Source organism: Nocardioides sp. Soil805 (assembly GCF_001429625.1).
Classification (GTDB): domain Bacteria; phylum Actinomycetota; class Actinomycetes; order Propionibacteriales; family Nocardioidaceae; genus Nocardioides.
The window spans coordinates 111,587-169,257 of record NZ_LMSU01000005.1; the positions used below are offsets into that span (position 1 = coordinate 111,587).

Here is a 57,671-nt window from a genome sequence, read left to right on the forward strand (position 1 = left end):
GACCAGGCGGCCCAGCACGGAGCGGATCGACATGTCGTCGTCGATGGTCCCGATCGGCATCTCGATGGGGGCGTCGACCCGGTCGTCGTCCAGGCGGTCGGCCCGGTCCAGCATCTCGCCGGTGAGCCAGAGGTGGTGCTCGATCATGCGCGTCAACAGGTCCATCGGGGTCACCTTCGAGGTCGTCGGCAGCCGCAGCGTGCCGGGCGGGTGGAAGTGCACCCGGCTCGGCGCGGGCAGCTGCGTGCGCGTCGGGTGCTGACGCCAGCGACTCGGGGCCACGCCGTACTCACGCCTGAACGCGCGGGTGAAGCCCTCGTGGGAGTCGAAGCCCGCCTCGATCGCGATGTCCAGGACCTGCCGGTCGGTCACGACCAGCTGGTAGGCCGCCCGCTCCAGCAGGAGCCGCCGCCGCATCCGGCCGGGGGGCTCGCCCCCGGTCGCGGAGACGATCCGGTCGAGGTGGAACCGCGACAGGTGCATCCGCCGCGCCCGCTCCGCGCTGCCGAGGTCGAGGGTCTCGGCCAGCACGTCGAGGAACTCGGCGAACGTGTCGGTCGCTGTCGTCATGGCCCCACCCTGCCCGGCCCGGCGCCGCTCCGCTTGACCGTATTTGCACAGTCGCGCGGTGCAGCCCGGGCGGGCGGCGTCGTCAGGCGGGAGCGGAGACCAGGCCCAGCTCCGCGACCGAGGCCAGCGACTCGTTGCGCGGCACCACCCGCACCGTGTAGCCGAAGGGACCCGAGCGGTCGAGGCGCACGTCGGCGTCGAAGCGGTGCCGGTTGCCCTCGTAGGACTCGGAGACGTGCATCGGCGTGGTCACCTGGTCGAGGAGGTCGTCGTCGGCGCCGGGGCGACCGTGGACGACCTGGACCTCGACGTCGTCGGCGGACAGGTCGCCGAGCGCGACGTAGGCCCGCACGGCGAGGGTCGCGCCCACCTCCGCGGCGTCGCCGACTCCCTCGGAGTCGACGTGCTCGACGCGGACCGAGCCCCACGCGCCGCGCACGTGCTGCTTCCACTGCGCGAGCTCGCGGGCCCCGGTGTAGTCGGAGTTGAGCGCCCGCGACGTGTGCGCCGCGGGGGCGTACAGCTCACGGACGTAGTCGCGCACCTGGCGGGTGGCCAGCACCTTGGGGCCGAGCGACTTCAGCGTGTGGCGCACCATCTCCAGCCAGCGGGTGGGCACACCCTGCTCGTCGACGTCGTAGAAGCGCGGCGCGACCTCGTTCTCGATGAGGTCGTAGAGCGCGGTGGCCTCGAGGTCGTCGCGGCGGTCCTGGTCCTCGACGCCGTCGGCGGACGGGATCGCCCAGCCGTTGTTGCCGTCGTACCACTCGTCCCACCAGCCGTCGAGGATGGAGAGGTTGAGCCCGCCGTTGAGCGCGGCCTTCATGCCCGAGGTGCCGCACGCCTCGTAGGGGCGCAGCGGGTTGTTGAGCCACACGTCGCAGCCGGGGTAGAGCGGCTGCGCCATCGCGATGTCGTAGTTGGGCAGGAACACGATGCGGTGCCGGACCTCGGGGTCGTCGGCGAAGCGCACCATCTCCTGGATGAGCTTCTTGCCGCCGTCGTCGGCCGGGTGCGACTTGCCGGCGATGACCAGCTGCACCGGGCGCTCGGGGTCGAGGAGCAGCCGCTTGAGGCGCGCAGGGTCGCGCAGCATCAGCGTGAGGCGCTTGTACGACGGCACGCGGCGCGCGAAGCCGATCGTCAGCACGTCGGGGTCGAGCGCCGACTCGATCCAGCGGCGCTCGGCCGGCGCGAAGCCGCGCTTGGCCGACGACTTGTCCAGCCGGACGCGGGCGTCGTCGACGAGGCGGGCGCGCAAGGTGCGCTTGAGGTCCCAGAGCCGCTTGCCGTCGATGCGGTCGACCAGCGGCCACAGGCCGTCGGTGTCGTCACCGTCGACGTCGGCACCCAGTTCGGCGGCGAGGTCGAAGATCTCGCGGGCGATCCAGGTCGGGCCGTGGACGCCGTTGGTGACCGAGCCGATCGGCACCTCGGCCTCGTCGAAGGCCGGCCAGAGGCCGTTGAACATCCCGCGCGACACGTGGCCGTGCAGCTGGGAGACGCCGTTGGCGCGCTGGGCGAGTCGGAAGCCCATGACGGCCATGTTGAAGACCGCGGCGTCGCCGCTCTCGTAGTCCTCCGCGCCGAGCGCGAGCACCCGGTCGGCCGGCACGCCGGGGGTCGGAGACGCCTCGCCGCCGAAGTACTGCTGGACGAGCTCGCGCGGGAAGCGGTCGATGCCGGCGGGCACCGGGGTGTGCGTGGTGAAGACCGTGCCGGCCCGGGAGACCTCGAGCGCGGTGTCGAAGTCGAGGCCGGGGCCGCCCTCGCCCACGGTGAGCTCGCGGATCCGCTCGATGCCGAGGAAGCCGGCGTGGCCCTCGTTGGTGTGGAAGACCTCGGGCGCCGGGGCGCCGGTGATGCGGGAGTAGACACGCAGCGCGCGCACACCGCCCACCCCGAGCAGCAGCTCCTGGCGCAGGCGGTGCTCGGAGTTGCCGCCGTACAGCCGGTCGGTGACGTCGCGGTAGTGCTGCGGGTTCTCCTCGATGTCGGAGTCGAGGAGCAGCAGCGGGACGCGGCCCACGTGCGCGACGAAGATGCGCGCCAGCAGCGGCTGGCCGCCGGGCAGGTCGATCGAGACGATCGCGCGGGAGCCGTCGGCCTCGCGCAGCAGCGTCAGCGGCAGCTCGTCGGGGTCGAGGACCGGGTAGGTCTCCTGCTGCCAGCCCTCGCGGGACAGCGACTGCTTGAAGTAGCCGTGGCGGTAGAACAGGCCGACGCCGGTCACCGGGATGCCCAGGTCGGAGGAGGCCTTGAGGTGGTCGCCGGCCAGGATGCCGAGGCCGCCGGAGTACTGCGGGAGGACGGCGGTGATGCCGTACTCGGGCGAGAAGTACGCGATCGACCGGGGAGCGTCGGGGCCGGCCTTGCGGGCGTACCAGCGCTCGCCGTTGAGGTAGTGCTCGAGCGACTTGGTCGCCACCCGCAGCTGCTCGAGGAACGCGGCGTCGCCGGCCAGCTCGTCGAGCCGGCCGCGGCCCACGGCGCCCAGCAGGCGCACCGGGTCGTGGTTGACCTCGCCCCACAGGCGCTCGTCGATCGCCCGGAAGACGTCTTGCGTCTCGGGGTGCCACGACCAGCGCAGGTTGCCGGCCAGGGTGGCCAGGCCGGCCAGCGGCTCGGGCAGGACAGGACGCACGGTGAATCGTCGAATGGCTCGCACGGACCCGACCGTAGGGCATTTCCTTTGATCGATCCAACAACCGTCGCGGAGCGCTCGTGGGGCGCGCCGGACCAGACCGCGCGTAACCCCGCTCGGCACTGTGCCGTTGTCGCCGCATGACCCGCACCCGCACCCCGCGCCGCACCGGGCTCGTCGCCGGCCTGCTCGCGCTCACCGTGATCGGTGGCCTCGCCCAGCTGCCCGCCTCCGGCTCGACCGCCCCCGCCGCGGCCGTCGACCTCGACGCGCTGACCACCCTCGGCGATCCCGTCGACGCCCTCGGCGACCGGGACCTGCGGGGCACGGCCACCCCGCTGGCCGGCCAGCGCCAGGCGATCGCGGCGCTCGGTGCGTCCACGGTGCGGTGGAACGACCTCGGCACCCCCGCGTCGATCCTGCCCGCCGACGGCTCCCTGGGCGCCGCACCCGGCGACCCCGTCGCCGGCGCCCGGGCCTGGCTGCGCGACCACGCGGCCGCCTTCGGACTGACCGTCGCACAGGTCGACGGGCTGGAGCTGGTCAACGACCAGCGCCTGGCGGGCAGCGACGCGCGCGCCGTCCTCCTCCGCCAGCAGTACGACGGCCTCCCGGCCGCCGCCGGCGGCCTGGTGACCGTGGGGGTCAGCGACGGCCAGGTCCGCTACGTCTCGTCGTCCCTCGCGCGCAGCCGCACCTCGTCGGTCCCCGACGCGGTGCTGACCCCGCTCCAGGGCTGGCTGGCCGCCGCCGCGGACGCCGGGCTCCCGCGGGTCGACGCCGCCGCCGTGGAGGTCGTCGGCTCCGCCACCGGGTGGACCCGCCTGACCGTGCCCGGCCTGGCCCGGGAGCAGCAGGTGCGCCTGCGGGCGCTGCCGATGGCCGACGGCACGGTCCGTCCGGTCCTGGAGGCCAACGTCGTCGACGTCGCCGGCGGTGCCGCGTCGGCGTACACCTCGCTGGTCGACGCCGTCACCGGCGACGTGCTGGTGCGTCGCAACCAGGTCGACAACGCGGCGTACAACAACCTGTTCACCGGGGCGATCACCGCCACCGACTGCGGTCCGCGGCACGCCTTCGAGCTGACCGACGACCTGACCCGCTCGATCAACGCCGTCGGCGTGGCGCTGCCGGCCGACGACGTGACCCTCAAGGTCTTCGGCCCCGGCGACGCGCTGCTCGGCACCTACGACCTCGGGACCAGCCCGGAGGTCGCCACCTACACGGCCGACTCGATCCCGGCCGGCACCTACTCCGTCCAGGTGTGCCCCTTCGACAGCGCCTCGGTCGTCGTCGGGCAGTACTCCCTCGCCGTCTCCACGAGCGACACCGCTCCCCCCACCGGCGGCCAGGTGGGCTTCGAGCCGCGCTGGCGCTACTTCCCCGCCAACCCCACGCTCGACTCCCCCACCGAGACGCCCGCCAACGGCGTCGTGGGCTGCTGGAAGCTGCCCGGAGAGGACTGCGACACCCCGCCCGGCGAGCTCGCCAACGTGGCCGCCTTCGGCCCCTGGGACAGCATCGCCGCGGGACTCTCCAGCTCCACGACGGTCGGCAACAACGCCAACACCCACGAGGCGTGGCTGAGCCCGCTGAGCCCCGGTGGCCTGGCGCAGGCGCCGGTCTCGCCGACCCGCGACTACACGCCGGAGTTCACCGACGCCTGGAACAACTCGCGGTGCAACCCCGCCGAGCTCGTCCCCGGCGGCAACGACATCGAGGCCTCGGTCACCAACCTGTTCGTCGCGCACAACCGCATGCACGACTTCAGCTACTACCTCGGCTTCACCGAGGACAACTACAACCTGCAGACCGACAACGGCGGCCGCGGCGGCGTCGGGGGTGACGCGGAGGTCGGCAACGCCCAGGCCGGCGCGCTCACCGGCTCCAGCTACACGACCGGGCTCGGACGCGACAACGCCAACCAGATCGCCCTGCAGGACGGCATCCCCGGCATCACCAACCAGTACCTCTTCCAGCCGATCGCCGGCGCCTTCTACGCCCCCTGCACCGACGGCGGCCTCGACATGGGCATCGTCGGGCACGAGTACACCCACGCCATCACCAACCGGATGGTCGGCGGTCCCGACGAGGGGCTGACCTCCGAGCAGGGCGGCGCGATGGGCGAGTCGTGGGGCGACCTGGTCGCCGCGGAGTACCACCACGTGCACGGCTACGGCAACGGCGGCAACATCTGGGCGGTCGGCGCCTACGCCACCGGCAACCTCGACACCGCCATCCGCGACTACGCCATCGACCGCAACCCGCTCAACTACTCCGACTACGGCTTCGACATCACCGGGCCGGAGGTGCACGCCGACGGGGAGATCTGGAACGGCACCATGTGGGAGGTCCGCCAGGCCCTCGTGGACGCGTACGACGCCTCGTTCGACTACGAGGACACGGCCCTGCAGCTGCGCTGCGCGCAGGCGACGCGGACCGCGAGCCCGACCGCGGCCGACGCCTGCCCCGGCAACCGCCGCTGGCTCCAGCTGATGTTCGACTCCTTCCTGCTGCAGCAGGGCGCCACCTCGATGCTCGACGCGCGGGACGCGATGCTCGCGGCCGACCGGATGCGCTTCGGCGGCGCCGACCAGGACGTGCTGTGGAGGGCGTTCGCCCGCCGCGGCATGGGCGTCGACGCGTCGGTGGCCTCGGCCGACGACGACCAGCCGGTGCCGGGCTTCGCGGCGCCCACGGGCAACGCGGCCGTCACCTTCACCACCGCCGGAGCCGCACAGGTCTACGTGGGCGACTACGAGGCCCGCGTCACCCCGGTCGCGGACACCGACGCGGGTACGCCGCTGGGTGCGACGGCGTCGTTCACCCCCGGGACCTATCGGATGCTCGCGGTCTCCCCCGACCACGGGTTCACCCGCTTCACGCTGACGGTACCGGCCGGCGGGGGCGCCATCACGGTGCCCGTGCAAGACCGGCCCAACGTCGCGTCCGCCGCCGCGGGCGCCTCGGTCATCGGGGCGACCGAGGGGTCGCTCAACCCCGAGGCCCTCATCGACGGCACCGAGGCCACCAACTGGGGAGGGGTCACCGCCGGCAACGTCGACACGAGGAACCCCTCGGTCGCCGTCGACCTCGCCGGCGACGTGCAGACGGTCCGCCGGGTCGACGTGAGCGCCTACCTGACCCCGGCCCCGGCCGGTGACAGCACGGTGCCCCTCGCCCAGGAGGACCCCGACTCGGGCTCGCGCTTCACCGCGCTGCGCCAGTTCGCCCTGGAAGCCTGCACGACGGGCTGCGGGTCCGCCGACGCCACCTGGACCCGGTTCTACACCTCGCCGGCCGACGCGTTCCCCGGCGTCAAGCCGCGCCCCGTGGCCCCGACCCTCACGATGCGGGAGTTCGACGTGCCCGACACCGAGGCGGCCGCCGTACGGCTGGTGACCCTGCACAACCAGTGCACGGGCGGCCCGGACTTCGCGGGCGAGCAGGACGACGACCCGCTCAACGACACCGACTGCGCCACCGCGTCCGACCGCGGAACCATCGTGCACGCCGCGGAGCTGCAGGTGTTCACCACCGACGCCGGCTCGGACGGGACCGGGACCGGCGGGACCGGGACCGGCACTGGCACCGGGACCGGCACTGGCACTGGCACGGGCGGCACGAGCACCGGCACGACGCCCGGCACCGGCACGGGAGGGACCGCCGGCACACCCGGGCGGGTGGGTACCTCGGTCCGGCTCCGGATCCGTCGCGCGGTGCAGACCGGCGCCACCGCCGCCCCGGTGCTGAAGGCCCGGCTGCGGCTCGACGGCGCCCGCGCCGAGCGCCTCGGCCACTGGGTGGTGAGGATCGACGGACGCCGCTACGCGAAGGTCCGGGTCGACCGGTTGACCCTGAGGCTGCGGGTCTCGCGGCGTCTGGCGCCCGGGAGGCACGGGGTCCGGGTGTTCTTCCGGCCGGCCGACCGCACGGCCTTCGCACCGTCGAGGTCGGCGCGTGCGCGGATCGTCGTACGACGCTGAACGCACCGGCCGGGACCGACGCCGGGACCGGACGCGGGGGTGACGTGTCCGGACCCGGCTTGCGTGAGGACCCCCGGGTTCGCAAGTGTGGGCGCATGGTTGGACGCATACCCGTCATGGACGTCTCCCCCGTCGTCGACCTCGGCCGCCAGGCGGCCAAGGCCACCGTCGGCGAGCCGATGCCCGTCCGCGCGTCCGTGTTCCGGGAGGGACACGACCAGCTGAGCGCCGAGGTGGTCCTGACCGATCCCTCCGGGACGCGCCGCGCGCCCGTGCGGATGGCCAAGCACGGGGAGGTCCCCGACCGGTACGACGCGTGGGTCACGCCCGACGCCGAGGGCTCGTGGACCTTCGAGATCGCCGCGTGGTCCGACCCCCTGGCCACCTGGGAGCACGACGCCGGGCTCAAGATCCCCGCCGGCGTCGACGTCGAGCTGATGTTCACCGAGGGCCGGCTGCTCCTCGAGCGCGTGATCGCCTCGGGCGACCTCGACACCCACCAGAGGTCCGTGGTGGGCGGCGCCGCCCAGGCCGCGGGCGACACCGCACGCCCGGTCGAGGCCCGCCTGGCCGCCATGCAGAGCCCCGAGCTGTGGGGCGTGCTGCGCGACCACCCGCTGCGCGAGCTCGTCTCGACCGAGGGTCCCTACCCGCTGTACGCCGACCGCACCCGCGCCCTGTTCGGCAGCTGGTACGAGTTCTTCCCGCGCTCCGAGGGCGCTACCCGGGACGCCAAGACCGGCGCCGTCACCTCCGGGACCTTCCGCACCGCCGCGAAGCGGCTCGACGCGGTCGCCGACATGGGCTTCGACGTGATCTACCTGCCGCCGATCCACCCGATCGGCGAGGTCAACCGCAAGGGCCCCAACAACACCCTCACCCCCGGGCCGGAGGACACCGGCTCGCCGTGGGCGATCGGCAGCAAGGACGGCGGCCACGACGCCATCCACCCCGCCCTGGGCGACTTCGACGACTTCGACGCCTTCGTGGCCCGCGCCGGTGAGCTCGGGCTCGAGGTCGCGCTCGACCTCGCGCTCCAGGCGGCGCCCGACCACCCGTGGGTCACCAGCCACCCGCAGTTCTTCACCACCCGCGCCGACGGCACCATCGCCTATGCCGAGAACCCGCCGAAGAAGTACCAGGACATCTACCCGGTCAACTTCGACAACGACCCGACCGGCATCTGCCGCGAGGTGCTGCGCATCGTGCGGCTGTGGATGTCGCACGGCGTGCGGATCTTCCGGGTGGACAACCCGCACACCAAGCCGCTGGCCTTCTGGGAGTGGCTGCTCAAGGAGGTGCGACGCACCGACCCGGACGTGCTCTTCCTGTCCGAGGCCTTCACCCGGCCGGCGATGATGCACGGCCTCGGCGCCGTCGGCTACCACCAGAGCTACACCTACTTCACCTGGCGCACGGGCAAGCGCGAGCTCGAGGACTACCTCACCGAGGTCGCCACCGAGTCCGACCACCTGATGCGGCCGAACTTCTTCGTCAACACCCCCGACATCCTGCACGCCTACCTCCAGTACGGCGGCCCGGCGGCGTTCAAGGTCCGCGCGGCCGTCGCGGCGACCGGCTCCCCGAGCTGGGGCGTGTACGCCGGCTACGAGCTCTACGAGCACGTCGCGGTCAAGCCGGGCAGCGAGGAGTACCTCGACTCGGAGAAGTACCAGATCCGCATCCGCGACTGGGAGGGCGCCGCCGCCGAGGGCCGCACCCTCGCGCCGTACCTCACCCGGCTCAACGAGATCCGCCGGGCGCACCCCGCGCTGCAGCTGCTGCGCAACCTCACGGTGCACGCCAGCGACGACGACCAGGTGCTGGTCTACTCCAAGCGGCAGGGCGACGACGTCGTCCTCGTGGTGGTCAACCTCGACCCGCACGGCACGCGGGAGACGATGGTCCACCTCGACATGTCCGCCCTCGGCCTCGACTGGCACGACTCCTTCGTCGCGCACGACGAGATCACCGGCGAGGAGTGGAGCTGGAGCGCCCACAACTACGTCCGCCTCGACCCCGGCCACGAGCCGGCCCACATCATCTCCGTCAGGAGGCCCCGTTGACGACCACCGGTGACCGCAGCCCCGCCACCTCCGCAGCCGACCTCACGACGGCGCACAGCAGCGAGGAGTTCGAGGACACCTCGACCACAGCAGCCACCCCGGACTGGTTCAAGACGGCCGTCTTCTACGAGGTGATGGTCCGCTCGTTCCGCGACTCCAACGGCGACGGCGTGGGCGACTTCAAGGGCCTGATCGAGAAGCTCGACTACCTGCAGTGGCTGGGCGTCGACTGCCTGTGGGTGCCGCCGTTCTTCTCCTCGCCGCTGCGCGACGGGGGCTACGACGTCTCCGACTACACCGACATCCTCCCCGAGTGCGGCACCGTGGAGGACTTCCACGACTTCCTCGACGAGTGCCACAAGCGCGACATCCGGGTGATCGTCGACTTCGTCATGAACCACACGAGCGACGCGCACCCGTGGTTCCAGGCCAGCCGCGAGGACCCCGAGGGTCCCTACGGCGACTTCTACGTCTGGTCCGACACCGACGAGCTCTACGAGGACGCGCGGGTCATCTTCGTCGACACCGAGCCGTCCAACTGGACGTGGGACCCGGTGCGCCAGCAGTACTACTGGCACCGGTTCTTCCACCACCAGCCGGACCTCAACTTCGACAACCCCAAGGTCCACGACGCGATCATGGACGCGATGGCCTTCTGGCTCGACATGGGTCTCGACGGCTTCCGGCTCGACGCCGTGCCCTACCTCTACGAGCGTCCCGGCACCAACGGGGAGAACCTCCAGGAGACCCACGACTTCCTCAAGAAGTGCCGCCGCTTCGTCGACGACAACTACCCCGGCCGCGTCCTGCTCTGCGAGGCCAACCAGTGGCCCGCCGACGTGGTGGAGTACTTCGGCGACCCCAGCGTGGGCGGCGACGAGTGCCACATGGCCTTCCACTTCCCGGTGATGCCGCGCATCTTCATGGCCGTGCGCCGTGAGTCGCGCTTCCCCATCTCGGAGATCCTCGAGCAGACGCCCGAGATCCCCGACAACTGCCAGTGGGGCATCTTCCTGCGCAACCACGACGAGCTCACCCTCGAGATGGTCAGCGACGAGGACCGCGACTACATGTGGGAGGAGTACGCCAAGGACCCGCGGATGAAGGCCAACATCGGCATCCGCCGGCGGCTGGCCCCGCTCCTCGACAACGACATCAACCGGATGGAGCTCTTCACCGCCCTGCTGCTGTCGCTGCCCGGCTCGCCGGTCCTCTACTACGGCGACGAGATCGGCATGGGCGACAACATCTGGCTCGGTGACCGCGACGGCGTCCGCACCCCGATGCAGTGGACCCCCGACCGCAACGCCGGCTTCTCCTCGGCCACCCCGGGGCGGCTGCACCTGCCGGCCATCCAGGACCCGGTCTACGGCTACCAGTCGGTCAACGTCGAGGCCCAGCTGGAGAACTCCTCCTCGCTGCTGCAGTGGACCCGTCGCCTGGTCCACGCGCGCCGGCGCCACCACGCCTTCGGTCTGGGGTCCTTCACCGACCTCGGCGGGTCCAACCCGTGCGTGCTGTCCTACGTGCGCGAGCACGTGGCCGACGACGGCACCCGCGACGTCATCTTGTGCATCAACAACCTGTCCCGCTTCCCGCAGCCGGTCGAGCTCGACCTGCGCCACTGGGAGGGCCTGGTCCCCGTCGAGCTGCTCGGCGGCGTACCGTTCCCCCGCATCGGCGAGCTGCCGTACCTGCTCACCCTGGGCGGCTACGGCTTCTACTGGATGCGCCTCGTCGAGGATGGGAGCCACCCGTGAGTGACACCCTGCGCGACTTCATCGCCAACGCCCGGTGGTTCGGCGGCAAGGGCCGCGACTGGACGCTGACGGGGATCCGCCGCGTCGGCGAGCTGCCCGACCCGCCCCCGGGGCTGCACGTCACCATCGAGCTCGCCGAGCTGACCTACGCCGGCGGCGGGACCGAGCTCTACCAGCTCCCCCTCGCCTACTACAGCGAGCACCAGGAGCGCCTCGAGCACGCCTCGGTGGGCGAGTGGCACGACGACGCCTTCGGGCACGCCTTCGTGTACGACGCCCTCCACGACCGACAGGCGATGGGGCTGTGGCTGCGCGCGTTCGCCGAGGTCACCGACGGCCGCGTCACCCGCGACCGGCTGGCCTTCCACCGCGTCGAGGGCCACGAGCTCGACCTGGACGTGCACTCCACGCTCTTCAGCGGCGAGCAGTCCAACTCCTCGGTCGCCTTCGGCGAGGACTCGCTGATGAAGGTCTTCCGCAAGGTCACCCCCGGGGTCAACCCGGACATCTCGATCCACGAGGTGCTCACCCGGGCCGGCTCCGAGCACGTGGCCGCGCTCTACGGCTGGCTCGACGTCGTCGACGACGAGGCCGACACCACCATCCAGCTGGCCATGCTCCAGCAGTTCCTGCGGACGGCCTCCGACGGCTGGGACCTCGCGCTGTCCAGCGTGCGCAACCTCTTCGCCGAGGCCGACCTGCACGCCGAGGAGGTCGGCGGCGACTTCGCCGGCGAGGCGTCCCGCCTCGGGACCGCGCTGGCCGAGACGCACGCGGCGCTGGCCGCCCACTTCCCCGTCACGACCCGCTCCGCCGCCGAGACGGCCGCCCTGGCCGACGCCATGCGGGGCCGGCTGGACGCGGCACTCGACGTCGTCCCGGGGCTGGGCGAGCACGCGGACGCCCTGCGCGCGACGTACGACGCCCTGGCCGCGCTGGGCGAGCTCGAGGTCCAGCAGGTCCACGGCGACCTGCACCTGGGCCAGACGCTGCGCACCGTGAAGGGCTGGAAGATCGTCGACTTCGAGGGCGAGCCCGCCAAGCCGCTCGCCGAGCGGATGCTGCCCGACTCCCCCTGGCGCGACGTCGCGGGGATGCTCCGCTCCTTCGACTACGCACCGCGCGTGGTCATGATGACCGGTTTCGCGGCCGACCCGGCCGAGGGCACCGAGGAACAGCTGTCCTACCGCGCGACCGAGTGGTCCGCACGCAACTCCAGCGCGTTCCTGGCGGCGTACGCCGCACACGAGCTGACCGCCGAGGAGCAGACCCTGCTCTCGGCCTACGTGGCCGACAAGGCCGTCTACGAGGCGGTCTACGAGGCCCGCAACCGGCCGACGTGGGTGGGCATCCCGCTCGACGCGCTGGCCAGGATGGAGCAGGCATGAGCACTCCCACCACACCCACCACCCCCGCGGCCCCCGTCCCCACGGCCCCCGCGGCCGGCGCCGCCGCCGCCGCGGACCCCAGCGCGCCCGGTGAGCTGGACATCCACCTCATCAACGAGGGACGCCACGAGGAGCTGTGGAAGGTCCTCGGCGCGCACCCCACCGACGACGGCACCGCGTTCCGCGTGTGGGCCCCCAACGCCCTCGAGGTCCAGGTCGCCGGCGAGTGGGCCGGCTGGGACGGCTCGCGGCACCCGATGACCCGGGTGGGCGACTCCGGCGTGTGGCACGTCCTGGTCCCCGAGGCCGGCATCGGCTCGCAGTACAAGTACCGACTGCGCGGTGCCGACGGCGCCTGGACCGACCGCGCCGACCCGATGGCGTTCTACGCCGAGAAGCCGCCGAGCTCGGCCTCCATCGTGTGGGCCTCCGACTACCAGTGGGACGACGCCGAGTGGATCGCGGCGCGGGCCGCCAAGCAGCCCGTCGACGAGCCGATGGCGATCTACGAGATGCACCTCGCGTCGTGGCGGCGCCACTACGGCGGCGACATCTACGCGTGGGACGAGATCGCCGACGCGCTGGTCCCCTACCTCGACGACCTCGGCTTCACCCACGTCGAGCTGATGCCGGTGATGCAGCACCCGTTCGGCGGGTCGTGGGGCTACCACGTCACGTCGTACTTCGCCCCCGACGCCCGCTTCGGCGACCCCGACGGACTCAAGCGGCTCATCGACCGCCTGCACCAGGCCGGCATCGGCGTCATCCTCGACTGGGTGCCCGGCCACTTCGCCACCGACGAGTGGGCGCTGGCCCGCTTCGACGGCACTCCGCTCTACGAGGACCCCAACCCGCAGCGCGGCTGGCACAAGGAGTGGGGCTCCCACATCTTCAACTTCGGTCGGCACGAGGTGCGCAACTTCCTCTACGCCAACGCGCTGTACTGGCTCGAGGAGTTCCACGCCGACGGCCTGCGCGTCGACGGCGTCGCCTCGATGCTCTACCTCGACTACGGCCGCGAGCACGGCGAGTGGAGTCCCAACAAGCACGGTGGCCGCGAGAACCTCGAGGCGGTGCAGTTCCTCCAGGAGATGAACGCGACCGTCTACAAGCGGGTGCCCGGCGTGGTGACCATCGCCGAGGAGTCGACCGCGTGGCCGGGCGTGACCGGGCCGACCTCCGAGGGGGGCCTGGGCTTCGGCTTTAAGTGGAACATGGGCTGGATGCACGACTCCCTGGGCTACGCGTCCAAGGACCCGATCTACCGCAGCCACCACCACGGCCAGATGACCTTCTCGCTGGTCTACGCCTTCACCGAGAACTACGTGCTGCCGATCAGCCACGACGAGGTCGTGCACGGCAAGGGCTCGCTGCTGCGCAAGATGCCGGGCGACCGCTGGCAGCAGCTGGCCAACCTGCGGGCCTACCTGGCCTTCATGTGGGCCCACCCGGGCAAGCAGCTGCTCTTCATGGGCGCCGAGATCGGCCAGGAGTCGGAGTGGGCGGAGTCCCGCGAGCTCGACTGGTGGCTGCTCGAGCACCCCGAGCACTCCGGGGTGCACGCGATGGTGCGCGACATGAACGCGGCGTACGTCGCCTCCGGCGCCCTGTGGGGGCGTGACAACTCCCCCGAGGGCTTCGAGTGGCTCGACGCCAACGACGCCCACCGCAACGTGTTCTCCTTCGTGCGCCGCTCCCCCGGCGAGCCCGACGTGGTGTGCGTGGCCAACTTCGCAGCCGTGCCGCACGAGGGCTACCGGCTGCCGCTCACGGCTGCGGGACGCTGGACCGAGGTGCTCAACACCGACGCCTCGGCGTACACCGGCTCCGGCGTGGGCAACCTCGGTGCCGTGCAGGCGGTCGAGGGCAGCAACGGCGGCAGCCACCACCCGGCGTACGCCGACATCGTGGTGCCGCCGCTGGCCACCGTGTGGTTCCGGCACGACCCCGAGTGACCCGGACCGCGTAGCAGCATGACTGCGTCGCGGACCGGGACGGGGCCCGGACCGCGACGCAGCGGCCGATTCACCCCAGGTGGATCATCTCGATCATGCCCATGAGCGCGTGCGGCATCCCGTGCATCTTCGGGTCGGGCATGAAGCACAGGACGACGTACTGGCCGGCAGGCAGGTCGTAGTCGACCGTCATGGCGCGGTGCGGCGAGAGCACGTCCGTCTCGAGCGACCCCGACAGCACCCAGTCCGGGTCCGGGCCCTGGTCGCTCTGGAGTGCCTCGAGCACCGTCTCGACGGTGGTGCCCTCGGCGACGCGCTGCATCGACACGAAGTGCAGCACCGGCGTAGTCGCCGTGTTCTTGAACATCAGCGTGCCCTTGGCCGGGATGGTGGTGCTACCGCCCCACCCCGGTCCGTCGGTGGCGACGATCCTGCCGTCGACGTCGGGCGTCCTGGTCTGCCGCTTCGAGCCCACCGTGAACGTCGTGGGCTCGGAGATGCGCCCGCCCCCGGGCATGGCGAAGTAGGTGCCCGGGTGCGGGAAGACGATGCTCCCGGTGTCACCCGGGACCACGCCGCCCAGGGCGTCCACCTTGGCGTAGATGCGCTTGATGGCCTTGGCGTTGTTGGTCTCGAAGCCGTGCAGGTCCTTGAGGAAGCGCGACATCGCGTACCCCTTCTTCAGGGACGCGAAGGTGACCGTGTCGTGGCCCTTGCCCTTGACGACGATCTTGGCGCGCCCCGCGTGCAGGCCCTTGACGCCCTTCAACGAGACTCCGTGCTTGGTCACCGTGGCGGTGATCGTGTGGGTGGCCGCCCTGGCGTGCGCGACCGATGGGACACTCGCGGCCGACGTCGACGTCGGCGCCACGAGAGCCGTCATGCACACCCCGGCGATGGCAGTGCGCGCGAGCAGGTTGAACCGCATGTTTCCCCTCCTTGGCGAAGTCGTGCAGGTCGACGTCCGCCGGCCCCCCGAGCCTCTCCACGCTGGCACGGATCATCGGGGCCGGCGCCCTCGTGCAGGGATTACCGCCGTATTGGGGATGCGCTCGGAACCGTGACCACCCACAATGCCGCAGCCCGAGGCACCAGGTCGCGCACCCTCCTCGCGCTCTGCCGGAACGCAGCGCTGCGCCACGGGCCGGACGGTGTGGTCCGGTCCGTGGCGCAGCCACGGTGCAGCGGGGTTAGCTCACTGCAGGTGGATCATCTCGAGCATCCCCATGAGGGCGTGCGGCATCCCGCCCATCTTGGGGTCGGGGAAGAAGCACATGACCACGTACTGCCCCGGGGGAAGGTCGTAGTCGACGGTCATGCTCTTCCCGGAGCTCAGCGACGCCGTCTCCAGGCTGGCAGGCAGGAACCAGTCGGGCGGGGGCCCCTGCTCCTCGCTCTGCAGGGCAGCAAGGACCTGGTCGGTCGTCGTGCCCTCGGCGACCTGCTGCAGGATCACGAAGTGCGGCGTCGTCGAGTCGGCGTTCTTGAACTTGAACGTCCCCGCGGCCGGGAGGGTGCTCGACCCGCCCCAGCGGGGACCGGTCTTGCCGACGATGGTGCCGTCGACCTTGGGCTGCTTGGTCTGCCGCTTCGCCGCGGCGCTGAACTCACCGTGACCACGCGAGCTGAACGAGAAGACGGTGTAGTCCCCGGCCTTCGGCAGGACGACGGTGCCGCTGGAGCCCGGCTGGACCCCCCCGACGAACGTGGTACGGGCGATCGCCCGCTTGAGCGCCTTCATGTCGCCCTTGTCGCTGGCGGCGACGTCCTTGCGGAAGTCGGCGAAGTCATAGCCCTTCGCGAACATCAGGATCTCCGCGACGCCCTTGCCGGAGACCTTGACCTTGATCCGGCCGGCGTGGAGTCCCTTCGCGCCGTGGATGGTGATCGCCTTCTTGGCGACCTTGATCGAGATGGACTGCATCGCCGCCTCGGCACGTGCCGTGGCGGCCGTCGACGTCGTGGGCACCAGGAGTGGTGCCGCCACCAGCGTGGAGACGCACGCCACGGCGATCCCCGCGCGCGCTGACCTGAGCAACCGCATGAGCGCTCCTTGGATGTGGGAGTGGGATCCCACCGTGCTCCAGCTCGTCGTACGCCGTCAGCGTCGGCGCAGGAATCTCCCCAGCGCTGGGGATGACCCACATGGGGGGACGTGCGTTCACTGACCGGATGGGCATGGGTCCTGCGCGCACCGTGCAACGGAGACGGACCGGCCGGCTGGCCGGCTGGCTGGCCGGCGCGGTCGGGCTCGCCCTGGCCGCAGGAGGCGCGCTGGTCGCGGCTCCCCCGTCACCGCCTCCGGCCGCGGCCTCCGTCGGTGGCACGTCCGTCACCATCCTCATCGAGCGCGGCGACGCCACCCAGGGCTTCTCGACGCCGACCGTCACCGTGGCCGGCGACGGCACCCTCAGCGTCACCAACCTCGACACCTACGACCACACCGTCACCTCCGTGGCCCTCGACTCCGCCGGGGTCCCGCTGTTCGACGTCAAGGTCCTGCACGGCACGACGATGGCGATCCCTGCGGTCGACGGCCTCGCCTCCGGCACCTACGAGTTCTACTGCCGCTTCCACCCCAACATGCGGGGGACGCTCGTCGTGGACCGCGCCGGCGGCGGCACGACCGGGGTGGAGCCCGCGTACGACCAGTCGCTCGTCGTCCCGTCCGTGCTGACCGGGTCGCACCTGCGCCTGCGCATGCGCGAGGCGCACGTGCGCGTCCTGCCGACCGGGCCGCGCACCCCGATGTGGACCTACGCCGGCACCTGGCCCGGTCCCACGATCAGGCGACCGGCGGGCCGCGACACCCGCGTCACCTTCATCAACGACCTGCCTCGCGGCGCCGGCGCCATGTCGGTCCACCTCCACGGCGACCACCATGCGGCGAAGGACGACGGCCAGCCGACCCGGTTCCTCATCCAGCGCGGCCGGTCCCGCACCTACCACTACCCCCTGACCTACGGCGGCGAGCCCGAGCCGAGCTCGTTCTTCTGGTACCACGACCACCGGATGGACCACACCGCCCGCAACAACTGGCGCGGCCTCCAGGGGATGTTCGTCGTCAAGGACGCCGACGGCCGGACGCTGCGGCTCCCGACCGGCGCCCGCGACGTCCCGCTGATGGTGGCGGACCGGTCGTTCAACGAGGGCAACCGGCTGGCCAACCCCTTCGCGGCCGGCCCGCAGATGGTGCACCGCCACGGCGAGATGCGCTTCACGGGCGAGCACGCCCCACCCAACGACGCCACGACCGGCACCCACGTGCTCGTCAACGGCCGCTACCTCCCGCACCTCGACGTGAGTGCCACGCGCTACCGCCTGCGCCTGCTCAACGCATCGAGCGCATCGGCGTACACCTTCGCCCTCTCCGACGGCCGCCCGCTCATCCAGATCGGCACCGGCAACGGCCTGCTCCCGCGACCCGTCGCGCGGCCCGAGCTGCTGCTGGGGCCGGCGCAACGGGCCGACGTACTGGTGGACTTCCACGGGGAGGAGGGCACGCGCGTGGCCCTGCGCTCGGTCCCCCGCACCGACAGCACGGCGGGGACCGGGAGCCGCACCGCGCCGCTCATGCAGTTCCGGGTCCAAGGCGCTGCGCGGGACCCCTCCCTGCTACCGACCCGGCTCCCCACCCCCGAGCTGGTCCGGGCTCCGCGACGGGTCACCAAGACCTGGAGGTTCGACCTCACCGGTGACCCGCGCACCGGGAGCGCCTGGACGATCAACGGTCGCGCGTTCGACCCCGACCGCGTCGACCACCGGGCGCGGCTGGGCACCGTGGAGCGCTGGCGGCTGCGCAACACGAGCGACGTGACCCACTACGTGCACATCCACGCCGAGCAGTGGCGCACGCTGTCCCGCGACGGCAGGCGCCCGCCACCGTGGGAGCGGGGGCTGGAGGACACCTGGAAGCTCGACCCCGGCGAGGTGGTCGAGGTCGCCGCCCGGTTCACGGACTACACCGGAGCGTTCATGATCCACTGCCACATGCTCGACCACGAGGACCACGGGATGATGGCCCGCTTCGACGTCGTGCCGTGACGTGCTGCTGACGTCCGGGCGCGAGAGCGTCCCGGCTCAGCCGAGTTCCTGGTGGCGGGTGAGGACGGCCTGCACGTGGGCCGACGCCGCCGCCTGGGCGGCCTCGGCGTCGCCCATGCGGATCGCTGCGAGGATCGCCCGGTGCTCCGCCAGCGCCTTGCGCGGCCAACGGGAGAGGTCCCCGGACAGCATCGCCACCTGCGCCCGGCCGAGCAGGGGACCGAGCGCCCGGGTGAGGTGCTCGTTGCGGGCGGCGTCGAGCACCGCCTGGTGGAAGGCCTGGTCCGCGGCGATGATCGCCTGCTCGTCGCCGGCCTTGATTGCCGCACCGTGCTCGGCGACCGAGGCGCGCAGCACCGTGAGCAGCGCGGCGTCGCGGCGCCCCGCCGCCAACCGGGCCGCGAGCCCCTCCAGCACACCCCGGACGGCGTAGACGTCGGCGAGGTCCGTGGCGTCCACGCCCGCCACCCGGGCCCCACGGTGGAACTCCTCCACCGCCAGGCCCTCGACCACCAACCGCTGCACCGCCTCGCGGACCGGGCTGCGGGAGAGCCCGAGCGTCTCCGCGAGCACGGGCACGCTGAGGTGGTCCCCCGGCACCAGCTCGCGCGCGAGGATCTGGCCCCGCAGCACGGCGTACACCTGGTCGGCGAGGCGCTGGCGCGAGATCACGGGGTGATCGTCCACGGACACCACGACCTGCCTCAACCGCCACGCCGTACGACGACGCCCGACGCCTCCTCGAGCACCCCCAGAACCGCGATGGAGTCGCGGGCGCCCAGGCCGGCCTCGACCCCGTCCGCGTGCAGCGCCAGCGCGGCCGAGGACACCGGGACGGGCACCCCCGACGCCTCGGCCAGCGTCACCGCCAGGGCGTTGTCCTTGCGCATGAGCGCCAACGAGAAGACCGGGTCGTAGTCCCCGTCCACCGCACGGGGCGCGACGTCGCGGAACAGACCGCTCACCGAGGCGGCGCCGCTGTCGATGACCGTGTCGACGAAGACCCCCGGGTCGAGCCCGGCGGCCGCGGCCACCGCCAGCGCCTCAGCGGTGCCCGCGTTGATGATCGCGAGCATCTGGTTGTTGACCACCTTGACGGTCGCCCCGGCACCGACCGCACCAACCGGCACGACGCGCGCAGCGACCGGCGCGAGCAGCGCGTCGAGGCCCTGGGCCGGGGTGGACCCGCCCACCGGGATCGTCCACCGCCCCACCGCGGCAGGCCTCCCGAGCACCGGCGCGTCGACGTAGGCGGTCCCCCGCTCGGCACAGCGGGCGGCGTGGGAGCGGGAGTCGGCGGGGCCGATCGTCGAGGTGTCCACCACCAGCGCCGGCGGCGCCCCCACCCGCAGCAGCACGCCCAGCACGCCGGCGACGACGGTGGCGTCGGGCAGGGAGAGCAGCACCGTGTCGACGGCCTCTGCCAGGTCCGCCAGCGACGGGGCGACCTCGCACCCGGAGGCCGCTCCCCTCGCGGCGGCCTCCGGGGAAGGGTCGTGGACCACGACGCGGCGGTCTGCCGCGAGGGCGGCCGCGATCGGGCCGCCCATCGCGCCGAGGCCGACCACCCCCACGACACCGGACGAGGAGGACGTCACTCGAGGTGCGCCTTCGCCTGCTCGATGAACAGCGACGTGTCGAAGAACTCCGACGGCTCGACGTACTCCGGCACGCCCCCGAGGTCCACGTAGGCCTGCTCGGCGGTGCCCACGACGTCGAGCACGCTGCCGTCCTCGTACGCCGCCAGCCACTCCTCGTTGGCCCGGTCGGTCTGGCTCTCGACCTGGTAGGTCAGGTCCTCGAGCGTGGCCGCACCGTCGTACGCCTCGGCCTGCACCTTCTCCAGCGAGCCCTCCGGGTCCTCGCGGAAGGCGTCGTTGACGTCGAGCCAGGCGTCGATGATGGTGCGGACCGTGTCCTCGTTGTCGGCGTACCAGTCGTTGTTGGCGATCCAGCCGTCCGCGACCGCGGCGTCGGGGTAGCTGCCCGCGTCGTCGATCTCGGTGGCCTCGGGCAGCGCCTCCTTCACCCTCAGGTCGAAGGGCACCCACAGGGCGATCGCGTCGGCCGAGCCGCCCACGAAGGCTTGGACGGCGTCGGGCATCTTGGCGTTGACGACGTCCACGTCGGCGCGGTCGACACCGGCCTTCGTCAGGGCACGGTGCAGGAAGATGTCGGCGGTGGTGCCCTCGGTCGTCACGACCGTCTTGCCCTCGAGGTCGGCCGCGCTCTGGATCTTGCTGCCGGGAGCGGCGAAGAGGCGGGCGGTGGCGTTCTCGATCGAGTTGACCATGAAGATCTGGCCCTCGCCCTGGGCCGGGAAGTTGGACGTGACGCCGCCCATGATGGCGACGTCGAGGCTTCCGCCGGCCAGCGCCTGGCTCAGCTCGATGCCGGTGGCGAACTCGGTCGCCTCCATGTTGAGGCCGTGGTCGGCCCACTGGCCGTCGATCTGGCCGAGCCAGAGCTTGTCGTCGACGGCGATGGTGTGGAGGTAGCCGACCCGGACGGTGGTGCCGTCCTCGGCCCCGGAGGCGGCGTCGCCACCCTCGTCGAGGGCGCCACAGGCCGAGAGCAAGGTCAGGGCGAGGCCGGCGGCCAGCCCGGTGGTCAGGGCGCGCACCGGCCCGCGGAGTGCACGTCGGGGCGATCGTCGAGATGATCTCATGGGTGTGCCTTTCGGAAGGCGCTCCCCGAGAGGGAGCGCATGACGCCCTCGAGGTGCCCACGCAGCTCGAGGAACTCGGGTTGGAGCCGCGACTCGGGCGAGCGCGGCCACGGGACGTCCACGTCGATGACCTCGTGGACCGTCGTCGGCCGGTTGCCGAGGACGACGATCCGGTGGGACAGGTAGATCGCCTCCTCGACGGAGTGGGTGATGAGCATCGCCGCGCGGCGCTCCGCCTGGCTGGCCTCGTGCAGGAGCTCCTGCATGAACTCGCGGGTCTGGGCGTCGAGCGCGGCGAACGGCTCGTCGAGGAGCAGCACGTCCGGGTCGGTGGCGTAGGCCCGGGCGAGGGCGACCCGCTGCCGCATGCCGCCCGAGAGCTGCTTGGGCAGCGACTTCTCGAAGCCATCGAGACCCATCAGCCCGATGTAGCGCCGGACGCTCTCCTCGGTCTCGGCCCGCGAGCGGCGGTTGCGCTTGAGGGTGAGGCCGAAGGCGATGTTCTTCTCCACGCTCAGCCACGGGAAGATCGCGTACTGCTGGAAGACGACTCCCCGGCGGCTGTCCGGGCGGGTGATCCGCTCGCCGTCGAAGCGGGCCTCGCCGGCGTCGGCCGCCAAGAAGCCGGCCGCCATGTTGAGCAGCGTGGACTTGCCGCAGCCCGACGGGCCGAGGACGCTCACGAACTCGCCGGCCCCCACGTCGAAGGAGACGCCGTCGATGACCTCGACGCGCTTGGCGCCGCGTCCGAAGCCCACGTGCACGTCGTCGAAGGAGATCCGCGCGCTCCCGGTGTCGCCGCTCATCGGACCACCCGCTCCTGCCAGCTGACGGCCCTGGCCTGCACCAGGCGGACCGCGATGTCCATGAGCAGCGCGCAGACGCCGATCAGGAGGATCCCGGCGTACACCTCCTCGGTCCGGAAGAAGCTCGCCGAGCGCTGGATCGCCGCGCCGAGACCGCGCTGGGCGGCGATGAGCTCGGCGGCCACCAGCGTCGCCCACGACACACCCAGCGCGACCCGGACGGCGACGAACATCTGCGGCACCGTGGCCGGGACGATCACCCGTCGGAAGAGCTCGAGGTCGGTGGCGCCGAGGGCGCGCCCCGCCCGGACGTAGATGTCCTCGACCGCGGCGATGCCCTCGTAGAGCACGACGACCGAGGCGAAGAAGGCGGCCCACACGAGCACGAAGAGCCGGGCCTCCTCGCCGATGCCGAGGTAGATGATCACCAGCGGCGTCAGGGCGATCGGCGGCAGCGCCCGGCAGAAGTTGATGATCGGGTCGAACATCGCCCGCAGGGTGGGGAACCACGCCAGCGCGAAACCGACCGGCAACGACAGTGCGCAGCCCACGACCACGCCGATCAGCACTCGCACCACGCTGAGGCGGATGTCGACGAGCAGGCCCTCGGGCTCCCGCAGCCCGGACCAGGCCGTGGCGAAGACCTCACCGGGCGTCGGCACGTCCTTGCCGGTGATGAGGGTGGCGGCCAGCCACCACGCCGCGATCACCACCGCGAAGCCTGCGAACGGCAGGACGGTGCGTCGGAGCGCCGTCACATGTCCTCCTGGGTTAAAGTCGAGCGACTTGCTGCACATTAGCACGCAGATTGGATGTAATGTGTAACAGGCAATTCTCCCGACGTGAAGGGCATCGCATGCAGGTCGAGCTGGAGTACGGCGACGGACACGTCACCGTGGAGGTCCCCGACGACGCGGTGGTGGTCTCCTCCGACCGCACCGACCACGAGCCCGAGCCGCTCGCGGACCCCGTCGCCGCCACCCGTGCCGCGCTCGACGCGCCCCTGGGGTGCGGTCCGATCGCCGACCTCGTGGGTCCCGGCCAGCGGGTCACCATCGCCTTCCCGGACCGGGTCAAGGGGGGCCAGCACGAGACCGCCCACCGGCGTGTCGTCCTGCCCCAGCTGCTCGACGACCTGGAGAAGGCCGGCGTCGCGCCGGAGGACATCCGCCTCGTCTGCGCCATCGGGCTGCACCGCAAGAACCGGTGGGAGGAGTTCGAGGCCTACCTCGGGCGCGACACCCTCGCCCGCCTCCCCCGCGCCAACGTCGTCAACCACGACGCCGAGGACCCCGACGGCATGGTCGACCTCGGGCTCTCCGGGCTCGGCGACCCGGTGCAGGTCAACCGGGCGGTCGTCGACAGCGACCTCACGATCCTCATCGGGCACACGGCCGGCAACCCGTACGGCGGCTTCAGCGGCGGCTACAAGATGCCGGCGACCGGGCTGACCAGCTGGCGCTCCATCGCCTCGCACCACGCGCCGCGCAGCCTCTACCGCGAGGACTTCGTGCCGGTCTCCACGCGCAGCCGCTTCCGCGACCAGCTCCGGGCCATCGGGCAGCGGATGGAGGAGGTCATGCCGCAGCCGTTCTTCAGCGTCGACGCCGTCCTCGACTCCCGCTCCCGCCAGCTCGGCGTCTACGCCGGCCGCATCCCCGAGGTCGAGCAGGCGTCCTGGCCGCTGGCCACCGCACGCACCGACCTGCGCATCGAGTCCTCCTGGGACGGGCCGGCCGACGTCCTGGTGGTGGGCATCCCGCGCACCTTCCACTACGGCCCCGGCATGGGGTCCAACCCGATCCTGATGACCCAGGCGGTCGGCTCGAGCCTCATCCGCGCCAAGCGGGCGCTGGTGGACAAGCCGGTGGTCATCGCCGCCGCCGTGTGCGACGGATGGTTCAACAGCACCGAGTTCCCGCCGTACGAGGCGGCCTTCGAGCGCCTGCAGGCGTGCCAGCACCCGGCCGACATGGTGCAGCACCAGGAGGAGCTGGCCACCGACCCCGAGTGGGTCTACCGCTACCGCCACCACTACGGCTACCACCCGTTCCACGCGTTCTCGATGGTCTACGTCGGGGGGATCGCCCGCGAGCACTCCTCGCAGTTCTTCCTCGCCGGCGCGAAGCGTCCCGACCTGGCGCGCGCGATGGGGGCGCGGACGACCGCGACCGTGGAGGAGGCGCTGCGCGAGACGGCGGCCGCCCTGGGCCGACCGCCGCGCGTCATCGTCGTACCCGCCCTCTCCCAGCCCGCCTTCCACCTCACGGCCGGAGGTGCGGGGACGTCGTGAGGACGCGCCCGGTCGCGCCCGTGCACCCGCTGGCTAGGGTGGCCGCGTGAGCCAGCCGATCACCGTGACGACCGTCGCCGAGGGGGTCGCCCGCCTCGTCTGGAGCACCGACACCACGATCGACGAGGTACGCCGCGAGGTCGCCCGCGCGCTCGTCGACCACCCCCGCGTCGAGACCCTCGTCGACCCCGACGACCAGGCGGCCCAGCGCACCGCGACGTGGTCGGGGATGCACCGCGAGGGCGTCATGCGCGGCGTGACCGTCGAGGACGGGCCGGTGGACCGCATCGTCTACGCCCGGCTCGCGACCGACGCGTCGGTCAACGAGCCCGGCGGCTTCCGGGCCCTGCTCAACTCGTTCCTCCCGCGCAAGCGGGCGATCAGCCAGGTGCTGGTGCGCGACCCCGACGACCGGGTGCTGCTCTGCCGGCTGACCTACAAACAGGACTGGGACCTGCCGGGCGGCGTCGTCGAGGTGGGCGAGTCCCCCCGGCTGGCCGCGGCCCGGGAGGTCGAGGAGGAGCTCGGCCTCACCCTGGACCTCGGGCCCCTGCTGCTCACCGACTGGCTCCCGCCGTGGGGCGGCTGGGACGACGCGATCTGCCTCGTCTTCGACGGCGGGGTGCACGACGCCTCGGTCCTCGACCGGGTCGTCAAGCAGGAGCGCGAGATCCGCGACGTACGGTTCTGCACGCCCGACGAGGTGCGCGAGCTGGCCGCCGACTTCACCACCCGTCGCGTCGAGGCGGCCCTGCGGGGCGAGGGCGACTACACCGAGTCGGGACGCTGACGTACCGCACCCCTCCCTGATTTGCGGGACTCGTCCCTGCGCGGCACTGCCCAATCGGGCGCAGGAGGAGCAAGATGCCTGGGATGAACACCTGGGTCTACGACTTCGCCGACGGTGACCGCGACCAGAAGGACCTGCTCGGGGGCAAGGGGGCCAACCTCGCCGAGATGAGCAACCTCGGGCTGCCCGTCCCACCGGGCTTCACCATCACCACGGAGGCCTGCCGGGCCTACCTCGCGCACGGCGCCGAGCCCGACGGGCTCGCCGACCAGGTGAGCACGCACCTCTCGTCACTCGAGTCCGCGATGGGCCGACGCCTCGGCGACCCCGACGACCCGCTGCTGGTGAGCGTGCGGTCGGGGGCGAAGTTCTCGATGCCCGGGATGATGGAGACGGTCCTCAACATCGGGCTCAACGACGCCTCGGTGGCCGGGCTGGCGCGGCAGAGCGAGGACGAGCGGTTCGCGATGGACTCCTACCGCCGGCTGCTGCAGATGTTCGGCGGCACGGTGCTGGGCATCCACGGCGAGCACTTCTCCGACGCCCTCGACGCGGCCAAGGACGCCAAGGGGGTCACCGACGACCTCGACCTCGACGTCGAGGACCTCAGGACCCTCGTCGAGACGTTCAAGGGCATCGTGCGCGAGCACGCCGGCATCGAGTTCCCGCAGGACCCGCGCGAGCAGATGGACCGCGCCGTCCGCGCCGTCTTCGACTCGTGGAACACCGACCGCGCCGTGCTCTACCGGCGCCAGGAGCAGATCCCCGAGGACCTCGGCACGGCCGTCAACATCCAGGCGATGGTCTTCGGCAACCGCGGCATGACCTCGGGCTCGGGCGTCTGCTTCACCCGCGACCCCGCGTCCGGCGACCAGGGCGTGTACGGCGACTACCTGCAGAACGCCCAGGGCGAGGACGTGGTGGCTGGCATCCGCAACACGGTGTCGCTGGCCGACATGGCGAAGGTGGACCAGAAGTCCCACGACGAGCTGCTCGAGATCATGTCCACCCTCGAGCACCACTACCGGGACATGTGCGACATCGAGTTCACCGTCGAGCAGGGCAAGCTCTGGATGCTGCAGACCCGGGTCGGCAAGCGCACTCCCGAGGCGGCGTACCGCATCGCCGTGCACATGGTCGACGAGGGCCTCATCGACATGGACGAGGCGCTGCGTCGGGTCACCGGCGACCAGCTGGCCAACCTGATGTTCCCGCGCTTCGACGCCGGCGCCGACAAGACGCTGCTGGCCGTCGGCATGAACGCCTCCCCCGGCGCCGCCGTGGGCAGGGCCGTCTTCGACTGGGCGACCGCGGTGGAGTGGGCCGAGCAGGGCGAGGACGTCATCCTGGTCCGCAAGGAGACGACGCCGGAGGACCTGCACGGGATGATGGTGGCCCGCGGCGTGCTCACCAGCCGAGGCGGCAAGACGTCGCACGCGGCGGTGGTCGCACGCGGCATGGGGCGCACCTGCGTCTGCGGGGCGGAGGCGCTCGACGTAGACACCCGCGAGGGCGAGTTCACCGTCCGTGGCGGCCCCACCATCCGGGAGGGCGACGTCATCTCGATCGACGGCTCGACGGGCGAGGTCTTCGACGGGGCGGTGCCGGTGGTCGACTCGAGCGTGGTGCGCCACTTCGAGGGCGACGAGACCGACCAGCCGGTCGTCGAGGCGGTGGCCCGGCTCATGGAGCACGCGGACTCGCTGCGTCGCCTGCGCGTGCGCACCAACGCCGACACCGCCGGCGACGCCGCCCGCGCGCGTCGCTTCGGCGCCCAGGGCATCGGCCTGTGCCGCACCGAGCACATGTTCCTCGGTGAGCGGCGCCAGCTGGTGGAGAACCTCATCGTCGCCGAGGACGAGGCCGGCCAGGAGGCGGCGCTCGGCGAGCTGCTGCCGCTGCAGCGGGAGGACTTCCTCGCGATCTTCGAGGCGATGGGCGGGCTGCCGGTCACCATCCGGCTCATCGACCCACCGCTGCACGAGTTCCTGCCCGACCTCACCGAGCTCTCGGTCGCGATGGCGGTCGCCGACATCCGCGGCCACCGCAAGAAGCGACAGCGCAAGCTGCTCGCCGCCGTGCAGCGGCTGCACGAGTCCAACCCGATGCTCGGCATGCGCGGCGTCCGCCTGGGCATCGTCATCCCCGGCCTGTTCACCATGCAGGCCCGCGCGATCCTCGAGGCGGCCGCGCGGTGCATCCGCGAGGGCGGGCAGGCCGAGCCGGAGATCATGATCCCGCTGGTCGCGAGCGTGCGCGAGCTCGACCTGGTCAAGAAGCGCATCGTCCAGATCGCCCACGACGTCGAGGCCGAGCTGGGGGTCGAGATCCCGCACAAGATCGGCACCATGATCGAGCTCCCCCGCGCGGCGATGACGGCGGGAGCGATCGCGGGGTCCGCGGACTTCTTCTCCTTCGGGACCAACGACCTGACCCAGATGACCTGGGGCTTCTCCCGCGACGACGTCGAGGCGTCGTTCTTCAGCAACTACCTGGAGCAGGGCGTGTTCCCGGTGTCCCCGTTCGAGTCGCTCGACGTGGAGGGCGTCGGAGCGCTCGTACGCCGCGCCGTCACCGACGGGCGGGCGGCCAACCCCGACCTGCACCTCGGCGTCTGCGGGGAGCACGGCGGCGACCCGGCCTCGATCCACTTCTTCGACGAGGTGGGCCTGGACTACGTCTCGTGCTCGCCGTTCCGCATCCCGGTGGCACGCCTCGAGGCCGGCCGGGCGGCGCTGGCGGCGAGGGGGACGTAGCCGAGCGTCACGGCGCCGCGGTGAGGACGGGCTCCTCGTCGCGGCGCGTGACGGCGGCGCGGGGTCGCAGCGCCACCAGGGCGCCGACGAGCAGCAGCACCCCGCCGCCCGTCTCGGCCGCGTTGGGCACCTCGTCGAGCAGCAGCCACGCCGACACCATCGCCACGACCGGGGCCAGCAGCACCCACGGCACCACGGCGCCGGACGGCCAGCGGGCCAGCAGCCCGGTGAAGATGCCGTAGCCCACCAGCGACGCCAGCCCGGCCGTGTAGAGCGTCGACACCGCGGCCTGCCACGTGAAGCCGGTGAGGGCTGCGCCCGCCGCGGCGGGCCCGTCCACCAGCAGGGAGAGCCCCAGCAGCGGCACCGGAACCACCAGGGCCGACCACACCGTGAGCGACAGGCCGCCCGCGACCCCCGCGGCCCGGGCGACCACGTTGCCGACACCCCACGACAGCGCGGCCGCGAGGCAGAGCAGGAGCGCCGCGACCGGTACGTCGCCACCCCGTCCGGCGCCGACCACGACGAGGCCGAGCGTGCCGAGCGCGACGCCCACGACCTGCGCCGTCGTGGGCAGCTCACGGAGCACACCCGCCGCGATGGCGATCGTGAAGACCACCTGGGCCTGCAGCACGAGGGCGGCGAGACCCGGAGGCATGCCGGCGGCCATCGACACGTACAGGAACCCGAACTGCCCCAGGGACATGAAGGCACCCACGCCGAGGATCGCGCGCCACGACGCGGCCGGTCGGCGGACGAGGAAGACCGCCGGCAGCAGCACGGCGGTGAACCGGACGGCCGCGAAGAGCAGCGGCGGGACGCCGTCCATCCCCCAGTCGATGACCACGAAGTTGAAGCCCCAGATGGTGGCGACGAGAGCGGCGAGGAGGGAGTCACGCAGGGTCACGCGCCCCAGTCTGGCCGCACCCGACGATGAAGCACCAGCAAATCGTCGGACCCCTGTCGATGTAGCATCGCTGCATGATCGATCTGGCCGCCCTGGCCTCGCTCCGTGCGGTGGACACCCACGGCTCCGTGGTCGCCGCGGCCGACGCGCTGGGCTACACGCCGAGCGCCGTGTCGCAGCAGGTCAAGCGGCTCGAGCGCCAGGCCGGGGTGAGCCTGCTCGAGCGGGTGGGTCGCGGGGTGATGCTCACCGGCGCCGGCCGGCACCTGGTCGACGCGGGCGACCGGCTGCTGACCGACCTCGAGGGGCTCGAGTCGTCGCTGCTCCGCGACACGGGACGGGTGGCCGGCCACCTGCGCGTCGCGGCGTTCTCCACCGCGATGCGTGGCCGCGTGGCGCCGTCTGTGCGGGCCCTCCTCGACACCCACCCGGACCTCACGCTGACCCTCGCCGAGCACGAGCCGTGGGACACCGTCGACCTGGTCGCGACCGGTCAGGTCGACCTCGGCGTCGTGCACCGCTGGGGCGACGTGCCGCTGGACGTCCCCGCGCACGTCGTGGCCACGTCCGTGGGCAGCGACGTCGCGGACGTGGTCGTGCCCCGCGGCCACCGGCTCGCCGGCCGGACGCGCGTCTCGCCGCACGACCTGATCGACGAGGCCTGGATCGCCACCCCGGAGGGGACGATCTGTCGCCAGTGGCTCCGACGCATGTACGACGGCACCGGCCGCCTGCCGCGCATCGCCCACGTGGCGCGGGAGTTCGACAGCCACCTGGCCCTCGTCGGCGCGGGGCTGGGGATCGCACTCGTCCCCCGGCTCGGCCGATCTCCCCTCGGCGACGACGTCGTCGCGGTCGCCGCACACCGGCCGACCCCGACCCGCGAGCTGATGGTCCTGCACCGCGCGTCGATGGGTGAGTCCCCCGCCGTCCGCGCCGTGGTCGCCGCGCTGTCCTGACCCGCCGCCCGTGCCGGAGCGCCCGACGCCGAGGTTGGGTGTGGCTTCGGTGTCACCAAGTGGCACCGATGCCACACACAACTACGGACGAGACGCGGTGTCGTCGGGTGTCACGCGTCGTCGAACGTGATACGCAGCTCCGAGCGAAAGGCCGTCGAGTCCCACTCGGAAGGCTCGGTGCGGACCGGCGCCGCCCCGGTCGGCCAGACCTCGACCGACCGGTGGGAGAACCCGTCCTGGTCGACCACCTCGAACGTGAACGTCACCGGCTGCCCCACCCTCAGGGTCAGTTGCCCCGCCACGAGCACGGACGAGAAGTGCGCCCAGCAGCCGCCGGGGGTGGCCTCGGAGTCGATCACTCCCCAGCCCTCGTCGTCGTGCCACTCGCGCACCACTCCCTGCACCGTCACCCGGACAGTGTGGCCCCGCGGCGTGTCGCACGTGCCGAAGTCGTCAGGAGGCGGGAAGTCCCGCTCGGCCCGCCTCGGCGCCGGGACTTCTGCACGTCCGACACGCCGGGGTGGACTCAGAAGAGCGCCGAGGCCAGGTTCCGGCGCCCGGCGAGGACCCGCTCGTCGTCGTTTCCGACCGCGGCGAAGAGGCCGAGAAGGTGGTCGCGGGCCTTGGTGCGCTCCGCGTCCGAGGTCCGGGCGACGAGCGCGACGAGCCGGTTGAAGGCGTCCTCGACATGGCCGCCGAGGAGGTCGAGGTCGGCGACCAGCGTCTGCGCGTCGACGTCGTCGGGGGCGTCGGCCGCCGCTGCTCGCGCGGCGTGCAGGTCGGCGCCCTGGGTGCGCTGGAGCACCTTGGCCATGGCCAGCCCGGCCGCGGCCTCGGTGTCGGCCGGGTTGGCGTCGACCAGCTTCTGGTACTCCGCGACCGCCCGCTCGATGTCGCCCTCGCCGAGCGCGTCCTGCGCGGCGGCGTACCGCGGGTCGCCCTGCGGCTCCTCGTCCTCGCCGGCGGGAGCGGCGCTGGAGCGGGGCTGGTGGCGACCGGAGATGCCCTGGGCGGTGAGCTGCTGGCCGAGCTGGCCGAACAGGGTCTCCAGCTCCTCGCGCGAGAGCGCGCCGGGGATCGGCTGCGTGACCGGGCGGCCGTCGAGGATGACGAGCATCAGCGGCACCTGCGGGATCTGCATCGCCTGGGCGATCTCCGGTGCCGCATCGATGTCCACGAGACCCGCCAGCAGGCGCCCCTCCTGGCCCTCGACGACGGCGGCGACGTCGGCGGCGTACGCCTCGCTGCCCGGCGCCTGCGCCGCGGAGTGGAAGACCAGCACGACCGGGGCGGTCATCGACTCCTGCAGCATCTGCTGGAAGTTGTCCTGGGTGACGTCCACCGAGTACGACGACGCACCGGCGCGAGGCGCGCCGGGAGCCGCACCGCCGGTGGGAGCCGAGGCGGGGGCGGACGCCGGCCGCTTCAGGCCGGACAGGTCGATGGCACCGGGACGGGAGAACGGCTGCTGGGTCATGGCCCCATTCTCTCCACAGACCCGTGAGGCGGTCGAACGGGCTCCCGCTTCCCCCGCTAGCCTCCTCGCGTGAGCGTCGTCGCCAGGATCCTCGGACGCCACGCCCACAACCTGGTGCTGCTCACCCGCTTCGGCCTCGTCGGGGCCAGCGGGGTGGTCGTCAACCTGCTCGTGCTGGTGGCGCTGCGCCGCCTCGGACCGCACTTCGAGGACGTCGTCGTCGGCCTCCCGGCCTCCGAGTTCAACGTCCGCTGGTACCACCTGTACTCGACGATCGCCTTCCTCGTCGCCAACCTGTGGAACTTCCAGCTCAACCGCAGCTGGACCTTCCGCAGCGTCGACCACTCGCGCTGGTGGCGCGAGTACTGGCCCTTCCTCACGGTCGGCCTCGCCGGACAGGCACTCGGCCTGGTGCTGCTCACCGTGCTGCTCCACCCCGGCTCGCCGCTGGCACTCCCGCGGTCGGTGCTCGACGACACCAGCGGCCTGCGCAGCCGCCTCTACTGGGGGCAGCTGACCGTGATCGCCGTCGTGACGCCGCTCGGCTTCGTGCTCAACAAGCTCTGGACCTTCGGCGCCGTCCGCGCCCACCACCGCGAGCTCGGCGACCCCGTGCGCACCCACGACCTCACGGGCGACCCCGACGAGCGCGCCCGCTAGAAGCGTGCGGGCTCGCGGCGCTGGACTGCTCGCCCGCTAGAAGCGTGCGGGCTCGCGGTAGACCCCCCACTCCGCGCGCAACGCGTCGCAGATCTCCCCGAGCGTCGCCTCGGCACGCACGGCGTCGAGCATCGCCGGGATCATGTTGTCGTCGGTGCGACCGACCTCGACCATCCGCTGCACGGCGGCGGACGCCGCGGCATCGTCACGCCGGCCACGCCGCTCGGCGAGCAGGCGCACCTGCTCCACCTCGACCTCGTGGCTGACGCGCAGGATCTCCAGGTCGTGGGTGACCGACTCCTCGTGGCAGTTGACGCCGACGATCCGCTTGTCCTTCTTCTCCAGCGCGACCTGGTACTGGAAGGCCGCCTCGGCGATCTCGGACATGAACCAGCCGCTCTCGATGCCCTGGAGCAGGCCCTTGGTCATCGGGTCGTCGCCCGTGCGCGCCGCGGCCGCGAGGCCCTCGACGTCGTCGTGGGTCAGCGTCGAGCCGCCCATGGCCAGGATCTTGTCGAAGATCGCGTTGGCCTCGGCCTCGATCTTGTCGGTGAGCGCCTCGACGTACCAGCTGCCGCCCAGCGGGTCGGCGACGTTGACGACGCCGGTCTCCTCCATGATCACCTGCTGGGTGCGCAGCGCGATCTCGGCGGCCTGCTCGCTCGGCAGCGCCAGCGTCTCGTCGAGGGCGTTGGTGTGCAGCGAGTTGGTGCCGCCCAGGACCGCCGACAGCGCCTCGATGCCGGTGCGGACCACGTTGTTGTAGGGCTGCTGGGCGGTCAGCGAGACCCCGGCCGTCTGGGTGTGGAAGCGCAGCCACTGCGCCTTCTCGGTCTTCGCGCCGTAGACGTCACGCAGCCAGCGCGCCCAGATGCGACGGGCGGCGCGGAACTTGGCGATCTCCTCGAAGAAGTCCACGTGGGCGTCGAAGAAGAACGAGAGGCCGGGCGCGAAGACGTCGACGTCCATGCCGCGCGACAGCCCCAGCTCGACGTACCCGAAGCCGTCGGCGAGCGTGAACGCCAGCTCCTGCGCGGCCGTCGAGCCGGCCTCGCGGATGTGGTACCCGGAGACCGAGAGCGGCTTGTACGCCGGGATCTCGGCCGCGCAGTACTCCATCAGGTCGCCGATGAGCCGCAGGTGCGGCTCGGGACCGAAGAGCCACTCCTTCTGCGCGATGTACTCCTTGAAGATGTCGGTCTGCAGGGTGCCGTTGAGCGCGCCGGTGTCGACGCCCGCCCGCTCCGCGGCCACGAGCATCATGCAGAACACCGGGACCGCCGGGCCGCTGACGGTCATCGACGTGGTGACCTGGCCGAGGTCGATGCCGTCGAAGAGCACCTCCATGTCGGCGGCGCTGTCGATGGCCACCCCGCAGTGGCCGACCTCGCCGAGCGACTTCGGGTCGTCGGAGTCGAGTCCCATCAGCGTCGGCATGTCGAAGGCGACGCTGAGACCGCCGCCCCCACGACCCAGGATCATCTTGTAGCGCTCGTTGGTCTGCTGGGCGTTGCCGAAGCCGGCGAACTGCCGGATCGTCCAGGTGCGACCGCGGTAGCCGGTCGGGTACAGGCCGCGCGTGTATGGGAACTGGCCGGGCCACTCCCCCTCGTCGGTGCCGTACGCCGGGTCGACCTCGACGCCGCTGAGCGTGGTGAAGTCGACGTCGCGGGTCCGCGACCCGTCGTAGCTCGCCTGCCAGCGCTCGCGTGCCGAACCGGTGTCGTGGCTGCCTGTGTCCTGGGTCATACGGGCAATAGTAGGACGTCCTACTATCCCTCGCGAAACCTCGCTCCCGCCCCCTCGGCCGGCTCCAGCAGGTAGCGGCACCACAGGTCCGCGAGGTGCTCGGCGTACGCCGTCGCCGTCCAGCCGCGGGAGCCCAGCAGCACGAAGTACTGCGGCGAGTTCGTGGCCCAGACGACGTCCGCCACGGCGTCGTCGTCCAGGTCGGGTCGCAGCTCCCCGGTGCCGCGGAGGTCGGCGGCGAAGAGGCGCATGTTGGCGGCCCGGCGCTGGGCGATCGCGTCGCGCACCCGTGCACACCCCGGGTCGGTGACCGCGGCCTGGGCCAGCGCCTCGAGGAGCGGCACGACGGTGGGCATCAGCCGCCCGAGCGCGGCGGCGTACACCTCGATCTTGTCGCGGGCGGTCTCGGCCGCGCGGATCGCGACGACGTAGTCGCGCTGCTCTGCCCGCACCGGTTCGTCGCTCGAGCCCAGGGCCATGTCGACGACCGCGAGGAGCAGCTCGGGCTTGCGCCCCACCGCCGTGTAGACGGTGTCGACGCTGACCCCGGCACGGGCCGCGACGTCGGCGACCGACGTGCGCTCGTAGCCGCCGTCCGCGAACAGGTCCCGGGCGGCGGCCAGCACTGCCCGCCGGGTCGCGGCGGCCCGCTCGGCACGCACGTCCGAGCGGTAACGCCTCTTGACCGGGTCCACCACGCGGCCTACCGTACCAATATTGGTCCGAACCCGATTCCGACCAATATGTGCGGCCCGAGGAGCAGCCATGAGCGAGTCCGTCACCGCGACCGGAGTGGTCGTCCGCGAGCCGGGCGAGGGCCCGGCCACCTGGGCCGTGGGGTCGCTGTTCGAGCACCTCGTCGGCCCCGAGCACACCGAGGGCCTGCTGGGCGTCTCGCTCGTCACCCAGCCGCCGGGGATCGCCACGCCCCTGCACCAGCACACCCACGAGGCCGAGGCGTTCTTCGTGCTCTCCGGCCGGGTGAGCTACCGCGGCGGCGACCAGACCTGGGAGCTGTACGACGGGTGCTTCGTGTGGCTGCCCCGCGGCGTCCCGCACGCCTTCCGCATCCGTGGTGACCGGCCGGCCCGCCTGCTCGCCCTCACCGCACCCGGCGGCCTGATGGGGCTCTACGACGAGGTCGGCATCCCGGCCACCGCGCACCGGCTCCCCGGCGACGACGGACAGCCGCCCGAGGTCGAGATCCCGCGCTGGGCCGCGGTCGGCCCGCGCTACGGCCTCGAGGTGCTCGGCCCGCCGATCCCCGAGTGAGGGCCTAGAAGTCCCCCGCCTCGCGGCGCACCGGGCGCAGCAGCTCGGACAGCTGCGAGAGCGCGTCGTCGTCGAGCGCCCCGAGCCCGAAGTCCGCCGACGTCAGGTCGGCGGTGGCCCGCTCCACGACGGCGCGACCCTCGTCGGTGATCTCCGCCAGCACGGCGCGCCCGTCGGACGGCGAGGCACGGCGTACGACGAACCCGGACGCCTCCAGGCGTCGCACGATCGAGGTCACCGAGGTCGGGTGCACCTGGAGCCGCTCCCCGATCTTGCCCAGCGGCAGCGAGCCGCGGGACGAGAAGGTCAGCAGCACCAGCGCCTCGTAGCGGGCGAAGGTGAGCCCGTGCGGCTTGAGCAGGGCGTCCAGCCGGCCGATCACCAGCTGCTGCACCCGCATCAGCGAGGTGACGGCGTGCATCGCCGGCACGCCGTCCCATCGCTTGCCCCACTGGCGCGCCGCCTCGTCGATGAAGTCGAGGGGCCGGCCGGACATGGTGAGCAGGCTAGACGAGGGCGTCCTGCTCGACGTCATGGCGCTCGTCGTCCTGGACACGGCGCGGCGCCCGCTGCTTGTCGACCAGCGCCGACCCCTCCACGTCGAGGTGCGGGAGGATCCGGTCCAGCCAGACCGGCATCCACCAGACCTTGTCCCCCAGCATCGACATCACGGCCGGGGTGAGCGTCATCCGGATGAGGAAGGCGTCGAGCAGGACGCCGACCGCGAGGCCGAGGCCGATCGGGCGGGCCATCGTCATGTGCGACCACACGAAGCCGGCGAAGACCGACACCATGATCAGGGCCGCGGCCGCGACCACCCGGGCACCGGAGGCGAAGCCGGTGTGGACCGCGCGGCGGGCGTCCTGCCCGTGCACGTAGGACTCGCGCATCCCCGACACCAGGAACATCTGGTAGTCCATGGCCAGGCCGAACAGGATGCCGATGAGCAGCGTCGGCATGAAGCTCAGCACCGCGCCCGGGTTGTGCACGTCGAAGACGCCGCCGAGCCAGCCCCACTGGTAGACCGCCACGATCACGCCGAAGCTCGCCACCACCGAGAGCAGGAAGCCCGCGGTCGCGATGATCGGCACGAGCACCGAGCGGAACACGATGGTGAGCAGCAGCAGGGACAGGCCGATCACCAGCACGAGGTAGAGCGGCAGCGCGTCGGCGAGCTTCTGGGAGACCTCGATGTTGGCGACCGTGGCCCCGGTGACCCCGACGTCGACGCCGTCGGCGGCCAGCTCGTCGGTCACCGGTCCGCGCAGCTCGTCGACGAGAGCGACGGTGCTGGCGGCGGACGGCCCCTCGGTGGGGACGACCTGGAACGCGAGGGTACGACGGTCCTCGCTGACCCCGATCGGGAGCACGTCGCTGACGCCCTCCACGTCGGCGAGCGCGGAGCCGATCCGCGCCTGGGTGGCCACGACGTCGCCGTCTGCGACCGGCTGCTCGACGTCGGCGGACACGATCACGGGCCCGTTCGCCCCGGGGCCGAAGGCATCGGCGACCCGGTCGTAGGCCTGGTAGGCCGTGGAGTCCACCGGCTCCGAGCCGCCGTCGGGCAGGCCGAGCCGCAGCGAGAGCGCCGGGATCGCCAGGACGCCCATCAGCAGGACCACCGCGACCACGGCTGCGGGGGCGCGTCGCGTCACGACGCCGACCCACGTCTCGGGCCAGCCGTCCTTGCGTGGCTTGTCCTGCGTCGTACGACGCGGGATCGCGCGCCGGCCGGCGAGCGAGAGCAGCGCCGGGGTCAGGGTCATCGCGACGAGCACGGTGACCAGCACGGTGGCCGCGGCGAGCACGCCCATCTGCACCAGCACCGGGATGCCCGAGACGAGCAGGGCCGCGAGCGCGATGACCACTGTGGCGCCGGCGACCACGACCGCGGTGCCGGCGGTGCCGGTCGCCAGGCCGATGCTGTGGCGGACGTCCTCGCGGTCGACCTCGTGACCCGCGTGGGCGAGGTCGGCGAGCTGGCGGCGGTGTCGGTTGACGATGAACAGCGCGTAGTCGATGCCGACCGCGAGCCCGAGCATCGCCCCGAGCACGGGCGCCATCTGCTGGAGGTCCAGCCAGTGGGTGAGCGCGAGGGCACCGAGGAGGCTGACGCCGACGCCGGTGAACGCAACGGCGAGCGGCATCCCGGCCATCACCAGCGAGCCGAGCATCACCAGCAGGACGACGGTGGCGACGCCGATGCCGATGGCCTCGCCGATGCCCCCGACCTCGGTGGAGAACACCAGCTCCTGGCCGTAGTCGACCTCGACGCCCGCGTCCGCCAGCTGCTCGCCGGCCTCCGGCACGAGGGCGAGGTCGTCGGGCGAGATCTCCTGCATGCTGGCGTCGAAGCGGATCTGGACCAGCGCGGTGGTGCCGTCCTCGCTCACGAGGCGTACGCCGTCGCCGAGACCGCGCAGGGTGGCCCCGTGGGTGTACTGCTGCTCGCCGTCCTCGAGCCGCTCGCGGGCGTCGGCCAGGCGCTCCTCGCCGTCGGCCAGCGTGGACTCCAGCTCGGCCTGGCCGTCGATGCGTGCGGGCAGGGTCGGGTCGTCGGGGTCGGTGCGCTGGAGGCGGGCGATGTCGCGCTCCCCCTCGCCGATGAGCCAGCGCAGCTGCTGGAGCTGGCGCGCGCCCTTGTCGTACTCACGGCGTCCGTCGAGGAGCTGCTGGCGGCCCTCGCGCAGGTCGGCACCGCTCTTGTCGAGCTCGGCCTGGGTGGCGAAGGGGTCCACCGTCCCGGTGACGTGCGGGAGCTTCTCCCAGTCGGCCATCGTCGCGTCGATCGCGTCGCGCTGGGCGGCGGTGAAGCCGTCCTCCGAGTGCAGGACGACGGTGCCTGAGCCCCCGGCGACCTCGGGGATCTGCTCGCCCAGGTCGTCGAGCACCTGCGCGAACTCGCTGTCGGGGAGCTCGAACTCGTTGGTGAGGGGCCGCTGCAGCGACAGCATCGCGCCCACCCCGGCGCCGAGCACGAGGACCCAGGCGAGGACGAAGGCGAGGGGCTTGCGGGCCGCGGCGCTGCCGAGGCGGTAGAGGAGGGAGGCCATGTCAGTTCTCCAGCGGGGAGGTCGAGGTCGAGGCACCGGACTCGTCGAAGCCCGTGAAGAGCAGGTCGAACGCCTGCCTGAGGGCGTCGTGGTAGCGACGCGTGACGGCGGGGTCGTCGGTCGGGGCGTCGGGCGACTCGGCGACCACCAGCCGGGTCAGCCGGTCGAGGATCGCACCGGTCGCGGCGGCCAGCGCGGCGACGTACACCGGATCGGCGTCGGGCCCGATCCGGTCGCGCAGGCCCGTCTCGAGCGCGTCGGTCTGGGAGTCGCTGAACTCGCGCAGGAAGCGCCGCGTGGCCGGCGAGGCCTCGGCCGCCCGCTCGAGCGCGAAGGCCTGGGCGAAGACGGGGTCGTCGAGCAGGCCGTCGAGCACGACGGTGATCGACTGCCGGAGCGGCTCGTCGGCGGGGCGGGCCACGAAGGCCGCCACGGTGTCGCGCGTGACCTCCTCGATGGAGGCGGTCAGCACATCCTCCACGCGGGGGAAGTAGTTGAACAGCGTCCGGCGCGACACCCCGGCCTCCGCGGCGATCCGGTCCGCGGTGAGGGCGTCGATGCCCTCCGCGGTCACGATCGCGATGGCGGCAGCACTGAGCGCGTCGCGGGTGCGCTGCTTCTTCGCCGCGCGCAGCCCGCAGGTGGTCAGGTCGAGGCTCATACCTGCACTGTAGGGCAAACTTGCACTACGGTGCACATTCAGTCCGGGTGAGGCTGCTCACCCCGGGCCGTCGTCCTCCTCCGCGTCCCCCAGCAGGTCGGCCGCGGCCTCCCGCCAGCGCAGCTCGAGCTCCGCGAGGTCGGCCCGGTGCACGTCGATCCGGCAGCCTCGGCCCGAGTGCTTGAGGGCGATGCCCTCCTCGTGCCAGTGCGGCACGGCCTCGTGGAGCAGGTCGGACGGGAACTCCCCCGCCGCGTTGGTGACCCGCCACCACGTCACACCGCCGCCGTGGCGGCTCAGCACCGAGCCGACCCGGCGGGGCCCGATACCGACCACCCGGCCGAGGTCGCCGTAGGAGACCACCCTGCCCCGCGGGACCAGCTCCACGGCCCGCAGCACCAGCTCGTCGAGGCGCTCGTCCATCGGTCGGGTCGCGTCAGTTGGCCACGCGCGGACCGCGCAGGCCGGAGCGCTGGACCACCCGCTGGATGGACAGGTCGCGGTCGTCGGGTCGTCCGACGTACCGGATGTCGCGCAGGCCCTGCTCCTGGGCGGCGGACTCGAAGACGAAGTGGCCGAAGCCCAGGAGGCGGCCGTGCAGCGGCTTCTTGACCGTGATGTCGAGGATCCGGGACAGCGGCATGGTGGCCAGCTGCTGCGAGAGCACGCCGTGCACGCGGAAGACGCGCATGTTGGTGATCACGAACCGGTCCATGTGCTCGCCCAGCGCCTTCCAGGCGGCGTGGCCCCAGAGCCCGAAGGCCAGCGCGAAGGGGAACCACGCGAGGTCCATGTCGATGAAGGGCACCGCGACGAGCAGGCCCAGGCCGAGGAGCGCCTCCAGGGCGGGGAGGACGAAGACGACCCAGTGGTGGCGCACCTCGTCGACGATGACCTCCCCCTCCTCGCGCAGCAGGTGCCGGCGGATGCGGGGGTCGAAGAGCCCGCGCACCGCCGTCAGCCCCGTGCCGGGTGGGGCGTCACGTCAGGGCGCCCACGAAGTCGATGACGGCCGTGAAGAGCTGCTGGGCCAGCTCCGCCGTCTTGCCCACGCCGGCGGTCGCGGCGTCGGCGAGGCCGTTGGGGTCGGTGAACATCCAGAAGCCGAGAAACACGACCACCAGGGCGAGGATCGCCTTCTTGGCGCTCATCGGGGAACTCCTCGTGCGGACGGGCAGGGGACCGGACTTTCCTACCAGTCCCCGCGGCCGTCGCGACGGAGGCGCGCAGGCGTCAGGACTCGCAGGTCGTCAGCGTGCCCGCCTGCAGTGCCGGCCCCGACCTCACCTGGCGACCACGGCCGAGGGCGAAGCCGCGCTGCCAGTCCGACACGACGCCGGTCTGGTTGTGCTCGCTCGTCTGGTCGCCGACCATGCTGAAGCGCAGGGTCATCGGTACGCCGGACACGGCCGCCCGGTCCTTGACGGTGCCGATCGGCTTGCCGTCCCAGAACCAGGTGATGTGGTCCGGGGCCACCTCGACGGCCACGGCCGGCGACGTGTGGACCAGGCTCGGGACCGTGCGCGTCCTCGTCCACTGGCGGGTGTCGGCCTTCACCCCGAAGCTCATCGCCGAGCTGTGGGCGGCGACCTGCGCCAGCGTGATGTTGCGCCGCCCGCAGGCGTAGTCCTCGGCCCGCTCGGGCACCAGCTCGACCAGCACCGCGAAGTCCCGGGCCGTCGCCTCCGCGGTCTTCAGCCGCAGCCGCGCCTCCCACCGCCCGTAGGCCTGGGCTGCGCCCACCAGCGTCGCACGGGTCGTGCCGAAGTCACCGGGGCCGCCCGCGTTGCTGCGCTGGCTGTCGAGGTAGAGGCCGCCGTTCTGGCGGCTGACCCGGCCGGCGCCGTCGGCGTAGTCCTGCCACCACCCGGTGCGCACCGAGCCCACGTCGGGCGGGCTCGTCAACGACTGGCCGGCCTCCCAGGTGTAGTCCCACAACGTCGGGTACCACCCGTAGCGGCTGCTCGCGGTGGCGCTGGCCGCACCGGCGCCGCGGCGCTGCGTGCCCGTGGGGGCCACGGTCCGGGCGACGGGCGGGACGACGGGACGCCCGGCCGTGGCCGCGGGCAGCACCTCACCGGCGTCGAGCACGGTGACGTACGCCGGGAAGGTCTGCATCCAGCCGATCCGGTGGCCGTCGGAGACGACGTCCTCCTGGCGCACCCGGTAGACCACGGTGCCGGCCGCGGACGTCACGCCCGGGAAGTAGCCCATCCCGTCCGCCAGCACCAGCGAGGTGCCCAGCGTCTCCCAGGTGTCGCCGTCCACGCGCCGCTGGAGGGTGAGGGTGCGCCCGGCGAAGACCGGCAGCCCGATGGTCTCCGGGCGGCGTACGAGGCTGGGCGTGGTGTCCACCGACAGCGTGAACGGCACGCCGGCGACCGGCTGCCCAGGGACGCGCGCGTTGGTGGGGTCCGGCCCGGCGACCCACATGGTGAGGTCCTGGCCCTTGGCCCGGAAGCTCACCGGCGGGGTCGCGGCGCCGCCCTTGGCGACCACGCGGTAGCGGATGCCGAGCATGGCCGGGGCCGGGAAGGAGAAGCTGAAGCTGCCGTCGGCAGCGGTGGAGCCGGAGAAGCCGCGGACCGCGAACCACTGGTCGCCCGGGCGGTTCATGTGCTGCTGGAGCGTGATCCTCCGCGCGCCGCGCACGCCGAGGCTGCCGCTGAAGGTCAGTGCCTGACCGCCGACGTAGGCCGCCGGGGAGAAGGAGAGCGAACCGCCGCGCGCGCCGAGCCGGCTGTCGGCGTGACCGGCGACCGAGGGTGCCTCGTCCGGGGTCGCCAGGGCGGGTGCCGACGCCAGGGCCGACGTCAGGGCCAGGGTCAGGCCCAGGCCGACGAGGGCCGGGGCGAGCGCGGTGCGGAAGTGCCTCATGTCCGCGAAGATAGGAGCGGACGGGTCCTCGCGTGACCGGAACGGCCAAACCCGTCAGGAGGTCTGGATGCTCGCGAGCAGCACGTCGGCTGCCGCGTAGGGGTCCGACTCCCCCGCCACGACCGCGGCGGCGAGCTCGTCGAGTTCCGAGCGGCCGTGCACGTCGCCCCACCGCTCACGCAGCGCGGTGACCGCGATCGCCTCGATCTCGTCACGGGCGCGGCGGGTACGACGCCGCTCCAGCTCGCCGCTGGACGCGAGCCAGGCGTGGTGTCGCTCGATCTCCGCGACCACGCCGTCGAGGCCCTCGCCCTTGGCGGCCACGGTGCTGACGATCGGCGGCTTCCACGCCCCCTCGGCCCGGGTCGCGAGGGCCAGCATCGAGCGGAGGTCGCGCTTGACCTGGTCGGCGCCGTCGCGGTCGGCCTTGTTGACGACGTAGAGGTCGCCGATCTCCAGGATCCCGGCCTTGGCGGCCTGGATGCCGTCGCCCATGCCGGGCGCGAGGAGCACCAGGGTGGTGTCCGCCAGCCCGGCGATCTCCACCTCGCTCTGCCCCACGCCGACGGTCTCCACGAGGATCACGTCGCAGCCGGCGGCGTCGAGCACGCGCAGCGCCTGGGGGGTCGTCCAAGCGAGGCCCCCGAGGTGTCCGCGGGAGGCCATCGACCTGATGTAGACGTCGCGGTCGGTGGCGTGGTCCTGCATCCGGACGCGGTCGCCGAGCAGGGCGCCCCCGGAGAACGGTGAGGACGGGTCCACGGCGAGCACGCCGACCCGCTTGCCGGCACGGCGCAGCTCGCCGACCAGCGCGTTGGTCGAGGTCGACTTGCCGACCCCCGGCGACCCGGTGATGCCCACGACCTGGGCGTGCCCGGCGTGGGGCGCCAGTCCGGCCATCACCTCGCGGAGCAGGGGCGACTCGTCCTCGACGAGCGAGATCAGGCGGGCCACCGCGCGGGCGTCGCCCTCCCGGGCCCGCGCGACGAGGTCGGGGACCGACGCCGTCGTACGACGCCGTCCCCGGCCGGGGCCCGCGGGCGCGAGGGATCCCGGCCCGGCTGAGCCCGAGGTCACGCCTGCGGGACCCGGATGATCAGCGCGTCACCCTGACCGCCGCCACCGCACAGGGCCGCGGCACCCGTGCCGCCGCCGCGGCGCTGGAGCTCGAGGGCGAGGTGCAGCACGATGCGCGCACCGGACATGCCGACCGGGTGGCCCAGCGCGATGGCGCCGCCGTTGACGTTGACCTTGTCCTCGCTGATGCCGAGCTGGCGCGCGGACTCGATGCCGACCGCGGCGAAGGCCTCGTTGAGCTCGAAGAGGTCGATGTCGGCCACCGAGATGCCCTCCTTGGCCGCCGCCTTCTCGACCGCGCGGGCCGGCTGCAGCTGCAGGGTCGAGTCCGGGCCGGCGACCTGGCCGGAGGCACCGATCTCGGCGAGCCAGGTGAGACCGAGCTCCTCCGCCTTCGCCTTGCTCATGACCACCACGGCGCACGCACCGTCGGAGATCTGGGAGGCGGACCCGGCGGTGATGGTGCCGTCCTTGGAGACCGGACGCAGGCCGGACAGCGACTCGACGGTGGTGTCGCCGCGGATGCCCTCGTCCTGGCCGACCGTGATGTCGCCCTTGCGGGACGCGATGGTCACCGGGACGACCTCGTCGTCGAAGACGCCGTTCTTCCAGGCCTCCGCGGCACGCTGGTGCGACCGCGCCGAGAAGGCGTCCTGCTCCTCGCGGCTGAGGTTGGTGCCGGCCGAGTTGCAGCTCTCGGTCAGGTTGATCATGGCCTGGTCGGTGAACTGGTCGTGGAGGGCGTCGTAGGCCATCGAGTCCACGAGGGCCGTGTCGCCGTACTTGAAGCCGGAGCGCGAGCCGGGCAGCAGGTGCGGGGCGCGGGTCATCGACTCCATGCCGCCGGCCACGACGATCTCGTGCTCGCCGGCGCGGATCAGCTGGTCGGCCAGCGCGATGGCGTTGATGCCCGAGAGGCAGACCTTGTTGATCGTGATCGCCGGGACGTCCATCGGGATGCCACCCTTCACCGCGGCCTGACGGGCGGTGATCTGCCCGGTGCCGGCCTGGATGACCTGGCCCATGATCACGTACTCGACCTGGTCGCCGGACACGCCGGCCCGGTCCAGGGCGCCCTTGATGGCGACCCCGCCGAGGTCGGCGGCGGACTGGTCCTTGAGGCCCCCGAGGAGGCGGCCGATGGGGGTACGGGCTCCGGCAACGATGACGGACGTGGACATGCGGGCGGCCTCCGGGCGACGTGGGCGGTATCGGTTGACGTGGTCTGTTCGTGACGATACCGCCGCCGTCCGCGGGCGGGGTCGGGGGTGGCGGGGATCACAACCCACCGCCCGCGACACCTGCCACCATGGCGGCCATGACCGCACCTCTCGACCTGCCCGAGCACCTGTTCACCGCGATCGACCACGTGGGCATCGCCGTCCCGGACCTGGACGTGGCGATCGCCTACTACCGCGACACGTTCGGCATGCACGTGGCCCACGAGGAGACCAACGAGGAGCAGGGGGTGCGCGAGGCGATGGTCGCCGTCGGCGACTCCGGCTCGCACATCCAGCTCCTCGCCCCGCTCTCGCAGGAGTCCACGATCGCGAAGTTCCTCGACCGCTCCGGCCCGGGGATGCAGCAGCTGGCCTACCGCGTCACCGACGTCGAGGCGGTCTCGGCCGTGCTGCGCGAGCGCGGCGTGCGCCTGCTGTACGACGCCCCACGGCGCGGCACGTCCGACAGCCGGATCAACTTCATCCACCCCAAGGACGCGGGCGGCGTCCTCGTCGAGCTCGTCGAGCCGGCCGCCTCCGGGGACCACTGATCCCGTGGGCGCCCTCGTCACCGGCGCCGGCCGTGGCCTCGGGGCCCGGATCGCCGCCCTGCTGGCCGAGCGGGGCCACGTCGTGCACGTCACCGACGTGGACCCGGAGGCGGCCGCCGCGGTCGCGGAGCGGATCGGCGGCGGCGCGTTCGCGTCGGCGCTCGACGTCCGCGACGCCGAGGCGTGCGACGCCGCCGCCGCGGAGACCGTGGAGCGCACCGGGTCGCTGGACGTCTGGGTCAACAACGCCGGGGTGCTCATCACCGGACCGGCGTGGGAGCAGACCCCCGAGCAGCGCCGCCTCATGGTCGAGGTCAACACCCTCGGGGTCGTCAACGGCACCGTGAGCGCCATCGGCGCGATGCGCGCGCAGGGCCGGGGCCACGTCGTCAACGTGGCCTCGCTGGCCGGCCTGGTGGCCGTCCCGGGCGAGGGGGTCTACGCGGGCTCCAAGCACGCCGTGCTCGGCTTCAGCCTCAGCACGGCCGCCGACCTGCGCCTGGCGGGTCTGGGCGGCCGTGGCGGCATCGAGATCAGCTGCGTGTGCCCCGACGGCATCTGGACGCCGATGCTGCACGACAAGCTCGACGACCCGGGGGCCGCCCTGTCGTTCTCCGGCACCCTGCTGAGCCCCGACCGGGTGGCCGAGGCCGTCGCCGACGTCCTGGACCGGCCGCGCCCGGTCACGGCCGTTCCGCGGTGGCGGGGCGTCGAGGCACGCGTCGTGGACGCCTTCCCGCGACTGGGGCAGCACGGCCTCGCCCTCGGCGTACGCCTCGGTCGTCGCACCCAGCGCCGGCTGCGACGGCGCGGCGGGCCCACCTCGTCGTGCTAACTACGTCACACCGCTGACCACTGCAGGTTACCGACCGGTATCTTGCAGCCACATTTTCGTGCCACCGATGCCTCACCAGGAGACACCCGTGCAGAACATCCTCGAAGCCATCCAGTCCGGCAACGCGACCGCGGAGGACTTCGCGAGCCTCAAGCTCCCCGAGTCCTACCGCGCGGCCTTCGTCAAGAAGGACGAGGTCGACATGTTCGAGGGCCTGTCGGCTCGCGACAAGGACCCCCGCAAGTCACTGCACGTCGACGAGGTCGCGCTGCCCGAGCTCGGCCCCGGCGAGGCCCTGGTCGCCGTGATGGCCTCCGCGATCAACTACAACACCGTGTGGACCTCGATCTTCGAGCCCGTCTCCACCTTCGGCTTCCTCGAGCGCTACGGCCGCCTCTCCCCCCTCACCAAGCGCCACGACCTGCCCTACCACGTGGTCGGCTCCGACCTGGCGGGCGTCGTGCTCAAGACCGGCGTCGGCGTCAACGCCTGGAAGCCCGGCGACGAGGTCGTCGCGCACTGCCTCTCCGTCGAGCTCGAGGGCCCCGACGGCCACAACGACACGATGCTCGACCCCGAGCAGCGCATCTGGGGCTTCGAGACCAACTTCGGCGGCCTCGCCGACATCGCGCTGGTCAAGTCCAACCAGCTCATGCCCAAGCCGGCCCACCTCACCTGGGAGGAGGCCGCCTCCCCCGGCCTGGTCAACTCCACCGCCTACCGCCAGCTCGTGTCCAAGAACGGCGGCGACATGAAGCAGGGCGACAACGTCCTGATCTGGGGCGCCTCGGGCGGCCTCGGCGGCTTCGCCACCCAGTACGCCCTCAACGGCGGTGCGGTGCCGGTCTGCGTGGTCTCCAACGAGGAGAAGGCCGCCATCGCCCGCTCCATGGGCGCCGAGCTCATCATCAACCGCTCCGAGGAGGGCTACCGGTTCTGGAACGACGAGGGCACCCAGCAGGACCCGAAGGAGTGGAAGCGGTTCGGCGCGAAGATCCGCGAGCTCACGGGCGGTGAGGACATCGACATCGTCTTCGAGCACCCCGGCCGCGAGACCTTCGGTGCCTCGGTCTACGTCACCCGCAAGGGCGGCACCATCACCACCTGCGCCTCCACCAGCGGCTACATGCACGAGTACGACAACCGCTACCTGTGGATGAACCTCAAGCGCATCATCTCCTCCCACTTCGCCAACTACCGCGAGTCCTGGGAGGCCAACCGCCTCATCGCCAAGGGGATGATCCACCCCACCCTGTCGAAGACCTACAGCCTCGAGGACGTCGGCCAGGCGGCCCTCGACGTCCACAAGAACGCCCACCAGGGCAAGGTCGGCGTCCTGTGCCTGGCCCCCGAGGAGGGACAGGGCGTCCGCGACCCCGAGATGCGCGCCCAGCACGAGGACGCCATCAACCGGTTCCGCGGCGTCTGAGCGCCTTTTCTCGTCACACCCCGGTTCGCGGATCGTTTCCGCGAGCCGGGGTGTGTTTGTCCCCGGGCATCGGACAGACTGGGCCGACCGCAGACTTCACCGCCAGATCGACGTAGAGAGTGGGTGCTCCACCATGAGCCGCGACCAGGGACTGTCCATCTTCGACGAGGAGCCGGAGAACGACGCCGACCTCACCGGGGAGACGACCGGCGAGGCCGTGAGCGACCCCACCGGCAGCTCGGCCAAGGGTGCCGCCGACGCGTCAGCGGGAGAGTCGACGCAGGTCATGCCCGCCGTGCCCCCGGCCGACGAGACCCCGACCACCCGCACCGGGGCCGCTGCCCCGGCTCCTGCCGCGCCCGCCTCCCCGCGACCGACCCCGGCGACCCCGGCGTCCCCGGCCGCGCCGCAGGCCACCCCCGCGGCGGCCGCCTCGTCGCCCGCGCGTCCGAGCACCCCGGCCACCCCGGGCACCCCCGCCGGCGCAACCGCCCCCGCCCTCCCGCTGGTCCGCCGCGGCGGCTACGACAAGGCCGCGGTCGACCAGCGGATCAACCAGCTCACCACCGAGAAGTCCGGCCTCAGCGCCAGCCTCACCTCCTCCGAGCAGCGGGTCATCGAGCTCGAGGCCGAGGCGCAGCGGATGCGCGCGGAGCTCGAGGAGAACAAGAACCCCACGTACGCCGGCCTCGGCGGACGCGCCACCTCGATGCTCAAGCTGGCCGAGGAGGAGGCGGCGGACGTGCGGCAGGCCGCCACCCGCGACGCCGCCGAGATCCGCGAGCAGGCCAACCGCGACGCCAAGGCGATCCGCGCCGACGCGTCCCGCGAGGCCGACGACATGCGCATGGTGCAGCTCAAGGAGCTCGACGAGATGCGCAGCCGGCTCACCACCGACGCCGAGCAGGAGCGCACCCTGGCGCGCGCCGAGGCGGAGGACATCCTCGCCGCGGCCCGCCGCGAGGCCGACCAGGTCCGTCTCGCCGCCCAGCAGGAGACCAACGAGCTGCGCACCACCGCCCGCCGGGAGGCCGAGCAGGCCCGCGCCGCCGCGGACCGCGAGGTCCAGGAGGCCCGGCGCACGCTCGCCGTGGAGAAGGAGCGGCTGGCCCGCGAGGCCTCCGAGCACCACTCCAGCGCCACCGCCGAGACGCAGCGCCTCGTCCAGGAGGCCGAGGACCGGGCCGCCGCGGCCGAGCAGCGCGCTCGCGAGGCGACCGCCCAGGCCAACGCCCACCGCCAGCAGGCACAGAGCGAGGCCGAGGGCCTGCTCAGCCGGGCCCGTCGTGAGGCCGAGCAGATCGTCGCCTCGGCCACCACCCAGGCCGACTCGGTCGCCGCCAGCGGTGCCGCGGACGCCGAGCGCGAGCTCGCCGCCGTGCAGGCCGAGGTCGACCGGATGACCAAGCGCCGCGACGCGGTCGCCGCCCAGCTCGGCGCCCTGCGCGACGTCGTCGCCGGCTTCTCCGAGGACGAGTCCTGAGCTGGATCGACCGCCTGCGCGGTCGACTCCAGCAGTCCAGCGCCGCCGAGTCCCCGCCCTCCGGGGCCCGGGTGCTCGTCGGTGCGCCCGACGCGACCCACGCGGACGCCGGGGAGCACCTCGAGAAGGTCGTCGACCGGGCCGTCGACCAGGCCGGGCAGCAGGCCCAGCGCGCCGAGGAAGCCGCCGAGCGTGCGGACGAGGCGGCCGACGACGCCCAGCAGGCGGCGGCCTCGTCGGTCGCCGTGGCCGAGCAGATCAACGACGCCACCGACCTGGTCATCGACACGACGCCGTACGTCGCGCCGCCGTCGCGCCGCGACACCGTCCAGCACTCGGTGCTGCGGCACTCCCCCTTCAACATCGGCTTCTTCGGCGCGCTCGGCGCGCTGGTCGCGGTGTTCCTCAGCCAGCAGCTGCTCAGCATCTCCTCGGTCCTGACCCTGCTCGTGCTGGCCATGTTCCTGGCCATCGGCCTCAACCCCACCGTCGAGTGGTTCATGAGGCGCGGCATGCGCCGTGGACTGTCGGTCCTGCTCGTGCTGTTCGTCGTGATCACGGTCCTCGTGCTCTTCGTCGTGGCCGTGGCGCCGGTGACCAGCGACCAGATCGCGTTGATCACCGAGAAGGCGCCCGGCTGGCTGGACGACCTCCAGCGCAACCGTCAGGTCCAGGAGCTCGACGACCGCTTCGACGTGATCCACAAGGTGCAGGACTACGTCACGCAGGGCGACTTCGGTCAGCGGGTCTTCGGCGGGGCGCTCGGCGTCGGCCTCGCCGTGCTGTCCGCCCTCGCCAACGCCCTGATCGTCATCGTGCTGATGGTCTACTTCCTCGCCTCCCTGCCGAGCATCAAGCTGGCGGCGTACAGCGTCGCCCCCGCCTCCAAGCGGGCCAGGGTCAGCGAGCTCGGCGACCGGATCATCCGCTCCACGGGTGCCTACGTCGCGGGCGCGATCCTGGTGTCCGTGTGCGCGGGCATCAGCACCCTGATCTTCACGGCCATCGTGGGACTGGGCGACTACTCGTTCGCGCTCGCGTTCATCGTGGGACTGCTGTCGCTGGTGCCGGTGATCGGCGCCATCGTGTCCGGGGTCATCATCACGGCCCTGGCCCTGACGGTCTCCCCGACCACGGCACTCGTGACGGCGATCTACTACGTCGCCTACCAGCAGTTCGAGTCCTACGTGATCTACCCCAGGATCATGAAGCGCTCGGTGGACATCCCCGGGTCGGTCACGGTCATCGCGGCCCTGCTGGGCGGCAGCCTGATGGGGATCATCGGCGCGCTGCTGGCGGTGCCCGTCGCGGCGGCGCTGCTCCTGCTGCACCGCGAGGTGTTCCTCAAGCGGCAGGACGCGCGCTGACCTCCTCCGGTAGCGGCTCGACGACGGGCGAGGGTGCCCCCTCCCCCAGCTTGACGACGACGACCCCGGCCAGGACCAGCAGGCCGCCGGCCAGCTGGACCGGTCGGGGCAGCTCGCCGAGGAGCAGCCAGGCGAACACCAGCGCCATCAGCACCTCGGTGAGGGCCACGAACGACGCCAGCCGGGACCCGAGGCGGCGTCCGGCCGCGATCCCGGTGACGTAGGCGACGGCGGCGGCGACCAGGCCGAGGGCCAGGACCGGGACCCACCAGGCCACCTCGACGCCCTGGTAGGACACGCGCGCGGCGCTCACCCGCATCGGCAGCACCCCCAGCAGTCCGGCCACGCCGAGCACCGTGCCGCCCACGACGAGGCCGCCGGCGGCCAGGCTGATGCCGGGCAGCCCGTTGTCCTCGTCGGCCGAGATGACGAAGTACGTCGCCGCGCCCAGCATCGCCCCGAGTCCCCACGCGACGCCGACCGCGTCCAGGTCGGCACCCGAGAGCACGTCGAGCACGAGCACCAGCCCGGCGGCCGCGATGGCGGCGCCGAGGACGGTGAGCCGGTGCGGGCGGTGGCCGTGGCGCAGCCACAGCCACACCACCACCGCGACCGGCGCGGTGTACTCGATGAGCAGCGCCACCCCCACCTGGAGGTACGAGACGGCGTAGAAGTAGCACAGCTGCGCGCCGGCGACCGCGGCCACGCCGTACGCCGCGACGAGCCCGGCGTTGGTGCGCAGCAGGTGCCAGCGCCCGCGCAGGGCCAGCACTCCCGGGACGACGAGCACCACGGCGGCGATGACGATGCGGGCGGTGACCGCGGCCGGAGCGCTCCAGCCGCTGTCGAGCAGCCCGCGCGCGAGTGCCCCCGACAGGCCGAACGTCGTGGCGGAGACGAGCGCGAACCCGAGCCCCGCTCCCGTCCGTGACCGGGCCACGACCGCCGTGTCATGAGTCAAACTCGTCATGGCACATGACGCTAGTCCCGGTCTGTGTAAGGTGTCAACATGGTTTTCGCCCCTGACACGGCGCAGTCGCTCGAGGCCGCTGTGGTGCTCGCCAACAGCGCCCTGGACCCGGACACCCTCACCACGGTCGATGCCCTCACCGCCTTCTACGAGGGGCAGGGCTACTCCGGCGGGCACCGCCGCGACGGTGCCGAGCTCGACGCCGTCCGCGCCATCCGCCCGCGGCTGCGGACGCTGCTCCTCGCCGAGCGGGACGCCGCGGTCGGACAGGTCAACGAGATCCTCGCCGACGCCCGTGCGGTCCCCCGCCTCGTGCGCCACGACGCGCTCGACTGGCACATCCACGCCGTCGACGACGCGGCGCCGTTGGCCGACCGCATCCTCGTGGAGACCGCGATGGCCATGGTCGACGTGGTCCGAGCCGACGAGATGGGGCGGTTGGGGGTGTGCGCGGCCGACGACTGCGAGGGACTGGTGCTCGACCTGTCCCGCAACCGCTCCCGCCGCTACTGCTCCACCACGTGCGGCAACCGCGAGGCCGTGGCGGCGTACCGGGCCCGCCAGAAGGCCTGAGCCTCCCCCCTGCGGCGCTCAGCCCAGGAAGCGGCGCAGCACCTCGATGAGCACGGCCGGCTGCTGGGAGTGCACCCAGTGCCCGGCGTCCTTGACCATCACCCGCCGGTTGCGTGGGAAGCGGCGGTCCATCTCCGGGGCGTGCTCGTCGCTGACGTAGTCGGACAGCGCCCCGCCCACCCACAGCACCGGACCGTCGTACGACGCGTCCCCGAGCGCCTCGTCCGGCCACCCGACCAGCGCGTCCATCTCCTCGCCCAGCAGGTCGAGGTTGACCTGCCAGAGCCAGCCGTCGCCCTCGCGCCGGAGGTTCTGCAGCAGGAAGCTGCGGACGGTCGGGTTGGGCACCGCCTCCCGCAGCGCCTCGTCCGCCTGGTCGCGGCGCTCCACGGCCGACAGGTCCAGGGCCCGCATCGTCTCGATGTAGCCGACGAACTCACGCCCCGAGGAGTACGCCGTCGGCGACACGTCGACGACCACCAGGCGGTCGACGAGCTCGGGGAGCCGCAGCGCGAGCACCATAGCGACCTTGCCGCCCATCGAGTGCCCGACCAGTGCGAGCGGGCCCTCGTCACGGATCGCCTCGGCGACCAGGTCGGCCAGCTCGAGGTAGTCGAACGTCTCGGTCCACGGCGAGCGCCCGTGGTTGGGCATGTCCACCAGGAGCACGCGGTGGTCCCGGCTGAGGTCCTTGGCGACCTGCGTCCAGTTCTTGCCCTGGCCGAAGAGGCCGTGGCAGAAGGCGACGACCGGACCCGTGTCGCCGAGCCGGGTCACGTGCAGGTGCGAGTCGCTCACCGGCCCAGTCTGCCAGCACGCTCTGGCAGCATCGGCGCATGACCTCGTCGGGAGCGCAGTCCGCGCGTGAGTGGTACGACGACACCCGGGCCCGCATCGCGGCCACCGGCTACCGATCGCCACCGTGGCACGACTGGCCGACGTGGCCCTTCGACGGCGAGCTCGTCCAGCGCGAGCTGGAGCCGCCCACCGAGGAGCGAGCGCGCGGTGGCACCGGCGGCGACTGCTTCATCTGCGCGGCGGCCGCCGGCGACGGCGGGGACTACGTGGTCTGGCGCGACGAGCTCGCGATGCTTGGCCAGCCGCGCGACGACGTCGCGCTCCCGTTCGTGGCCTTCCTGATGCCCCGGCGCCACGCGGACCTGTCCGACCTGGAGCCGCGCGAGGCCGCGCGGATGGGCGAGCTGCTGGTGCTGCTCGAGCGCGCCGTCACCGACGTCCTCGACGTGCCGCGGATGCAGGCCCTGCGCTGGGGCGACGGGCAGGAGCACCTGCACTGGTGGACGCTGGCCCGACCGACCGGGGTCGAGCAGCTGCGAGGAGCGTTCACGCCGCTGTGGGACGACCTGCTGCCGAGCAGGCCGCGCGCGCAGTCGAGGGCCGACCTCGAGGCGGTCGCCCGGCGCCTGGTCGAGCTCGCCGGCGGCGAGCTCCCGTGGGTCGGGGCGACCTAGAAGTCGAAGCCGTCGAACCCGTCGAACAGGTTGCCGATGCCGTCGCCGAGGCCGCCGAACATGTCGCCGAGGCCCTCGCCGATCGCCCCGATGCCCTCGCCGAGGCCGTCGAAGCCCCCGCTGAAGAGCATGCCCATGAACATCCACTCCATCGGCCCGAAGTTGCCGAAGTAGCCCTGGGCGTAGGGCTGGTAGGCCCGGCCTCCCTGCCAGTAGGGCACCCGCCGGGAGCCGACCATCACCTTGCGGATGTCGGGCTCGGCGCCGACCGTGACCCGCTCGAGGTCGAGCTGGCACGCGGGCACGTCGCGGCGCGCGCCGCCCGGCGGCGTCCAGGGCACGTCGGCCACCGACATCCCGTGCCGTGGGTCGAAGAAGCACGGCGGGCGTCGCGTCGGCAGCGGCCGACCGTCCACCCGTGCGCGGACGCACGCCATGGCGTAGCGCCCGTCCTCGAGGATCTCGGTGACGTGGCGGACGTCGTCGGGTCGCGACATGGCGGCGGCCGCCACCTTGGCCGACTCGTAGGCGTCGAGGGCCCGCTGGTAGTCGGCGTTCTCGCCCGCCCCGAGCGGGGTGCCGGCGAGCTCCAGGTCGAGGTCCTGCAGCTCCACGCCGAGGGCCGTGACGTCCTCCTCGGCGAGGCGCTTGACCGGCTCGAGCTCGGCCTGGCGCTGGGAGACCTCGCGGCGCTTGCTGGTCCGACCGGCCGACACGGCGAGAGCCACCAGGCCACCGAGGACCACCAGCAGTAGGACCATGCCCATCATGGCGCCCAGCGTACGTCCCGGATCCACGCCCGCCCCGGGCGCTCGCGGCTGACAGACTCCACCCATGACAGCCGCCGAGCGCATCGAGGTCACCCGCGCGGTGAGCACCCCGCCGTCCGAGGTCTTCGCCCTGCTCTGCGACCCCCAGGGCCACGTCGCCATCGACGCGTCCGGGATGCTCCAGGACGCCGAGGGCGACCGCGTCACCGCGGTCGGGCAGAGTTTCGTCGTGCACATGGACCGCGAGTCCCTCGGCGACCTCGACCTGGGCCGGTACGACGTCACGGTCACCATCACGACGCTCGAGCGCGACCGGGAGATCGCGTGGACGGTGCTCGGGCGGGTCCGCCCGCAGATCGGGCACGTGTACGGCTACCGCCTGGCTCCCTCGGACGACGGCGGCAGCCTCGTCACGTCGTACTACGACTGGTCCGACATCGCCCCCGAGTGGCGCGACTCCGGGATCTTCCCGGTCATCTCCGAGGCCAGCCTCAAGGCGACGCTCGGCATCCTGGACCGGACCGTGCGCCGCGGCTACCCGCTGGCCGCCGAGCGCTGAAGCCGGTCGGCCAGGCCGGTCGCGGCCGCCCGCAGCTCGGGCGGGTCCAGGATCTCGCACTCGAAGCCCAGCCACGCGATGTGGAAGGCCAGCCACTCGAGCGCGTCCGCACTCGACTCGAGCAGCGTCGTCTCCTCGTCGATCACGGTGAGGGTCGCCCACCGCGCGTCCGTCCGCTCGGCCACCTCGGCCAGGGACGCGTGCACACGCACCCGCGCGTGGTGGCTGAAGGGCGAGTGGCTCACCGAGCGTCGGACGTACTCCGCCGGGTCGGGGTGCTCGCGGGCGGTGAAGCGCCACGTGGAGGGCACGACCTCGCGCATCCGGTCCAGCCGGAAGGTGCGCCAGTCCTCGCGGTCGACGTCCCACGCCATGAGGTACCACCGGCGGCCCGTCGCCACCAGCCGCACCGGCTCGACCCGACGCTCGGTCGCGGCGCCGTCGCGGGCGTCGTACCCGAAGCGGACCCGCACCAGGTCGCGGCAGGCCCGCGCCAGCGTCAGGAGCACGTCGCCGTCGACGACGTCCTTCGCCGAGGTGAGGGTGACCGTCGCCTCGTGGATGGCCTTGACCTCCGAGCGCAGCCGCGGCGGCATCACCTGGTCGAGCTTGGCCAGCGTGCTCAGCGCCGCCTCGCTGGCCCCGCTCACGGTGCCCCCGGCCGCAAGCCGGAGCGAGACGGCGATGGCCACCGCCTCGGCGTCGTCGAGGAGCAGCGGCGGCAGCTCGCGTCCGCGGCCCAGCTGGTAGCCGCCCCCGACCCCCTGCGCGGCGTGCACCGGGTAGCCCAGCGCGCGGAGCCGCTCGACGTCGCGGCGGATGCTGCGGGTGGTCACCCCGAGGCGCGCGGCCAGCTCGGGCCCGGACCACACGGGTCGTTGCTGCAGCAGGCCGAGGAGTCGCAACGTGCGCTCGGTGGTGTCGCCCATGCCTGCATGGTGGCAGAGGAAGCGGACAGTCCCTGTCCGCGACTCCGGGCAGACTGACCCCATGAGCCGAACGATCCAGGTGACGTACGACGCCCACGACCCGCGCTCCCTCGGCCTCTTCTGGTGCGCCGCCCTCGACTACGCGGTCGATCCCCCGCCCGGCGGCGAGATCGGCGGCCCCGAGGAGACGGTGGCGGCCTGGATGGACTTCCTGCGCTCGGCCGGGGTCCCCGAGGAGCTGCACAACTCCGCCTTCGCCCTCGTCGACCCGACCGGCGCAGGCCCGCGGCTCTTCCTCCAGCAGGTGCCCGAGCCCAAGACGGCCAAGAACCGGGTGCACCTCGACGTCCGCGCCGCTCCCGGCCTGACCGGCGACGAGCGGATGGCGGCCCTCGAGGCGGAGTGCGAGCGCCTGGTCGGGCTGGGAGCCACCCGGCAGCGACGCGTCGAGCCGGACGGCGGCATGAACGCCGGGCACATCGTGATGACCGACCCGGAGGGCAACGAGTTCTGCCTCGACTGAGGGCAGCGGCCGCCGGGGAGAGTCGCAGCGGGCCGCCGACCTCCCCCGAGGTCCGCGACCCGCTGCCGCGACGTGCGGGTGGGCTCTCCCCTGTGGAGTCCACACGCCGTCTGTCGTGACGAGCCTCTCGTGGTCAAGGGCGTCTTGGCATCCGTAGTCCTACGTAATGCGGGCGCCGGACCGCTAGATTCTCAAGGGTGCTCACCCCCTGCCTCGGTCGCGAACAGACGCAGCAGCACCTCGCGTCCGCACTGGCGACGTCGCGCTGGGTGACCCTCGTCGGTCCGCCCGGCAGCGGCAAGACCCTGCTGGCCCGCCACGCGGCCGCGCGGTCGGCCAGCACGTGGGTCAACGCCCGGGGCATCCGGCGTCCCGAGGAGGTCCTCACCGCGTGCCTCGACGCCCTCGACGCCCAGCCCACGCCCGGGGACTCGGCACAGGGTGCCCTGTGCCGGGCCGTGGACGGCCTCGACCAGCTGCTCGTCGTCGACGGCCTGGACCTCGACCCCACGCTGCTGGGTCCGACCTTCCAGCACGTCGTGTCCTCCACCACCGACGCCCGCCTCGCGCTCACGTCGGTGACCATGGCCGGTCAGCCGGCCGAACGGGTCGTGCGGGTGGGCCCCCTCGCCGTCCCTCGCCCGCACGAGCCGCTGTCCGGCCCCGCCGTCGAGCTGTTCCTGCGCCGGGTGGAGGCGGCCGGCGGGCACCCCGTCGACCTGGCGGCGCACGGGGACGACGTACGCCGCCTCCTGCACGCCACGGGCGGCCTCCCGCTCCTCATCGAGCAGATCGCCGCGCAGATCGCGCTCGTCGGCGTCACCAACGTGGTGCCGACCGCCTCGCTGTCGGAGGCCGTCCACGCCTCCTACGAGCTGCTCGACGAGCACCAGCAGCGGTGCTTCCGGCGCCTGGCCCACCTCGGCTCCCCCGTCTCCCTCGAGGTGCTGGCCGAGGTGACCGGGGCCGAGCGCGACGAGGCGGCCACGATCGTGTCCGCCCTGGTGCGACGCAGCCTGGTCGAGGTCCTGCCCGACGGCCGCTTCGACATGCTGGCCCCGATCCGGCGTCACGGCGCCCTCCTCACCGCCTCGACCGACGACCGCGAGCAGACGCACCTCGCCCTGCTGCGCTGGGCGGACCGGGTGGCTCCGGAGGACCTCAACGCCGGGGCCGCCGACGCCTCGTGGCTGGCGGACCTGCCGGTGATGCGCAGCACCGTCGCCGCCGCGTGCGCCGACGTGGGCACGCGGCCGTTGGGCTACGCGATCGCCAACCGCATCTTCTCCTCGCTCTACACCTCGATGAAGGCCCGCGAGGCGGTGGAGATCCTGGAGGCCGCCCTGGTGAGCGGGGACGGACCGGCCGAGATCGGCGCCCAGGTCGCCCGTCGGGCCGGCATCGCCGCTTCCGAGGTCCGCGGCACCTACGAGGGGATGTGGCTGCTCGAGCGCGCCGACGCGCACGCGCACAGCGCGCCGGACCCCGCGGGCGAGCTGGCCAAGAACGCCTCCATCCGGGCCGAGATGCACCTCGACTCCGGGGCGCTCGTGCAGGCGCAGGCCGAGGCGCAGCGGGCCCTCGACCTCGGCGCGGCCGGCGGCGAGATCCGCCGCCAGGTGCTGCGGACCCTGGCCGACGTGCACGTGTCGCGTGGCGACTGCCGGGCGGCGATGACGACCACCCGCGCGATCCTGGAGGGCCCGGCGACCGCCGCGGAGCGCTGGACCGTCCTGTCGGCCCGCACCCTGATGGCCCGGGTCGCCCTGGAGCAGGGCCGCACCATCGAGGCGGCCTCGGGCGCGCGTGCCGTCGTCAACGACGCCCGCGCCGTGGCGGAGGACCGGGTGGCCCTGCTGGCCGAGGTCCTGCTGCGTCACCTCGACCAGTCGTACGAGCCGATCGCGGTCGACCGCGACGACCTGCCCTGGGCGGTGCGCATCCCCGTGCTGGCGCAGGACGCCCGCGACCTGCTGCGTGCCGGCGACGTCCCCCGCGCGGCGGGGCTGGCCGCCGACGTCGTCGTGCTCGCGGACAGCACGGGACTCGGCCGCGACGGCGTGGAGGCGCGCCTCCTGCTGGGCCGCGCCCTGCTCGCCGCGGGCGACGAGGGGCAGGCGGCCAGCACGTTCCTGGCCGCGCTCGACCGGGCCTCCGTCATGCCGATGGCTCTGCGTGCGGCGGACGCCCTCGATGCCCTCGCCCACCTCGGGCAGCGGCGTGGGCTCCGCGATGCCCGCACGCTCGCCGCCACCGCCTCGGCGCTGCGCACCGCCCGCGGGGTCGTGGCCTGGGGGTACGCCGCCGACACCCCCGCCGCCGCCGGCCGCGGCGTCCCCGACGGCTGGGTCGTCGACGACGAGATCACGCCGGTCGCCGTCGAGGCCGCGGTCGCGCTCTTCACCGGCGCCACCTCCCCCGGCTCGGGGGGCGTCCTCGACCAGCTCACCACCGCCGAGCGGCACGTCGCCGCGCGGGTGGCCACCGGCCTCACCAGCCGTCAGATCGCCGAGGAGCTGTTCATCTCACCGCGCACCGTCGACGCGCACCTGACGCACATCTACCGCAAGCT

General features: G+C 72.7%; 49 protein-coding genes (2 of these 49 running past the window's edge). 22 read left to right on the forward strand and 27 right to left on the reverse strand.

Features of this window, described 5'->3' with window-relative positions:
- Both ASG94_RS19245 and glgP read right to left on the reverse strand, forming a co-directional pair.
- A protein-coding gene (locus tag ASG94_RS19245) for a helix-turn-helix transcriptional regulator (RefSeq protein WP_056928102.1) crosses the window boundary here: on the reverse strand, positions 1-570 show its 5' portion. It extends 336 nt beyond the left edge of the window; the window shows 570 of its 906 coding nt (coding positions 1-570); it begins with the start codon at positions 568-570; its stop codon lies off the left edge, out of view.
- 82 nt (positions 571-652) lie between these two features.
- Positions 653-3,238, reverse strand: coding sequence for an alpha-glucan family phosphorylase (gene glgP / locus ASG94_RS19250; RefSeq protein ID WP_056928103.1), 2,586 nt, complete (start codon positions 3,236-3,238; stop codon positions 653-655).
- A gap of 116 nt (positions 3,239-3,354) precedes the next feature.
- On the opposite strand from glgP, the gene ASG94_RS19255 reads away from it, so the two are divergent.
- The 5 genes from ASG94_RS19255 to glgB all read left to right on the forward strand — a co-directional run bounded on the left by ASG94_RS19255 (position 3,355) and on the right by glgB (position 14,369).
- Positions 3,355-7,200: a M36 family metallopeptidase gene (locus tag ASG94_RS19255; protein WP_156411716.1), complete on the forward strand. Its 3,846-nt coding sequence runs from the start codon at positions 3,355-3,357 to the stop codon at positions 7,198-7,200.
- 116 nt (positions 7,201-7,316) lie between these two features.
- Entirely contained in the window at positions 7,317-9,266 is a 1,950-nt protein-coding gene (locus ASG94_RS19260; protein WP_235537334.1) for an alpha-1,4-glucan--maltose-1-phosphate maltosyltransferase, read from the forward strand.
- Entirely contained in the window at positions 9,263-11,026 is a 1,764-nt protein-coding gene (treS, locus tag ASG94_RS19265) for a maltose alpha-D-glucosyltransferase (protein ID WP_056928105.1), read from the forward strand. Before ASG94_RS19260 ends, treS begins: the two co-directional genes overlap by 4 nt.
- The gene (locus tag ASG94_RS19270) at positions 11,023-12,414 is read left to right on the forward strand and encodes a maltokinase N-terminal cap-like domain-containing protein (RefSeq protein ID WP_056928106.1); all 1,392 of its coding nucleotides are present in this window, start codon (positions 11,023-11,025) and stop codon (positions 12,412-12,414) included. Before treS ends, ASG94_RS19270 begins: the two co-directional genes overlap by 4 nt.
- Positions 12,411-14,369, forward strand: a complete 1,959-nt coding sequence (gene glgB, locus ASG94_RS19275) for a 1,4-alpha-glucan branching protein GlgB (RefSeq protein ID WP_082624368.1) — start codon at positions 12,411-12,413, stop codon at positions 14,367-14,369. Before ASG94_RS19270 ends, glgB begins: the two co-directional genes overlap by 4 nt.
- 70 nt (positions 14,370-14,439) lie before the next feature.
- Here glgB and ASG94_RS19280 read toward each other — a convergent pair whose 3' ends face one another.
- On the reverse strand, positions 14,440-15,297 hold the full coding sequence (locus tag ASG94_RS19280) for a hypothetical protein (RefSeq protein ID WP_056928107.1): 858 nt from the start codon (positions 15,295-15,297) through the stop codon (positions 14,440-14,442).
- A gap of 267 nt (positions 15,298-15,564) precedes the next feature.
- On the reverse strand, positions 15,565-16,413 hold the full coding sequence (locus tag ASG94_RS19285) for a hypothetical protein (RefSeq protein WP_156411717.1): 849 nt from the start codon (positions 16,411-16,413) through the stop codon (positions 15,565-15,567).
- Between the two features lie 128 nt (positions 16,414-16,541).
- Between ASG94_RS19285 and ASG94_RS19290 the strand changes: the two genes are divergently transcribed.
- Entirely contained in the window at positions 16,542-18,413 is a 1,872-nt protein-coding gene (locus tag ASG94_RS19290) for a multicopper oxidase domain-containing protein (RefSeq protein ID WP_056928109.1), read from the forward strand.
- A 36-nt stretch (positions 18,414-18,449) separates the two neighbouring features.
- On the opposite strand, the gene ASG94_RS19295 is transcribed toward ASG94_RS19290, so the two are convergent.
- From ASG94_RS19295 to ASG94_RS19315, 5 genes are read right to left on the reverse strand one after another with little or no spacing between them, the layout of a single operon-like run.
- A complete protein-coding gene (locus tag ASG94_RS19295) occupies positions 18,450-19,085 on the reverse strand; it encodes a GntR family transcriptional regulator (RefSeq protein ID WP_162260844.1) in 636 nt (211 codons plus the stop codon).
- 32 nt (positions 19,086-19,117) lie between these two features.
- The gene (locus ASG94_RS19300) at positions 19,118-20,011 is read right to left on the reverse strand and encodes an NAD(P)-dependent oxidoreductase (protein WP_056928111.1); all 894 of its coding nucleotides are present in this window, start codon (positions 20,009-20,011) and stop codon (positions 19,118-19,120) included.
- Positions 20,008-21,036 carry an ABC transporter substrate-binding protein gene (locus ASG94_RS19305; RefSeq protein ID WP_056928112.1) on the reverse strand — a complete coding sequence of 343 codons (1,029 nt, stop codon included), beginning with the start codon at positions 21,034-21,036 and terminating at the stop codon, positions 20,008-20,010. The genes ASG94_RS19300 and ASG94_RS19305 overlap by 4 nt, the downstream gene beginning before the upstream one ends.
- Positions 21,037-21,077: 41 nt before the next feature.
- Positions 21,078-21,887 (reverse strand): ABC transporter ATP-binding protein, encoded by an 810-nt coding sequence (locus tag ASG94_RS19310; RefSeq protein ID WP_056928113.1) that lies wholly within the window; start codon positions 21,885-21,887, stop codon positions 21,078-21,080.
- Complete coding sequence (locus ASG94_RS19315) at positions 21,884-22,645, reverse strand: ABC transporter permease (protein WP_200958204.1); 762 nt, start codon at positions 22,643-22,645, stop codon at positions 21,884-21,886. The genes ASG94_RS19310 and ASG94_RS19315 overlap by 4 nt, the downstream gene beginning before the upstream one ends.
- Positions 22,646-22,743: 98 nt before the next feature.
- Here ASG94_RS19315 and ASG94_RS19320 point away from each other — a divergent pair, with 98 nt between their 5' ends.
- From ASG94_RS19320 to ppdK, 3 genes are all read left to right on the forward strand, one after another.
- Positions 22,744-24,180 carry a lactate racemase domain-containing protein gene (locus ASG94_RS19320; protein ID WP_056928115.1) on the forward strand — a complete coding sequence of 479 codons (1,437 nt, stop codon included), beginning with the start codon at positions 22,744-22,746 and terminating at the stop codon, positions 24,178-24,180.
- 46 nt (positions 24,181-24,226) lie between these two features.
- Positions 24,227-24,970, forward strand: a complete 744-nt coding sequence (locus ASG94_RS19325; RefSeq protein WP_056928116.1) for an NUDIX hydrolase — start codon at positions 24,227-24,229, stop codon at positions 24,968-24,970.
- 83 nt (positions 24,971-25,053) lie between these two features.
- A complete protein-coding gene (gene ppdK / locus ASG94_RS19330) occupies positions 25,054-27,726 on the forward strand; it encodes a pyruvate, phosphate dikinase (RefSeq protein WP_056928117.1) in 2,673 nt (890 codons plus the stop codon).
- Positions 27,727-27,733: 7 nt separating this feature from the next.
- Here ppdK and ASG94_RS19335 read toward each other — a convergent pair whose 3' ends face one another.
- Positions 27,734-28,633 (reverse strand): EamA family transporter, encoded by a 900-nt coding sequence (locus tag ASG94_RS19335; RefSeq protein WP_056928118.1) that lies wholly within the window; start codon positions 28,631-28,633, stop codon positions 27,734-27,736.
- A 74-nt stretch (positions 28,634-28,707) separates the two neighbouring features.
- On the opposite strand from ASG94_RS19335, the gene ASG94_RS19340 reads away from it, so the two are divergent.
- On the forward strand, positions 28,708-29,592 hold the full coding sequence (locus tag ASG94_RS19340) for a LysR family transcriptional regulator (RefSeq protein ID WP_056928119.1): 885 nt from the start codon (positions 28,708-28,710) through the stop codon (positions 29,590-29,592).
- 110 nt (positions 29,593-29,702) lie between these two features.
- Here the strand turns inward: ASG94_RS19340 and ASG94_RS19345 are convergent, their stop codons facing one another.
- Positions 29,703-30,002, reverse strand: coding sequence for a cold-shock protein (locus ASG94_RS19345; RefSeq protein WP_200958205.1), 300 nt, complete (start codon positions 30,000-30,002; stop codon positions 29,703-29,705).
- Between the two features lie 116 nt (positions 30,003-30,118).
- The gene (locus ASG94_RS19350) at positions 30,119-31,069 is read right to left on the reverse strand and encodes a co-chaperone YbbN (RefSeq protein WP_056928120.1); all 951 of its coding nucleotides are present in this window, start codon (positions 31,067-31,069) and stop codon (positions 30,119-30,121) included.
- Between the two features lie 69 nt (positions 31,070-31,138).
- Here ASG94_RS19350 and ASG94_RS19355 point away from each other — a divergent pair, with 69 nt between their 5' ends.
- A complete protein-coding gene (locus tag ASG94_RS19355; RefSeq protein ID WP_056928121.1) occupies positions 31,139-31,729 on the forward strand; it encodes a GtrA family protein in 591 nt (196 codons plus the stop codon).
- A 36-nt stretch (positions 31,730-31,765) separates the two neighbouring features.
- On the opposite strand, the gene ASG94_RS19360 is transcribed toward ASG94_RS19355, so the two are convergent.
- Both ASG94_RS19360 and ASG94_RS19365 read right to left on the reverse strand, forming a co-directional pair.
- Positions 31,766-33,478 (reverse strand): acyl-CoA mutase large subunit family protein, encoded by a 1,713-nt coding sequence (locus ASG94_RS19360; protein WP_056928122.1) that lies wholly within the window; start codon positions 33,476-33,478, stop codon positions 31,766-31,768.
- A gap of 23 nt (positions 33,479-33,501) precedes the next feature.
- Positions 33,502-34,176 carry a TetR/AcrR family transcriptional regulator gene (locus ASG94_RS19365; RefSeq protein WP_056928123.1) on the reverse strand — a complete coding sequence of 225 codons (675 nt, stop codon included), beginning with the start codon at positions 34,174-34,176 and terminating at the stop codon, positions 33,502-33,504.
- A 67-nt stretch (positions 34,177-34,243) separates the two neighbouring features.
- Between ASG94_RS19365 and ASG94_RS19370 the strand changes: the two genes are divergently transcribed.
- Entirely contained in the window at positions 34,244-34,750 is a 507-nt protein-coding gene (locus tag ASG94_RS19370; RefSeq protein WP_056928124.1) for a cupin domain-containing protein, read from the forward strand.
- Between the two features lie 4 nt (positions 34,751-34,754).
- Here the strand turns inward: ASG94_RS19370 and ASG94_RS19375 are convergent, their stop codons facing one another.
- The 9 genes from ASG94_RS19375 to ASG94_RS19410 all read right to left on the reverse strand — a co-directional run bounded on the left by ASG94_RS19375 (position 34,755) and on the right by ASG94_RS19410 (position 43,599).
- Positions 34,755-35,246 (reverse strand): MarR family winged helix-turn-helix transcriptional regulator, encoded by a 492-nt coding sequence (locus ASG94_RS19375; RefSeq protein ID WP_056928125.1) that lies wholly within the window; start codon positions 35,244-35,246, stop codon positions 34,755-34,757.
- A gap of 10 nt (positions 35,247-35,256) precedes the next feature.
- Positions 35,257-37,803 carry an MMPL family transporter gene (locus ASG94_RS19380; protein WP_082624374.1) on the reverse strand — a complete coding sequence of 849 codons (2,547 nt, stop codon included), beginning with the start codon at positions 37,801-37,803 and terminating at the stop codon, positions 35,257-35,259.
- 1 nt (position 37,804) lies between these two features.
- Positions 37,805-38,464: a TetR/AcrR family transcriptional regulator gene (locus ASG94_RS19385; protein ID WP_056928126.1), complete on the reverse strand. Its 660-nt coding sequence runs from the start codon at positions 38,462-38,464 to the stop codon at positions 37,805-37,807.
- 57 nt (positions 38,465-38,521) lie between these two features.
- Positions 38,522-38,887: an MGMT family protein gene (locus ASG94_RS19390; protein WP_056928127.1), complete on the reverse strand. Its 366-nt coding sequence runs from the start codon at positions 38,885-38,887 to the stop codon at positions 38,522-38,524.
- Positions 38,888-38,900: 13 nt separating this feature from the next.
- Entirely contained in the window at positions 38,901-39,416 is a 516-nt protein-coding gene (locus ASG94_RS19395) for a PH domain-containing protein (RefSeq protein WP_235537335.1), read from the reverse strand.
- 28 nt (positions 39,417-39,444) lie between these two features.
- Positions 39,445-39,615 (reverse strand): hypothetical protein, encoded by a 171-nt coding sequence (locus tag ASG94_RS21895; RefSeq protein ID WP_156411718.1) that lies wholly within the window; start codon positions 39,613-39,615, stop codon positions 39,445-39,447.
- Between the two features lie 82 nt (positions 39,616-39,697).
- Positions 39,698-41,341 (reverse strand): hypothetical protein, encoded by a 1,644-nt coding sequence (locus tag ASG94_RS19400; protein WP_056928129.1) that lies wholly within the window; start codon positions 41,339-41,341, stop codon positions 39,698-39,700.
- Positions 41,342-41,395: 54 nt separating this feature from the next.
- Positions 41,396-42,418 (reverse strand): methylmalonyl Co-A mutase-associated GTPase MeaB, encoded by a 1,023-nt coding sequence (gene meaB, locus ASG94_RS19405; protein ID WP_082624375.1) that lies wholly within the window; start codon positions 42,416-42,418, stop codon positions 41,396-41,398.
- The gene (locus tag ASG94_RS19410) at positions 42,415-43,599 is read right to left on the reverse strand and encodes an acetyl-CoA C-acetyltransferase (RefSeq protein WP_056928130.1); all 1,185 of its coding nucleotides are present in this window, start codon (positions 43,597-43,599) and stop codon (positions 42,415-42,417) included. The genes meaB and ASG94_RS19410 overlap by 4 nt, the downstream gene beginning before the upstream one ends.
- Before the next feature lie 137 nt (positions 43,600-43,736).
- On the opposite strand from ASG94_RS19410, the gene mce reads away from it, so the two are divergent.
- The 5 genes from mce (at position 43,737) to ASG94_RS19435 (ending at position 49,303) form a co-directional block, all read left to right on the forward strand.
- Complete coding sequence (gene mce, locus ASG94_RS19415) at positions 43,737-44,189, forward strand: methylmalonyl-CoA epimerase (RefSeq protein ID WP_056928179.1); 453 nt, start codon at positions 43,737-43,739, stop codon at positions 44,187-44,189.
- Positions 44,190-44,193: 4 nt separating this feature from the next.
- Positions 44,194-45,024 (forward strand): SDR family oxidoreductase, encoded by an 831-nt coding sequence (locus ASG94_RS19420; RefSeq protein ID WP_056928131.1) that lies wholly within the window; start codon positions 44,194-44,196, stop codon positions 45,022-45,024.
- Positions 45,025-45,112: 88 nt separating this feature from the next.
- On the forward strand, positions 45,113-46,453 hold the full coding sequence (gene ccrA / locus ASG94_RS19425; RefSeq protein ID WP_056928132.1) for a crotonyl-CoA carboxylase/reductase: 1,341 nt from the start codon (positions 45,113-45,115) through the stop codon (positions 46,451-46,453).
- Positions 46,454-46,586: 133 nt separating this feature from the next.
- On the forward strand, positions 46,587-47,936 hold the full coding sequence (locus tag ASG94_RS21900) for a hypothetical protein (protein WP_056928133.1): 1,350 nt from the start codon (positions 46,587-46,589) through the stop codon (positions 47,934-47,936).
- Between the two features lie 71 nt (positions 47,937-48,007).
- Positions 48,008-49,303 (forward strand): AI-2E family transporter, encoded by a 1,296-nt coding sequence (locus ASG94_RS19435; RefSeq protein ID WP_056928134.1) that lies wholly within the window; start codon positions 48,008-48,010, stop codon positions 49,301-49,303.
- On the opposite strand, the gene ASG94_RS19440 is transcribed toward ASG94_RS19435, so the two are convergent.
- Entirely contained in the window at positions 49,281-50,273 is a 993-nt protein-coding gene (locus tag ASG94_RS19440) for an EamA family transporter (RefSeq protein WP_056928135.1), read from the reverse strand. The two genes, ASG94_RS19435 and ASG94_RS19440, sit on opposite strands and share 23 nt — an antisense overlap.
- A 39-nt stretch (positions 50,274-50,312) precedes the next feature.
- Between ASG94_RS19440 and ASG94_RS19445 the strand changes: the two genes are divergently transcribed.
- Positions 50,313-50,846, forward strand: coding sequence for a CGNR zinc finger domain-containing protein (locus ASG94_RS19445; RefSeq protein WP_056928136.1), 534 nt, complete (start codon positions 50,313-50,315; stop codon positions 50,844-50,846).
- 18 nt (positions 50,847-50,864) lie between these two features.
- Here ASG94_RS19445 and ASG94_RS19450 read toward each other — a convergent pair whose 3' ends face one another.
- Positions 50,865-51,644, reverse strand: coding sequence for an alpha/beta fold hydrolase (locus tag ASG94_RS19450; protein ID WP_056928137.1), 780 nt, complete (start codon positions 51,642-51,644; stop codon positions 50,865-50,867).
- 38 nt (positions 51,645-51,682) lie between these two features.
- Here ASG94_RS19450 and ASG94_RS19455 point away from each other — a divergent pair, with 38 nt between their 5' ends.
- Positions 51,683-52,318, forward strand: a complete 636-nt coding sequence (locus tag ASG94_RS19455) for an HIT family protein (RefSeq protein ID WP_056928138.1) — start codon at positions 51,683-51,685, stop codon at positions 52,316-52,318.
- Here the strand turns inward: ASG94_RS19455 and ASG94_RS19460 are convergent.
- Complete coding sequence (locus tag ASG94_RS19460) at positions 52,315-53,088, reverse strand: hypothetical protein (protein WP_056928139.1); 774 nt, start codon at positions 53,086-53,088, stop codon at positions 52,315-52,317. The genes ASG94_RS19455 and ASG94_RS19460 overlap by 4 nt on opposite strands.
- Before the next feature lie 64 nt (positions 53,089-53,152).
- Here ASG94_RS19460 and ASG94_RS19465 point away from each other — a divergent pair, with 64 nt between their 5' ends.
- Positions 53,153-53,647 carry an SRPBCC family protein gene (locus ASG94_RS19465; RefSeq protein ID WP_056928140.1) on the forward strand — a complete coding sequence of 165 codons (495 nt, stop codon included), beginning with the start codon at positions 53,153-53,155 and terminating at the stop codon, positions 53,645-53,647.
- On the opposite strand, the gene ASG94_RS19470 is transcribed toward ASG94_RS19465, so the two are convergent.
- Positions 53,623-54,576, reverse strand: a complete 954-nt coding sequence (locus tag ASG94_RS19470) for a helix-turn-helix transcriptional regulator (protein ID WP_056928141.1) — start codon at positions 54,574-54,576, stop codon at positions 53,623-53,625. The genes ASG94_RS19465 and ASG94_RS19470 overlap by 25 nt on opposite strands.
- Positions 54,577-54,637: 61 nt before the next feature.
- On the opposite strand from ASG94_RS19470, the gene ASG94_RS19475 reads away from it, so the two are divergent.
- On the forward strand, positions 54,638-55,099 hold the full coding sequence (locus tag ASG94_RS19475) for a VOC family protein (protein ID WP_056928142.1): 462 nt from the start codon (positions 54,638-54,640) through the stop codon (positions 55,097-55,099).
- A gap of 197 nt (positions 55,100-55,296) precedes the next feature.
- Positions 55,297-57,671, forward strand: partial view of a helix-turn-helix domain-containing protein gene (locus ASG94_RS19480; protein WP_056928143.1) — the 5' portion only. Its footprint extends 52 nt past the window's final position; 2,375 of the gene's 2,427 nt are visible here — the first part of the coding sequence; its start codon is at positions 55,297-55,299; the stop codon falls past the right edge of the window.

Bases quoted from the DNA above. Each gene is read 5' to 3' on its own strand.
- ASG94_RS19255 (WP_156411716.1), top strand. From the start codon at position 3,355: ATGACCCGCACCCGCACCCCGCGCCGCACCGGGCTCGTCGCCGGCCTG.
- ASG94_RS19455 (WP_056928138.1), top strand. From the start codon at position 51,683: ATGACCTCGTCGGGAGCGCAGTCCGCGCGTGAGTGGTACGACGACACC.
- ASG94_RS19475 (WP_056928142.1), top strand. From the start codon at position 54,638: ATGAGCCGAACGATCCAGGTGACGTACGACGCCCACGACCCGCGCTCC.
- ASG94_RS19350 (WP_056928120.1), bottom strand. From the start codon at position 31,069: ATGACCCAGCAGCCGTTCTCCCGTCCCGGTGCCATCGACCTGTCCGGC.
- ASG94_RS21900 (WP_056928133.1), top strand. From the start codon at position 46,587: ATGAGCCGCGACCAGGGACTGTCCATCTTCGACGAGGAGCCGGAGAAC.
- ASG94_RS19285 (WP_156411717.1), bottom strand. From the start codon at position 16,413: ATGCGGTTGCTCAGGTCAGCGCGCGCGGGGATCGCCGTGGCGTGCGTC.
- mce (WP_056928179.1), top strand. From the start codon at position 43,737: ATGACCGCACCTCTCGACCTGCCCGAGCACCTGTTCACCGCGATCGAC.
- ppdK (WP_056928117.1), top strand. From the start codon at position 25,054: ATGAACACCTGGGTCTACGACTTCGCCGACGGTGACCGCGACCAGAAG.
- ASG94_RS19370 (WP_056928124.1), top strand. From the start codon at position 34,244: ATGAGCGAGTCCGTCACCGCGACCGGAGTGGTCGTCCGCGAGCCGGGC.
- ASG94_RS19385 (WP_056928126.1), bottom strand. From the start codon at position 38,464: ATGAGCCTCGACCTGACCACCTGCGGGCTGCGCGCGGCGAAGAAGCAG.
- ASG94_RS19320 (WP_056928115.1), top strand. From the start codon at position 22,744: ATGCAGGTCGAGCTGGAGTACGGCGACGGACACGTCACCGTGGAGGTC.
- ASG94_RS19465 (WP_056928140.1), top strand. From the start codon at position 53,153: ATGACAGCCGCCGAGCGCATCGAGGTCACCCGCGCGGTGAGCACCCCG.
- ASG94_RS21895 (WP_156411718.1), bottom strand. From the start codon at position 39,615: ATGAGCGCCAAGAAGGCGATCCTCGCCCTGGTGGTCGTGTTTCTCGGC.
- ASG94_RS19470 (WP_056928141.1), bottom strand. From the start codon at position 54,576: ATGGGCGACACCACCGAGCGCACGTTGCGACTCCTCGGCCTGCTGCAG.
- ASG94_RS19380 (WP_082624374.1), bottom strand. From the start codon at position 37,803: ATGGCCTCCCTCCTCTACCGCCTCGGCAGCGCCGCGGCCCGCAAGCCC.
- ASG94_RS19375 (WP_056928125.1), bottom strand. From the start codon at position 35,246: ATGTCCGGCCGGCCCCTCGACTTCATCGACGAGGCGGCGCGCCAGTGG.
- ASG94_RS19460 (WP_056928139.1), bottom strand. From the start codon at position 53,088: ATGATGGGCATGGTCCTACTGCTGGTGGTCCTCGGTGGCCTGGTGGCT.
- ASG94_RS19410 (WP_056928130.1), bottom strand. From the start codon at position 43,599: ATGTCCACGTCCGTCATCGTTGCCGGAGCCCGTACCCCCATCGGCCGC.
- ASG94_RS19260 (WP_235537334.1), top strand. From the start codon at position 7,317: ATGGACGTCTCCCCCGTCGTCGACCTCGGCCGCCAGGCGGCCAAGGCC.
- ASG94_RS19390 (WP_056928127.1), bottom strand. From the start codon at position 38,887: ATGGACGAGCGCCTCGACGAGCTGGTGCTGCGGGCCGTGGAGCTGGTC.
- ASG94_RS19360 (WP_056928122.1), bottom strand. From the start codon at position 33,478: ATGACCCAGGACACAGGCAGCCACGACACCGGTTCGGCACGCGAGCGC.
- ASG94_RS19440 (WP_056928135.1), bottom strand. From the start codon at position 50,273: ATGACGAGTTTGACTCATGACACGGCGGTCGTGGCCCGGTCACGGACG.
- ASG94_RS19445 (WP_056928136.1), top strand. From the start codon at position 50,313: ATGGTTTTCGCCCCTGACACGGCGCAGTCGCTCGAGGCCGCTGTGGTG.
- ASG94_RS19290 (WP_056928109.1), top strand. From the start codon at position 16,542: ATGGGCATGGGTCCTGCGCGCACCGTGCAACGGAGACGGACCGGCCGG.
- ASG94_RS19310 (WP_056928113.1), bottom strand. From the start codon at position 21,887: ATGAGCGGCGACACCGGGAGCGCGCGGATCTCCTTCGACGACGTGCAC.
- ASG94_RS19280 (WP_056928107.1), bottom strand. From the start codon at position 15,297: ATGCGGTTCAACCTGCTCGCGCGCACTGCCATCGCCGGGGTGTGCATG.
- ASG94_RS19340 (WP_056928119.1), top strand. From the start codon at position 28,708: ATGATCGATCTGGCCGCCCTGGCCTCGCTCCGTGCGGTGGACACCCAC.
- glgB (WP_082624368.1), top strand. From the start codon at position 12,411: ATGAGCACTCCCACCACACCCACCACCCCCGCGGCCCCCGTCCCCACG.
- ASG94_RS19400 (WP_056928129.1), bottom strand. From the start codon at position 41,341: ATGAGGCACTTCCGCACCGCGCTCGCCCCGGCCCTCGTCGGCCTGGGC.